Origin of the sequence: Robertmurraya massiliosenegalensis JC6 (assembly GCF_000311725.1) — a bacterium.
Taxonomy (GTDB): Bacteria; Bacillota; Bacilli; order Bacillales; family Cytobacillaceae; genus Robertmurraya; species Robertmurraya massiliosenegalensis.
This window is the reverse complement of record NZ_HE978514.1, coordinates 213,760-271,430: the sequence shown is the minus strand read 5'-3', so window position 1 is coordinate 271,430 and position 57,671 is coordinate 213,760. Positions and strand designations below refer to the sequence as shown.

The window sequence follows — 57,671 nt, the reverse complement described above, 5'->3', positions numbered from 1 at the left end:
AGAAATGTATTATTGAACATTCAATAAAAGACGTATAAACACTTTTAGAGAATTCGACAGGAAATGCTAAATCACTGGTAAGTGGTTACATGTCTTATCTTAGAAGATTTGCAGTTATTGGTTCAATAAGAAATCACAAAAGTAATGAGCTTTTACTTTAAGATAAGATTAAAAGGAGGATGAGATGCGAAAGGTTTATCTAGATAGAACAGAATTAACTGGAGCCATAAATGTAAATTTACCAGATACTGAGGTTATACCAGCAGGTACAACAATTTATCCTATGAGTGTTTATCATAAAAATGAGGAGTATCAAAAATATGCTAACAATTATGATATTCAATTTATCTTTGACAATGATATTCCACATTTAGAATTTTATACGGTTCCATATGTAGATATTATCGCAAGAGATGGTAAAGGCGGATTTATTGGAACTGTTGGTCAACAATGTGATTTGAAATGTGCTGCACCAATTTGCTATATCAATAGGCATTTAGAGTGTTGGATAATTTCTGAAAACGGAGAAGATTTTCTGAAAAATATAGGATCGTGGCAAGATAACTTGAAACCCTATGGAAAAATCACTGTTTATCGTTCGAAAGCATAAGCAGAAATGGAACTGGAATTTATCGATTTGTCTGCATTGTAGTCCATTAAAAATTCATATTTAACTAAGGGTACTTTTCTTTTAGAAGGAGATGTGCCCTTTTTGTTGAAATTATGTACTAGCAGAGCAGGGGACTTGTATAAGTATTGCTATTGTCCGCTTATAATTATCTTAATATTATATATATTTAAATAATTACTTGATATTCTTGGTACAATAAACGTAAATTGAAATATTTAGACCATTTGGTAGTTTTACTAATGATGAAAGTGTACGGAAGTTGTTGGAGGAAATAAAGAAGAATAATGTCCGTGATAGCACGACGATCTTATCATGGTATGTTGACATTAACGAATTAGGAAGTAAACCAAGCAATTGAGGTTATTTTACAAACGGGGGCATTCCTTAAAGAAGGAGAAATGCCCCTTTTACAGAAGGTATAGAACTAAAGGAGCATGATAGTTGAATAATGAGTGAACGAATTATAAGAAAAACTTATGTTTGATAATAATTATTATAATATTTACTTATTGATCCTTCGGTATAAAATTGGAGATAGAAGGTATTGCTAATGAATTCGATGCTAATGTAATTAAACCTTCCTAATGAAATGGTCTGAAGTTGAAATGGGGGATTTTAGTGGGGATTGATTTTCATAATGAGAAAAATCGTAATACTTATTCAACTCGAAAAGCAGATATTTCGTGGGTTAATGCTATAAAGGGCTTGGTACAGTTCAACAATATCTCCAAGGCGTTGGATATAGGATGTGGTGGTGGAATTTATTCTAAGGCACTATCTGATATGGGAGCGATTTCTGTTACTGGAGTCGATTTTTCCGAAGAAATACTTAAAGGTGCAAGAGAATACTGTAAAGAGTATCAAAACATAGTATTTGAGCAAGGTGATGCCCTCCATACGGGCTTAAAAAGTAACGATTACAATTTACTTCTTGAAAGAGCATTGATACATCATATATATGATTTACAAAAATGCATTGAAGAGTCATATAGACTGTTGAAGGACAATGGCATTTATATTATTCAAGACCGTACACCTGAAGATTGCCTATTAAAAGGTAATGAAAGTAATATTAGAGGATATTTCTTTGAACTATATCCACAATTAATTGAGAAAGAGACTAAACGCAGATACACCAGCCAATTTGTATTAAATACTCTAAAGCAAGTTGGATTTAGAGAACTACAGGAAGTTCAGTTGTGGGAAACAAGAAAAGTCTATAAGAATAAAGAGCAATTACTAAAGGACTTGAGTGAAAGAACAGGGAGAAGTATTTTACACGAATTAGACGATAAGGAATTAAACTTATTAATTAATTATATAGATGAATCAATTTCAACTGAAAATAACTTAATTGAAAAAGATAGATGAACAATTTGGAAAGCAGTAAAATAACAGCGTGAATTGATAAGTTTGCGAAAAAATGTACTTACACGAACGGGTACGTTTGTAAGGTAAGGCAGTCGCTATTTCACTAACGCCCGTTAGGTGAAGAAGAAGTTCCATTTCTAGGGGGAAACTTAATACCGGGGAGGAAGATTATATATGATTATAAAGAAATCACCTAATGAGATTTTTCTAGAGCTAAAAGAAGCAACCGAGTTTATGTTTGGTTTACATTTGGATTCCCCAATTCAAAACAATCTAGGATTCTTAAATTTAAAATGGAAAGTTCAATCGGAACAGGGTCCATTATTAATTAAGCAGCTAAGTAAAGAAAGGTATACATCAAGTAACTATATATTAGAACAGGATATTGCCATACATGAACAGTTAAGACAGTACAAAAATGGAACACTTTGCCCTAAAGTATTAAAATACAAAGATAATGTCATACATAAAAGCTCAAGCGGAGAAAGATTTATTATTATGGAATATGTAGATGGTGAGAATCTTCGACCGGGTACATTAAATGTGAAACAGATGTATAGTCTAGGCAAAATGACTGGTCATATGCACAATGTTTCCAATGATGGTACTTACAAAAATGATAGCATACCAAAATTTATTCCTCCGAGTGTTGAACAACGCATGGACTATTGGAAATCTTTATATAATACTGTTGAAAAAAATGATATGTTTGCCGAGTTGGTAGAAATTCAAATCAAAGCAACTAAACAATTTAACTTATATATGATAAATTCAAGTGTTACAGGTTGGTCGCACCGTGATGTATGGGTTGACAATATTCTATTTATTGGTGATCAGTTATCATCGATTCTTGATTTCGATCGTTTTGCTTTTGATTATCCTGAATTAGATATTGCAAGAGCAATAATGTCAGGGGCATTCAATGGAAGTACTTTAAATTCAAATAGTGCTAAAGCTTTTTTAGAAGGCTATAGATCATCGAGAAACCTTGAAAAAGGGGTATTTGCTCGTTCTCTTTATTTATTGTGGTATTTAGAAAGTACTTGGTGGATACATCCTAAACTCAGTCTTGAAAGATACCAAGTAGTACAATTCCAAAATGAAATGATTTGGTTAGCAAAAAATCTTCCTGAGTTAAAAACGATGTATGGATCTTGGTAAAGATTGCGGGGAGATAAATAGTGGGAATTGGATATCAATCATAACTGATTATCAATTTTTTACTAAACAAACCGTAGCTATTCTTCAATAAAGAGAATGGCTTATTCTTATTGAAGTAAAGGTTAGTTTAACGAGAAGTAACATCAGATTATACGGATTTACAACACTAAATTAAGAAATATTACCAAACACCGCTTTGGTAACTTTTTGATTTTCACTTAATATAAAATGATATTGGGAGGTATTTATTTGATATATAGTCCAAAATGGAGTAAAGCTAAAAAACAATTGAAAAGCTTCACTTGCGAATCTTTGAGCTCGAGAGTCGACTTTCAGGTCATTAATTATAGACGTGCGCACGACCAGTTAGGTAGAGCCGTCATTACTGTAGATAAGGTAGAAAAGTTAAATATGTGCACAATCACAGCAGAGAGAGAAGAATATTACAGAGAAAGAGCTATACGAAAACAATTAGACAATTTCAACTTTGATGACGTATTTCATAATCGTGACATTCAAGATGAAGCACATCAAATGCTGAAAAGTGAGGCGATTTATGGACAATATGATTTCTTTTTTGCTTTAGAGCAATATTTCAATGCTTCTGTACAAGATAGTCTACAGTCATCTGATATTTTAATTAAAATATTGTGTCTTTTGGACCGTCGTATTGGGAAGCGAACGTTAATGAAAATGAATGACACCATTGCAAGTGAACATCCATTAGTCCAATACTTCTTTAAACTACGTTGTGAAGCGGAAAATGTAAGAGTCTTCATTTAAAACGATTTAATAATGGATAAACATACATCACTTTTAAAATAACGTTCCAAATAAAAGTTTGGATTACATATAACCTCTTAGAATCTTGATTTAACAGTGTTCTAGGAGGTTTCTCTTTGTTTAACATTAAACAGCTTTGTATGAAAAGTCGTTTGAAGACGGATACCAGCAGACTTACTTTATGTTTCACTCTCAGAGTTGTGAACTTATATTGGATTGTGACGATTTCGACTCATATACAAAATTTACAAAAGAAGCGGTTTAGTTTAGAGTGAGATACATTATACTTAAACAAACGGGTAGCTTTAACAAAAATAAGGGTTTCAATTTGATAGCTCCTATTTATGTAGGAATAGGATACTTTAAAAAGAAATTTTAATAAGGGAGAGTGAGAAAATAAGGGCTATCCTTTACGGGATAAGCCTTTTTTGTATTGTGAGGACTCGGAAAACTATATTATGATTGACAAATAAATAGCAGTTTCTAGTATCGATTAGAGTTTGTTGACGTTGTTCTCGAAAATTCCACAAACGAGATGCGATTTATCCTATGATTTACAGCAAAGTTCTTGCTGAGGTGGGCCTAAATATATATTTAAATTCCCTCTTGATTCGCACACCGTGTAACAGTTTATACTTAATAATAAGGAAACTGAAAGGGAGAAAATCATGGAATTAAAAACGATAAGACAAGTTTCATTGGATTACGGTATTTCGAGAAGAATGTTGTGTTACTATGAAGAAATTGGATTGATAAAAAGCAGTCGCAAAGATGATTATGCGTACAGGGTTTATGACGAAATTGCGATACAAAGGCTCCAACAAATTATCATCTTGCGTAAGCTGCAAATTCCAGTCAAGAAGATTAAAGATATTCTCAATAATCAAAATGCAGTGGCGATTATCGAGATATTCAACCAGAAGATAAGCGAACTTGATGAGGAAATAACAGCTATCTCCACTCTCAAATCGATATTGGTGCGCTTTGTCGATGAGTTGCAGGAGAAAGCGGACGTATCATTGAAACTTGAATTATTAAACGACAAAACCATGCTAGCCATTGTAAGTACTCTTTCATTTTCCCAAAATAAAATCAAGAAGAACGTCTCGATAGAAGAATTAAACAAGGCAAATGAAAGTGTAAACAAACTGGCGGACAAAGATGTGAGGATTGTATATCTGCCACCCATGACTGTGGCTGCTGCTTATGCAACGGGAGAAGGCTGTGAAGGTAAAGCGATTGACATAATAACACATTTTGTAAGAGAAAGCGGATTGCTAAAAATCAAACCCGATGCCAGAAGTTTTGGTTTTGACTGCTCTAAGGGGGCAGCAGTAATCGGAGAACCATCGCATGTATATGAGGTATGGGTATCCATTCCAGACGACTTAGAAATACCTGCACCTCTAGTAAAACGAAATTTTGACGGTGGGTTATATGCCGCACATGTGTTGAGGGCGTGGGACTTCCAGGACTGGAGTTTATTAAAAGAATGGGTTAACGCAAGCGATAAATATGATAATGACTGGGGTTCCCCACGCTGGCTATCCCCGGAAACGGTTGCTGGGCAAGGATTTGAAGAGACGTTGAATTTTTATAATTTTATACAAAAAGGCGGTAAAATGGTAGATTTACAGCTAGATTTATTGTTTCCAATTAAGGAGAAGGCTTAAGAATAAATTCAAAGGTAACGCAGATTACCTATTACAAAGAAAGAGGTGCCTAATGGAAGATATTAAAATCGACTCATCATTATCATTTGGGGGTTATAAGTGGCGTGTGCTTGATATACAAAACAATACTGCTTTGATTATAACCGAAGAAATTATAGATCAACGCCCTTACCATGATGCTTATAAAGATATTACATGGGCTGGATGTGCAATAAGAAAATATCTTAATGGTGAATTTTATGATAAATTCAGCGCAACTGATAAATCAAGAATAATTCCAGTAATTAATAAAAATCCTGATAATCAGTGGTATGGTTCAAAGGGTGGAGTAGATACGAGGGACAGCGTATTTTTATTAAGCCTTGAGGAAGTGTGCAAATATTTCGGTGATAGTCGTTCGAAACTGCAAAACCGAGGGAAAAACCAAAGATATTGGTTTGAAAGAAAAGATGAAAACAATCGTAAACGATTAGCAAGACTTCAGGGAAAAGAATGGTGTTGGTGGTGGTGGCTTAGATCGCCCGGTCGCGTCAATGTAAAAGCTGTCTATATCTTCGGGACTGACGGTAATATAGGTATCCAAGGAAACAATATATTAAAAGGCAATATCAGTGATGGTAAATGTACAGGCGGCGTTCGTCCTGCTTTGTGGCTAAAGTTAGAATAAAGCCAATAATATAATTTTCTATGTATCTCCCCATCTAATAGCTATTTCTTTGGAAAACTACCAATCAAAAAACGAGATAGTTAGTATTTCGTTAAGCGAATTTCCAAAAAATTTATTAGTAAAAAGGTAAAAGAAATGGTGGTCTTTTTTATGCTTCTTGTTATGATCGGAGTGAAGAATAAACTGTGTAGCTATGGAATAAATAGGCTTCCTTCTCTACACAGTTTTTTTTATAGATTTTTAAATTCTCTTTTTTATAAAATGTGAGAGAAATAAAATATGAGCAAATTAGCATTAGAAGGAGTGGGACCATTAACATCAACAGTATTTCCAAATCCGCTCTATTATTGAAAATATTGATTATAGATGGATTCAAAGTCGTGTCATTATTTTTGGATGAATAGTTAATTAGTCCAGAACCACCAACAATTAAAACAAAGAATAGGATGAAGTTTGCCATTTTTGCTTTCATATATCCGTACTTGAAAATCAAGGGATAAGAAATTGAGCGAAATACTGTAATAGATATGATGGCTATTAGTATTCCTTACTTTTTTCTAGATGCTAGAATACGAAGCTTCCCCCTTGTACAAAACGATAATCAAAAAGGCTTTGTTACATTTAGACTCGCTCATCAAATCTCATGTATACTAAAGTTATTAAATTCTTTTGCTAGGAGATTTTTGATGAAAATAGATTGCTTGATTGTGGATGATGAATTAGCTTTAGCTGAAACAACGTGTGAATATTTTAATATGTTTGAAGTCAAAACAGCGTTTGTGACAGGTGCGGAGGAGTGCGAACAATTTTTGGAAGAGCATGAACCTTCGTTGATACTTCTTGATATAAATCTAGGGAATTCCTCTGGATTCGATTTATGTAAAAAATTGCGTCAATCAACGCAAATTCCGATCCTATTCATTAGCGCACGTTCTAGTGATGATGATATTCTCATTGCTTTAAACATAGGTGGAGACGATTATATTCAAAAGCCATACACACTGAGTATCTTACTAGCAAAGGTAAAAGCGGTGCTCAAAAGATTCGGTAATCATTCTAGTAATCAACAAGAAGGTTTAGCGTTTGGACAGATTCAAATTGATACAAAGCTACAGCGTGTACGGGTAAATGGTGTTGTTATGCAACTAAAATCGATGGAATATAAACTACTATGCTATTTAACGAAAAATAAAAATCGAATCATTACAAAAGATGAATTGTTTCAACATGTTTGGGGTGATTCATTTGTAGGGGATGGAACTCTAAATGTACATATCCGTCATTTACGTGAGAAAATCGAAAAGGATCCGAAAAATCCCCAATTTATAAAAACAATATGGGGAACAGGATATGTTCTTGAGGATCTGAACGAATGAATATAAAACGATTAATTGCAACGATTCTCCTCTTATGTGGTACTGGTATTGTACTATCCGCAATCATTATTAAAGATAAAAATCTGTCCGAAGTGGACATTGTAGCCATTAATGATGTCGTTAAAACGGTCGAAAAAAACTGGGGGAGAGTGAGTGAAGAAACGTTTGACAATCACAACATAAAGTACCTTTTTACCATTGTAGATAACTCAGGAAATATCATTTACCAAACACCGGGGATTGAGTATAGTAGTATTCATGATTCCATAATAAATAGAGATACATTTATAGATGTGAAAAAAAATAACGAGATTGTAGGAAAAGTGATTATTCCTAATAATGAACAAGAAATTGTGCACGAAATGAAACATGAACTGATTATATTTATCAGTTTGATATTTGGAATATTCATGATCATCAGTTTTCTTTATATACTCTACATTTATAGAACGTTATTGAAACCATTTCAACAACTGCAAAATTTTGCAGCGAATGTAGCGAGGGGAAATCTAGATATCCCTTTAAATATGGACAAGAATAACTACTTTGGCGCATTCACGGAAAGTTTTGATTTATTGCGTGTAGAACTTGAAGCATCACGACAAAGAGAGTATGAATCGAATCGCAGTAAAAAAGAACTTGTTGCCACATTAAGTCATGATATTAAGACACCTGTTGCTTCCATTAAAGCAGTTAGTGAGTTAATGCTCATGCAAGCACGAGATGATAAGGTAATTAAGCAAGTGAATGTTCTTTATTCTAAGGCCGAGCAAATTGACTTTCTTGTAACCAATATGTTTCACGCCACCTTAGAAGAGCTGCAACAGTTAAAATTAACAGTAACTGAAGTGTTGAGCGATGTCCTAGTTGAGCTGATTGAGAATGTGAATGATGATCATCAAATTGACTATGAGCCGATTCCGCAATGTATTATTTTGATCGACCAGGTACGTATGCAGCAAGTAATCGACAATATTGTCAGCAATTCATATAAATATGCAGGTACAAAGGTCATGATTACGTCAGAAATTAATCAAGGTTATCTAGTACTCCAATTTAAAGACTTCGGATTAGGAACGAATGAAGATGAATTACCATTATTGTTCAATAAATATTATCGTGGGCAAAACGTAGAAGGAAAAAATGGTTCTGGCCTTGGTCTATATATTTCAAAGTACTTTATGGAAAATATGGATGGTCAAATTAGCTGTTACAACCGAGAGGATGGATTTACAGTAGAATTGAAAATCAAACTTGCTTAAATTTAAGAATTAGTTAAGAATTGCACAAAGATTTAATAAGAACTGATCTTGTATGATAAGACTGTAATCCTAGATTACAGTCTTTTTTCTACGCTATTTGTAAAATTGATTTTTCCTATGAGCTACTAATATTGAAATACTAAGACTTCCTATCGCTTAAAAATAGGAACATAAAAATAAAGGGAGATGCTCTAAAATCATGACAAGAACAATTATTAGAACGGAGAAGCTTTGTAAAACCTTTTCAAGTGGTGGTATACAACAGCATGTTTTAAAGAACCTAGATCTTAGTTTAGTAGAGGGTGATTTTACCGTTATAATGGGTAGTTCCGGATCAGGGAAATCTACTTTGCTTTACGCGATTAGTGGGATGGATAAACCGACATTAGGAGAAATTCATTTTGCAGGAAAAAATGTGGCCGCATTAAATAATGATCAACTAGCCATATTTAGAAGAAATCATTGTGGATTTGTATTTCAACAAATCTATTTACTCGACAATATGAGTGTATTGGATAATGTGTTGGCAAGTGGTTTGTTGGTCAATAAAAATAAGAAAGAGCTTGTTAAAACAACGAAAGAACGATTAAAACAGGTAGGGATTGATGAAAACTCATGGTCCAAATTCCCAACTCAATTATCTGGTGGTGAAGCTCAGAGAGTTGGGATTGTGAGGGCCATCATTAACAACCCGAAGGTTTTATTCGCAGATGAACCAACTGGGGCATTAAATTCTTCATCTAGTGATCGTGTTTTAGATGTACTCACGAATGTAAATCAAAATGGACAAAGTGTTGTCTTAGTAACCCACGATATGAAAACAGCATTGCGAGGAAATCGAATTTTATACTTGAGAGATGGTGTGATTTGCGGTGATTTGCAACTAGACGCATATCGTGAGAAAGAAAATCTCACTCGTTACGAAAAGCTTAAACACTTCCTTGCAGAAATGGGGTGGTGACGTGAAGGTGATCAATCTAGCTATGGCAAATATTAGAAAAAGCAAATCTGCTACGGCCTCTTTATTTATTTTTATTGTCGTTGCTGCCTTACTTCTTAATATTGGCCTAATGGTCATTACTCAGTTGAGTCCATTTTTTGATAATAAAGTAGAACAATTAAAAGATCCCCATGTATCGATAATGATCGATCAAGCTAGTTATAATTCCTCTTATGAAGATTATTTTATGAACTACTCAGGGGTAACAGAGACAGAAATAGAAGAGATTGTCATCATGGACTTAGCTAAATTTAATTTTAATCATAGTAAATTAACGAGCAGTGTTGCTCTTTTTAACGCAGACAGTGAGCGTATGATCGGACCATTAGAGTTAATTGAAAAGCTAAATCAACCAAGCGACCATGATATTTATGTGCCTTATAGTTTTAAAACAAATGGGGGATATAAGTTAGGTGATCACTTCACTATCACCTATCATGATACGGACTTTCAATATCGAATTGCTGGATTTTTAGAAACAACAGTTATGGGAACAACGAGTATCGGAGTTATGAAATTTATGCTTCCAGAGACGTCATTTCAAACATTAACAGAAAAAGTAAGTGAACAGGCAAATGGAATGGCAATATCTGTTTTAATGGAAGATAAAACTCAATCCTCACAATTATTAAATGATTTTACGAAGAAATTTCCACAATCGGTTATTGGGGAAACGACTTCATATATTATGGGATTAGATATTGAATTAGTGAAAAATGTGAACACCTTAACGATTAACATCATCGCTACTATTCTCGTAGCATTTGCAGCTATTATTGTGCTCATATCTCTAATTGTGATTAGATTCCGTGTTTCAAATAGCATAGAAGATGGCATGGAAAATATAGGAGTACTAAAGGCAATTGGTTATACAAGTTGGCAAATTCTCTCGTCGATTATTTTGCAGTTCATCGTCATTGTTCTTTGTGCTAGTACGGTAGGGATTATCTTATCTTATGTGTTCATGCCTTACATTGGAGGTGTTATTTCTTCCTTATCTGGCTTAGTATGGATTCAAAAATTTGACATTTTCATCAATGTCATAAGCACTTCCTTTGTAATTTTCTGCGTAGTGATGGTTACATTATTATCAGCTTTTCGAATTCGTAAGATTCTACCTGTTGCGGCACTTCGTGGAGGGATTCAAACGCATAGTTTTCGTAAAAATTATTTTCCATTGGATAAAGTCAAAAGAGGTTTACATTCCTTACTTGCTATGAAAGCAATGGTGGTAAATGCAAAACAAAACATGATGATTCTTATAATTGTTAGTGCACTAACGTTTGCAGCAATCTTTTCAACCGTATTGTATTACAACATTGCTTCAGACAAAACTGCATTTGTTAACCTTTTCGGAGCAGAGCCAGGAAATGTGATGATCGTTGTTAAATCAGATGCTGATACAAAAGAACTCATGGATAATATTGAACAAATGGAGCATGTGAGGAAAGTAACGATATTCGACTTAATGACTACAACGATTGATGACCAGACTGTATATACAAATGTTACGGAGCGGTATGACCAATTAGAAAATAATATTGTTTATGAAGGACGGCAACCAGTGCACGAAAATGAAATATCTATTTCATGGGTGGTGTCAAACCAAATAAATAAAGGAATTGGAGATTTGGTTGAAGTTGAATATGGGGCAAAAGCGAAAAGTTATTTGGTAACAGGTCTTAGTCAATCGATTAGTAATTTAGGACAGGTAGCTGCAGTAACGATGAAAGGGATGCAGCAGTTGCAATCAGATTATAAGGGAACATCACTTTATGTATATCTCGATGACATTTCGAACAAAGACTTTATCAAAATGCTTCAGGGGCAGTATGGGGATCATATAGCTGAGACATTGGATCTCGATGATAATATAGAGAGCCAAACTGGCATGTATACAGCAGCAGTGTTTGCGGTAATGTTGCTAGTTTTAGCGATAACGGTTTTAGTGGTTGTGATGATTTTGTATTTAGTGATCAAAACGATGATGATCAAGCGAAAAAAAGAGTTTGGTGTAATGAAAGCAATAGGCTATTCAACGATTCAATTGATGAATCAAATTTCAATCAGTTTTCTCCCTGTGATTATGACTGCAGTTACAATTGGAGGTGTACTCGGTTATTTTTTCACGAATCCGATGTTATCCGTATTATTATCAAGTGCAGGGGTAAAACGTTTGGATTTTATGATTCCGTTCCCGGTAGTTCTCATGCCATGTGTTGGTATTCTGGTTTTAGCCTATATTGTTTCTATGCTTGTCTCGCAAAGAATTAAGAATATTTCCGCTTATGGGTTGATTACAGAATAGAATATAAAGCATCATTTTTTTAGGCAGATCATTTGCATTAACAAAACAAATTTTTGTACACTGTAAACTTGAATTAAAGATATTTGAATTTGAGAAGTATGTTTTTAGTTCAAAACAAACTAGAATCTCTCCTAAGAGAAAGAAAGGAACTTACATCATGGCAAAAATTTTGTATATTACTGCACATCCACTTGATGAGAATCAGTCATATAGTATGGCGGCAGGGAAGGCTTTTATCGATTCTTACAAAGAAGCAAATCCTAATGACGAGATTATCAATGTTGATCTTTATAAGGAGACGATTCCACATATAGATGCAGATGTTTTTAGTGGTTGGGGGAAACTTAGAGCTGGAAAAGAGTTTGGAGAACTAACGACTGATGAACAAGCTAAAGTAGGTCGACTATCAGAGATCTGTGAGCAATTTATTGCGGCAGATAAGTATGTATTCGTAACACCATTATGGAATTTCTCATTCCCACCAGTGATGAAGGCATATCTTGATGCTGTGTCTGTTGCAGGAAAAACATTCAAGTATACTGAAAATGGCCCAGTAGGTCTGTTAACTGATAAAAAAGCTTTGCATATACAGGCTAGAGGAGGAATTTATTCCGAGGGACCAGCAGCAGCTATGGAAATGGGACATCGTTACTTGGATATTGCGATGCAATTCTATGGAGTTCCTTCGTTTGAAGGATTATTTGTAGAAGGTCATGCGGCAATGCCGGATAAAGCAGAAGAAATTAAAGAAAATGCCATTGCCCGTGCTAAGGATCTAGCTCAAACATTTTAAAGGGATGAAAAAGCCAACTATTGTTGGCTTTTTTTGTGAGAAATATAATGAAAAGGCGTAAGGAACTCACTATAACGACAAATTCTTTTGGATTTCCATAATTTAAACATGGCCGGATCGTTTAAGTGTTTGCTCATACATGATTAAGCATGGTATAAGTGTATAAGAAGTAAGAGTTTTTTGGGCTAATTATGATGTTTTATTTATATAGAGGGGATTTGTGTTTGGTTATGAACGATAATTTCTGGCGTGACTTACCACGACCGTTTTTTATACTGGCACCAATGGAGGATGTAACGGATGTTGTGTTTCGCCACGTAGTAAGTAAAGCGGGTAGACCTGATGTGTTTTTTACCGAGTTTGCAAACACGGAGAGTTATTGTCATCCTGAGGGCAATAAAAGCGTGCGTGGACGATTGCTTTTTACAGAAGATGAACAACCAATTGTTGCTCATATTTGGGGGGATAAGCCTGAATATTTTCGACAAATGAGCATGGGTATGGCTGAACTTGGGTACAAAGGAATTGATATTAATATGGGCTGCCCAGTACCTAACGTAGCATCGAAGGGGAAGGGAAGCGGTCTTATCCTTCGCCCGGAAGTTGCTGCTGATATCGTACAGGCAGCAAAGGCAGGTGGATTGCCTGTCAGTGTGAAAACAAGACTTGGTTACACAGAGATAGATGAGTGGCGGGACTGGCTCACCCATATACTGAAACAAGATATTGCCAATCTTTCCATTCACTTGCGTACAAGGAAGGAAATGAGCCAAGTCGATGCTCATTGGGAACTGATTCCTGAGATTAAGAAGCTTCGCGACGAGATTGCTCCCGAGACACTTTTGACAATTAATGGGGATATTGCTGACCGTCAAGTTGGATTGAAGCTCGCTGAACAATATGGGGTTGATGGCATTATGATTGGACGGGGTATTTTTAAAAATCCATTTGCCTTTGAAGCAGAGTCAAAAGAGCATACAAGTGAGGAATACCTTGATCTTTTAAGACTTCATTTGGACCTTCATGACAAATACTCTAAAGAATTAGAGCCTCGCCCATTTACAGCTCTCCATCGCTTTTTTAAGATTTATGTCAAAAGTTTTCGTGGTGCTGGTGAATTAAGAAATAAATTGATGAGCACAAAGTCAACAGATGAAGTGCGTCAAATGCTTGATAACGCTGGAGTTAGAACAGACTCAGAAAAATAGAATTGTTGAATTGGCTGGGGTGGAGACGGTTTTGAACCGGAATCATTCCAGTTTTTGTTTAATTGATTTGAAAATATTACAAACAGATAATAGGGAGACGGATGAATAGCATAATTTCAAACCTTTAAAGATTTTTCAGGAAATATATGTGATAATTTGTAGTTCTCTTTCAATAATCCGCGTAATGCTCCTGCTCCGAAGGTCATCTGGTATTTCTCCAGAAGATGTTCGGTTTTTTTATTTGAAAAATCGATAAGGAAGTAGCGGGTACCGATAGATAATTCCTAACAAAATATTCGATTAGGGTTAAATGACTTGTCACTCTAAATCTTCATTTGGTGTTTATTACCACCCACAATGGAAACAATACCATTAATTAGAAAACACCTATGAAGGAGAGAAGAGCATGGATGCATCAAATCAATATCGAATGGAAAATGATCCGTTAGGGAACATCATGGTTCCTTCTTCAGCCTATTATGGTTCTCAAACGCAAAGGGCAGTCGAGAATTTTCAAATTAGTGGGTTGCGATTGCCAAGGGCATTTATAAAAGCGCAAGGAATCATTAAGGCCTCAGCGGCCACTGTTAATGTGGAGTTAGGAAAGCTTGCTCCTGAAATGGGGAATGCCATTATTCAAGCTTCCGAAGAAGTATTGGAAGGTCGTTGGGATCATCATTTTGTGGTGGACGTTTATCAGGCTGGTGCGGGAACTTCGCAGAATATGAATGCCAATGAGGTTATTGCCAGACGTGCTACTGAAATCATGGGAGACAATCAAAAAATTCACCCAAATGACCATGTCAATATGTCGCAATCGACGAACGATACATTCCCCTCCGCTTTGAATATGGCTGCAACAGAAATGATCATACGAGAACTGCTACCAGCACTTGAAAATTTGGAGCAGTCATTCGAAAAGAAAGCTGAACAGTTTATGCCCATCTTGAAATCTGGTCGTACTCATTTGCATGATGCTGTTCCGATGCGGTTGGGACAAGAGTTTTCTGGATATGCTGAAACAATCGCTGCTGTAAAAAGGCATTTACAAGAGAATCTCGATTCATTGTATCAACTTGGTTTAGGGGGAAACGCCATTGGAACTTCGATCAATTTAGAAGCTGAATACACACCAAAAGTCATTCAAGAGATATGCAAACGAACAAACTTGCCTTTTCGTGAACCTCAGAATATCTTTGCGTTTATGCAAAATATGAGCGAACCTATTCGTTGCATGATGACACTAAAAGAATTAGCTGTTCACCTTATTAAAATTACGAGTGATCTGAGACTACTAAGCTCTGGTCCACGAACAGGGCTAGCAGAAATTACCCTTCCATCTGTTCAACCTGGATCGACGATTATGCCAGGAAAAGTAAACCCTGCTGTTTTAGAAATGACCCATATGGTTTGTTGCCAAGTGATCGGCTATGAAACGGCGGTATCGACTGCTGGTACTGCAGGCCAATTAGAAATCAATGTGATGATGCCGATGATTGCCCATACTTTTTTACATTCACTTGAATTAATGACGAATGCAATCCAAACGCTTGAATCAAAGTGTATCAACGGGATTCAAGCAAATGAAGAACAATGCAAAAAATGGATGGAAGAGAGCTTAGCACTAGTGACGGGATTAAGTTCAAAAGTTGGCTATGACATGGCTTCAGAAATTGGCATGCAAGCAGATGAACAAAATAAAAAGTTAAAGGAAATTCTCGAAGAAAAAGGGTTGCTTACAGAAGATGTTTTGAACGCCATTGATCCGAACGGGATGGTTTGAATGAAATAGAGGTGACTATTTAGAGTCGTAGAAACTAATGCATCTAAGTTTTTAGGTGACGTCTCTTCAGTCTAAAGTAAAACTGGTAAGTGAACTGAATGTGCCCATTCTCACACTTACCAGCATTATGAATGATCAAGTTAAGGCGCTAAGTTGAGGAAAGTGTCAATTTCGTAACTGCATAAGTTTGTAGAACATTATTTTTTTTGGCGGGAAATGAAATTTTGAAGAGCCGTGCGTAATTCATTAAATGTATTACATTCATTACTAATAAAAATATCCCACACTATTCTTGAATTTTTTAATCCAATCTTTGGCATGTAAATGGTCCATAATTCCATTTGTTGAGGTTGGGTAAGACCGATTCGTTCTTTTAGTAGAAATTTAAGGTCATTGTAAGATGTTACAGTGGTTATGCCCTCTTTCTCTCTTATTTTCTGTTGTTTAGAGGCTGCTTCTAAAATTCTTTTTCTTCGTTCCTGGTCCTTCTGAAATTTTTCTTGTATTAATTTTTGGCGTTTATCTTCCTCTTGTTGCTCCAATTCTTTTTCTCTTCTTTGTTGCTCATGGAACGCAAATCGTAGCTGTTCATATTTTTGAGTGAATTTTTCTTGGTATTGAATCTCTAATTCTTTGTTGCTTAAAATAAATTCATTTTTAATTTGAACAGCCTCAGAAAATGGAATTTCATAACCTTGACCTAGAAGGAAGGAACGATATGGTTTTACAAGGCGGTCTTTTAAAAAACGCTGAACTTTAACGACAATTCTGTCATTGTTAGAATAGATATAATATAAACTTTTAACATCAACAGATATATTCTTCGTTGATACAGGATAATTAAAATATTTGAAAAACATTTCGTCCGCTATTAAAGGGGTAAGTAAAGAATCCCATTCTCTATCTTGCTTTGTTTTTGAAGCAATTGTTAATTCTGCATCCCATAATATGAGTGAATTTTTCTCAATTTCGATTGCTTGCTCCTTCTTTTCAATAAACCAAATAGGTTCCATGCCATGGTCTAAAAAGTATTGTTGCCGTTTTTGGATGGAACTTGAAAGTTTATAATCAACCAATGAATTTACATTGGTAATAACTGAAAGTGCATATTCCTGATCAGCAATTTTTACCCAAATATCTGGATATTCTTTCAGCCAATGTTTAGCTCTGTAGCCATAGTCAACTTTAATCGTTGGATTTCTTTTTGCCTGCATGGTGATTTCATCATATAGAATTGCTTGAATTGTATGATGAAGCTTAGTTTCCCTTTCAATTTGTCTCCTGTACTTTTTCTCAGCCTGATCGACTTTCCTGGATTCTTCACAAGCTTCTGAATGCTGATGTGAAAAATACATTCCCTTTGTATCGCCGTATTTGACTATTAATTTTGCCCTACAGTAGGGACATTGGAAAAGGTTCTTCTCTGCTAATTTCTTTAAATTATTCACTTCTTCTTTGGATGCAGAATCTGGGAGCCTATATAAATCATTATCGATTACGTGGAGCGCTTCTCTCAAAAAATCACCTCAAAGTTTTCCTTTTTTTTAGAATCATCTATTACGAGAATGAAGTCAATATTAATTTTGTGAATATTTAGTGAATTATAACATTTTAATCTGAATTAGTTTATTCGCAAGGCCTTGTACACCTTTTTTTAGTAGAAAAATTCATTAAAGGAGATTATACTTTTCTTGGGAAAAATGATATGTACTTATCTATGACTTAGAAATATCGCCACTAGGAGTCTATTATAGTAGTAATAGAGGAGAATGAAGTAGAATGAAACAAATCCATTTTATGAAGTGGAAATTAGAAGTCGATATTGATAAAACAAAGGAAATTTATGGCGGAGAGATGGAGTTATGCCATTGTTTGTATTGCCAAAATTATATGGATGCATGCAAACATATTGATCGTGAATTATTAGGGCTATTTGATATGCTGGGAATTGATCCTGCGAAGCCAAGCCATTTATCTGAGTTCGGTGAAGTCGAAAAAGGACAGCGGCTTTATATAGGCTCTTATCATCTTGTTGCTAGATTAATGGAGGGAGAGTATTGTACAGACTCTGACTGGAATAAACTGAACACAGCTGAAATGAGGAATTTTACATTTGCTTTTGAAAAGGAATTGATGTTTGTACCGAATGGTTTCCCAGAACCAGTTGTGCAATTAGGGTTTGAGGCAAGGATTCCATGGGTATTAAGGGAAATTCCAACGGATTAATATATTTAAGAACGGAGACGAAAAATATGAACGTAAGAGATTATATAAATAGTCATTTCCCTGGTCTTGTTCTGAAGCCAAGCCTCTATCATCAATGGGAACAAAGCATTCATTTCGAACTAGGCAAGGAGCTTTATCAGTTTAAAAGTGGAACAGACGAGCTTAATGCTGAATACTTTGATCAAGTATATCAACAAATTTTATCTCTCTTTCATGAGATTTTTTTACCTAATGATACGATTTTTTTGGTTACGAATATTTATCAAAATAATCATTATGTAAGAAAAAGCAGAAGAAAAATGAAAGTATATCATCATTATATAAAAGCTAATCATGTAAGGGCGCAGTTAAAACAGGAAGATCTTCCTTATATGTTTGACGATGAAGAAGACGTGGAGGACAATTGTACTTCCCAATTTTCATTACGTTGTCGTAAACAAGATATTCGTTTTCACTTATTGTTGAAGGCAATAACGCATCAAGATTTTCCACCATTAAAGCCAAGAATACACAATCCTTACGGTTTATATGAGCCTGATGTCTTTTTTGTTAATGTCACGAGAAACATTATTTTTTACATATATGATGATCGGGGATGTGAAGTCATCGCAAAGGATCTGGAAACGCTACGTTCGCTCTATGAAAAATATGGAGATTGGATTGATGAGTACGACCGTGAGGAGATTGTGCAGCGGTTTAAATAATTTTTTGTTTTTAATAAAGTTATGGAAAAGAAGCAGGTTGTTAATATTAACTGCTTCTTTATTTATTTTTATATAAAAAACTAATATTAAAAATTTAGTTTAATTTATGAAAATTTATTTCACTTCATGATAAAAAAAATTAAAAGGATTGTAAGTAGGCTGTTTTTTTATTCAAATATAATGGTACTTTCTTTATCATCAGGTAATCCCTTTGGATCCCGCTTGCTTTTTAATGCATCTTTAACAGATAAAAGGCTGTTTAAAGATGACCTTCCCATTTTGGATGCGAGCCCTAAAAAGAGAATATCAACCAAATACATCAAACTCATTCTCGAGGAAAAAGGCTCTCCTAAGAAAACGATCTCTTTGTTTGCTGTTGTTAGTGAAATATCGACTATTTGTGTTATAGGGGAGTTTTTTCTTGTTGTTAACGCTATGGTTGTTCCGCCATTTTGTCTTGTGATAGCAAGAGATTCAATAACATCTCTATTTGCTCCTGTATGGCTAATCCCAATTGCGATGTCTTTTGGATCAGAGATGGCACCAGCAACAGCCTGCATATAGGAATCGTTATACACGTTACATAGGATTCCTAATTTCATTAGGTTGTAAGATAGATCAACCCCAGTCGAGTAATTGGTGCCTTGAGCAAAGATATGAATTGCTCGTGCGTGTTGTAGAAGGTGTACGACTCGTTCCATTGCTCCTTGGTCAAGCATTTCACGAGCCTCTGTTAGAGAATTGATATTGGCTTGCGATACAACATTGACGATCGTATCAAGACTTTCAGAAATGCCTATTTCTTCATCCACATACGTGTTGTTATCGCCTAGTTCATAAGCTAAACTAATTTGAAGATCGCGAAATCCTTTATATCCAAGTCTTTGTGAAAGTCTAACTACAGCTGAGTCGCTTGAGTTAGAAATAGTTGCGAGTTTTTTTATGTTTTCACGAACAATCAGTTCAGGGTTTTCTAATATAACATCAGCCACGTTTTTTAAGGCCCCTGTTAAGGAAGGGTAAAGATTTTCTAGGCAAGTGATGACACCGTTCATTTTAATTCCACTCATACAGTTACTCCTTTCAAGTAATTTTATATCTATAATTTTAACATTGAATATTTAATTATTGAAAGACTTTTTGAAATTTTTCTTCAAATTATCTTGAATAAAAATTTCAAAGTACGTATAATATGAATTATTAAAATTATCAGAAATTTAAAAGGAGAGAATGTGATGATTTATGAACTTAGAGAATATGTTGCGAGTGAAGATAAAGTAGAGGCTTTACATAAAAGGTTTAAGGATTCAACCCTACCAATTTTCGAAAAACATCATATTGTTGTAAAAGGATTTTGGACGGATCATCAAAATCCAGGGAAGTTAGTCTATTTATGTCAATTTAATAGTATAGAAGAACAAAAAGCTGCCTGGCGTTCTTTTGGAAGTGACCCAGAATGGATAAAGATAAAACAAGTAAGTGAAGCAAATGGATCGTTAGTAACCAGTATGACAAGTACCCTTTTAGACCCAGTCGATTATACTCCTCAACCCTAAATCGATTAAAAATAGAAAATATGCGGAGTTGATAAAAAATGAAAGCGGTTGAATTTGAGTACTTTCGTGCAAGCACTTTAGATGATGCGATTAACTTATTAGATTCGTATCAGGAGGATGCAAAAATTCTTAATGGTGGGCAAAGTCTCTTGCCAGTATTAAATATGAGATTGGCTCGTCCGAAGTATGTCATTGACATAAATGAAATAACAGCCCTTGGAAACATAACAATTGAGAATGATGTTTTAAAAATAGGCGCTGTTGTCAGACATAATACAGCTGAAACCTCAGAATTAATTAAAGAGAAAGTCCCTTTACTAGCGCAAGCACTACCACATGTTGGCCACACCCAGATTAGAAATAGAGGGACTTTAGTTGGAAGCATTGTCCATGCTGACCCATCAGCTGAAGTCCCTTTAATTGCACTTTTACTTGATGCGTATCTTGAAGTAACGAGTAAAGAAAGCGAACGAATTATTCCTATAACAGAATTTTATTTTGGTTATATGTTAACGGATTTACAACCGTATGAACTTGTTACCTCTGTTAATTTCCCACTTAGAAAATTACCTAGTGGGGGAAATAGAGGGACTGCATTTGTTGAGGTAGCACGTCGTGAGGGAGATTTTGCGATTGTTGAGGCTGCGTGTCAAATGGATATTAATGCAGAAGGTAAAATAGCAGAGGTTCGACTAGGGATTGGAGGAGTTGGGCCAGCACCTCTCAGACTTGTAGAGGTAGAAGCATTTTTAAATGGTAAGGAGCCATCTAGTGCATTGTTTAAAGAAGCTTCACAGAAGATTACTGAATTTTTAGAGCCTGATGAAGATCCATTTGTTCCACAAGAATATCGAGTTGAAGTAGCAAAGCGCTTTACATACAAGGTGTTGGAGGATGCCTCGGTAGATGCTGCATTAGAAAAGGGGGCAAGGCAAGAATGAGTAATCACCATATTAAAGTTGGTATTAATGGAAAGAAATATGAAAGTGTAGTGAATAGTCGCATGCATCTAGCTGACTATCTGCGAGAAGACTTAAATTTAACGGGTACTCATCTAGGTTGTGAGCATGGTGTTTGTGGAGCTTGTACGATTTTGCTAGATGGAAAGCCTGTTCGCTCTTGTACAATGTTAGCTGTCCAGGCGGATGGTCACAACATTACTACTGTAGAAGGTCTTTCATGTAAGAATGCACAAACCGGTAAGACTGAATTATCAAATGTTCAAAAAGCGTTTTGGGAATGTCATGGTTTACAGTGTGGCTTTTGTACACCAGGGATGCTGTTAACAGCACAATCATTACTAAATGAAAATCCTGATCCTCATGAAAAGGATATTAGGGAATCCCTCTCAGGGAATATATGTCGATGTACAGGATATGTGCAAATTATCGAATCCGTCAAACTAGCAGCGAAATTAAATCGAAACGAACAAAAGAATATGGATCAAGATACATCAACTGAAGAGACGAAAGAATTGGTAAAGAGAGGAGTGTGAATGATGACAACAACACAGCAACAGCAAGAAAGAAAGTTCAAATATATTGGAAAAAAAAATAAACCGGTTGAAGATTACAGATTTGTTCAAGGGTTAGGAACCTATGTTGCAGATATTAAGATTGATGGAATGCACCATATCGCATTGATTCCTAGTCCGTATGCACATGCAAAAATTATATCGATTGATACGAGTGATGCGTTAAAGCTACCTGGTGTGATAGCAGCTGTTACTGGTAAAGAGTTGGCTCAGCATGTGAAACCATTAAAACAATATTTAGATATACCTGGTGTTCATTGGTATCCATTAGCAGTAGATTATGCAAAATATGCTGGGGAATGGGTAGTGGCAATTGTTGCTGAAAGTCGTTATATCGCAGAAGATGCTGCAGAACTAGTTAAGATAAAATATGAACCACTTCCATTTGTGACCGATCCTGAAGAGGCAATGAAAGAAGATGCTCCGGCTGTCCATCCTAATCATCCCAAGAATGTAATGTGGCAAAGAAAATTTGTGTGGGGTGAAGTTGAGCGAGATTTTGCTGAAGCTGATGACAAAATCGAGTTTAGATGCCGTTGGAATCGAAATTCAACTGTCCCGCTTGAAACCTTTGGTGTCGTTACAAAATGGGATGAGGGAAGACAAATATTAGATGTCTGGGCATCTATTCAAATGCCACAATATGCAGAGCAAATAGCAGAAGCTCTTCAAATTCCTTTAAATAATGTTAGGGTCCATTATGATGTTGATGTTGGTGGAAGTTATGGTGTGAAAAGAGGAATCAAGCATACTGTATTAGTAGCCTATATCTCAAGACAATATAGGGTACCTACGAAGCTTATCGAAGACAGATTAGAAAATATGCGTGGAAGTGATATGCATGGACCCGACCGAATTTTTGATGTTCAAGTAGCCTTTGATAATAAGGGGGTAATCAAAAGCCTCAAGATTAGAACAATTGATGATGAAGGGGCTTACCCAGGGCGTTCGCCATTACAAATGGGAAAACCTATCGGTGCTATTGTAGGCGCTTACAAAATAAAAAGTGTTGAGTATGAAGGAGTCGCTGTAACAACAAATAAAACTGGCCAAGTAGCAGTAAGAGGCTTTGGGCAATCACCAACAAACTACGCAATAGAAATGGCTGTCAACAAGGTTGCGAATAAACTTAACCTATCTCCAATTGAAATTAGACAACGTAATTTTATTCAACATCATGAATTTCCTTATAAAATACCGAGTGGGACGACATATGATAGTGGGAATTATCCAGTTGTATTAGAGAAGGCAATGAAACTTGCAAACTATGAACAACTGTTAAAATGGCAAACAGCGGAGCGGAAAAAAGGGAGAATTATTGGAATAGGTGTCGGTACATGTATGGAGCCTGGCGGCGGAAACGCATTATTCGAACCATTACTCAATCCAAAAAACGACAAGACTACATTTCCGGAAGGGTGTCAGGTAAAGGTTGATCAAACTGGTAAAGTGACAGCGAATATTGCCTTTTCTTCTTCTGGTCAAGGGCATCAAACATTAGTCTCAACAATTCTTGCGGAAGAGTTCGATATTGTTCGTGATGAAATTAGAGTTGTCTACAGTGATTCTCTATCTGCTTTACCGTCACAATCTCCAGTAGCGAGTAGAATGGCGATTGTACTTGGTGGAGCAACGTCTGGGGCGGCAAAGAAAATTAAACAAAAAATGATGAAGATTGCCTCCCATAATCTTGAAGAGCCTTTGGAAAATTTATATTGGGAAGGGTCAACAATAAAAACGACAACAGATGAACAGAAAAAGCTAACATGGAATGAAATTGTAAGGATTGCCCACATAACTTATCACAAAATGCCAGAGGATATGGAGCCTGGACTACAAGCTCAATTTGTTTTAGAAGTACCAACAGGAGGAACACTTCCGACCCCAGATGGCAAAGTTCAAATGTACCCTTGTTACTCTTTTTCAGCTCACATACCAGTGATAGAAATTGATCGAGACACTGGAAAAATTAGCTTTTTAAATTACTATATCGCAGATGACTGTGGAACGGTTATTAATCCAGATATCGTTAAAGGAATGGTCGTAGGGGGTGTTGCCCATGGTATTGGAGCTGCACTTTATGAACAATTTTCCTATGATAGTAACGGACAAATGATTTCCCAAACATTCATGGATTATTTATTACCTTCAACTATGGAAGTGCCACATATTGATATTGTTAAACATTGCACACCATCACCTTTGACCTCAATGGGTCAGAAAGGAGTAGGAGAAGGAGGGTACATGAGCGCTCCAGCTGCCATAATGAATGCTGTAAATGATGCTCTATCACCATTTAATGTAGAAATGACTAGTGTGCCAGTAACACCGATGGATGTTCTGAAGAAGATCAATCAAGTTGAGGGGGATTTTTAATGAAAAATATTCAATTCTTAAAAAGGTTCCATATCACTATAACTCTACTACTTTTGAGCGCAATGATTATTTCAGGGTGTTCAAATGATCAAACATCTGGTGAATTACAAGAAATAGAAATCGTCACATTTAGTCCACCGTCATTAGGAGCATTCTTAACACCCATAATAGAAGAAAAAGAACTTGATAAGGAAAATGGGATTGATATTTCATTTGTTGAAAGGCCACCAAATGCTTATAATTCAGAGTTTGCTAGTGGTCAATACAAAGTTGGAGGAAGTGCTGCATTGTTATCCGAAGGTCTAAGAATTGATAGAGGAGTAAAAGTCACTTACCTGTTTAATCTATTTGATTTCTGGGGAACGGTCATCACTGCAGATGAAAATATTCAAACATTAAAGGATTTAGAAGGAAAAGATATTGCGGCAGCTACAAGTACAACCAACTATGCTATGTTTCAATATTTTGCAGAAAAGTCCGATGCAGATGTAAGCACGATGAAAGTGCTAAATGCGGAAACTTCAGCTCTCGTTACATATGCGGAAGCTGACCGAGCCGATGCTGTTCAATTATGGGAACCAGCTCACTCTGTGCTGATGGATAAGAGTCCGGATAAGTTTCATCAGGTTGACTTTGGTTTAGATAAATGGGAGGAGTATACCGGTGCTACAGATATTCCGTATCTTGGAATAGCGGCGCATCAAGATTGGGCGGAAGAAAATAAAGAATTAATTCCAAAATTATACAAGACATTTAAAGATGCTGCAGAATGGACGCAAGCTAATGCTAAAGAAGCTTCGGAGATTATTTCAGCGACGATTCCAAGCGCTACTGCCAATGTAATTCAACATTTAATAGAAAACAACGAATTGTTAGGTATGAATGTAAAACCTGCGGCGGAGTTAAAAGAAGATATAAAAGCGGTATTTGAAGCAGGGTTAGAAATTAACTATCTTGAGAAAATGCCAGATGATTCTGTGATTTATGGTGAAAAAATAGAATAAGGCTCTTTTCGTAAACTTTGTTTATTTCTTTCAAGAAAAATTTATTGCTATTGGAACTAAAATGATATCAATTAATTAAATATCATGTCATTTTTAAATTTTAATTTTATGAAAAGATACCCCGAAATCAATAAAAATGCGTAGACGTTTATGAATCCGGAAACCACAATCTATGAGAAAACAACCTTGAATAAGGATAGAACCTATTTTGAAAAGAAGGTGAATCTATGATTAAAGAATTTAATTATAAAGGACTATTAGTAGGAGCTATACTAATTGTTATTTGGCAGTTGGCTTCGCTAGTTTCACAACCTTATTTATTTCCGCCTATTCAATCAATCTTTGCCAATTTAGTAGAAATTTTTACGAACTGGTCCATAGCTGTTCATGCCTTAACTACGGTTGGAAGAATCTTATTGGGGTTAGTTTTTGCTTTCCTTATCGGGACGCTATTAGGGGTAATGATGGGAATGAATAGGTCACTTAATGATACGGTTAGACCTCTTCTTAGTTTTGTTCAAGGCGTTCCGGCCTTATCTTGGGTTGTCATCGCAGTTATTTGGTTTCAGCAAGTGGAATTACGTATTTTCTTTATTATATTAGTAACAGCATTGCCTAATTTTACTTTCCAAGCTTATGACTCCTATAACAATATTTCAAAGGATTTACGTGAGATGTTATTGGTATTTAGACCGAAGCAAAGTCAGTTATTTAAAATGCTAATTATCCCATCAATTACCCCAGACCTATTTACAGCATGGAAGGTCAATTTAGGTAATACAACTCGTGTTGCGATTGTTGCAGAACTAGTAGGTTCAACAATAGGTGTAGGATATCAATTATCTTCGGCTCAAAGTTTGTTTGATATGTCTATGGCCATTGCTTGGACATTGGTATTAGTTATATTCGTTATCATTTTTCAGATGGTACTTGCAAAAACAGAAAGCACATTACTTTCTTGGCGACCTAAATCAGAAAGGTAAAAGGAGGGAGAGGATGGAATATTCAGTTGTATTTGAAGATGTGACAAAAGAATTTTCACCAGGAAACTACGGAGTTATAGACTTGAATTTTAAAGTTAAATCAGGAGAGATGGTGGCTATTGTAGGTCAAACTGGTTGTGGAAAGTCTACAGCATTTAACCTATTAGTAGGATTAACGCAACCTACAAAGGGAAGAGTCATCGTGGAAGGACTTGATCCATATAAAGCGTTTGATGATTTTAGAGGAAAGTTAGGAATTGTCTTTCAAAATGATCGGTTATTACCTTGGAGAACAGCTATCGAAAATGCGGCAATCGGACTAGAAGTTAATGGTGTTTCAGAGCAAAAGAGGCTAAATATTGCAAGAGAATGGTTGGAAAAGCTTGGCTTATCTGGATGGGAGGACAAATTTCCACATGAATTATCCGGTGGTATGAAACAAAGGGTTTCAATTGCTAGAGCTTTTTCAATGAATCCAAATATTATTCTATGTGACGAATCTTTTAGTGCACTAGATGAGATCACTGCAATGAAATTGAGACAGCAATTTGTTGAATTAGTCAGAGCGAACAATAAAACAGGCATTTTTATTACCCATTCAATAGGTGAAGCAATAGAGATGGCTGATCGTATTCTGATTTTTAGAAAACCTGGCCATGTGGCGGAAGAAATCATTGTCCCAAGTCATCTTGATACAAAGATAATTGAAAAAGTTAAACAGGATATCTTAAAAGAAATGGACATTGCATAAGGAGTGTTAGTATGAAAGCTATTGATATACATGCGCATTTTTTACCTGAACTTTTAGTTAAAAAACTCTCTGAACATCAAAATCGTTTTCCGTATATAAAAGTAGAGGCAGTACCAGAAGGAACAGTTCGCTTTAAGGTCGGAGACGGGAAATGGACGCGTCCAGTACATCCTAATTTAATGAATATCAGCAAAAGAAAGCAAAGTTTAAGAGAAAATGAGATTGATTTACAAATTAATGCAGGGTGGCTAGATATATTTGGCTATAATTTGCCTCCAGAACAAGGGATAGAATGGAGCCGTTTTTTAAATGATACACTGCTTGAAGCAATTGAGAGAGAAGGCGACAATAAATTTTTGGCTTTAGCAACTGTGCCACTACAGGATGGAGAGTTAGCTGCAAGAGAATTGGAAAGATCAATGAAAGATGGTCATCTCGGCGTAATGGTAGGGAGTTGGATTGATAGGGGAGAAGAAAAAGATGCTTTAGACCTTGACCATTCTTCACTAGAGCCTTTTTGGCAAAAAGCTTCTGAGCTAGGAGCTCCTGTTTTTCTGCATCCAGTATTCGCGGGAGAAGATCCGAGAACAAAGCCACTTGGAATGGTAAATACAGTTGCAAGACCAAACGAAACAACAGTTGCTCTTTCAAGGCTATTGTATTCAGGAATTCCCCAAAGATATCCGAGAGTTAAAATAATCGTTTCTCATGGTGGGGGAACATTACCTTATATTTTAGGCCGATTACAGCGCAATTATGATTTCTTATCTGAAAAAGGTGAAGACATTTATAATCCATCCGAGGGCTTTAAATTTTTATATTTTGATAGCGTTGTCTTTGAACCAAAGGCATTAAAGTTTCTGTTAGATATGGTTGAAGAGGAGAAAATTTTACTCGGTTCTGATGATCCATTTCCAATTCGTGATCCTCGCCCAAGAAGAGTCATTGAGGCAGAGGAATTAAAATTAAGTGAGGCAAGAAAGAAAGCGTTACTTTATGGAAATGCCTTGAAACTATTCAATATCGATATAAAAGCCAAAGTGTGAGCGGAGGTACGTATGTTTTTAGAATATAAGAAAGAACGTGACAGTATTTATTATGAGGTTATTGAAGGAAATAACAAGGATACATCATTCGATGCAGTCATTCTTTTACATAGTCTAGGAGTTGACTCTAGATTATGGAAGTATCAAAAAAAGGTGATTGCTGAAATTTCCCCAAAAGTGGTTCTTGTTGATTCAAGAGGGCACGGAAAATCAAGAGTTGATTCTGGGATTGACCGAGAAAAATGGATAGAGGATATTAAGTACCTGTGCGATACTTTGACACTTAAAAAGGTGATTCTGTGTGGTATTTCAATGGGAGGTGTTCAAGCAATAGGCTTTTCCATTAAATATCCAGAATATGTTGAAGGGTTAATTCTTGCTGATACATTTGCGAAAATTCCGGAACAGGTTGAAGAAAAAATAAATCTTACGGCTGGGATTGCTAAGAGAGAAGGAATGGGACGATATGGTTCTATCTATTTAGATAACACGTTATCAGATTCTTCTTATGCAAATAAAATTAGAGAAGAGTTGAATGACGCAATCATAAATATGAGTGTTGATGATTATTATGAGTCAGCTAAGGCGTGTTTTACAGTTGATTATGAAGGTCGATTACAAGAGATACATGTACCTACACTCGTTTTAATTGGGGAAAAGGATATGAAGACCCCTATTGCATTATCTCAAATGATTCAGACACAAATCCCAAATTCAATATTGCTGACAATTCCTGAGGGCATGCATTTATCAAATGTAGATAACCCAACTGACTTTAATCGCATCGTCACTGGATTTATTCAAATGTTATAAAGGAGGAGAAAAGATATGAAACTACAAGGAAAAGCTGACTTTCAAGCAAATAGAAAGTTAGTGTGGGAAATTATGAATGAAACCAATGCTTTGAAAAAGGCGACTCCTGGCTGTAAGTCATTAGAAGAAGTCGATGACGGTTTTTATAAAGCATCATTAGAAATGGGGGTTGCAGCTATTAAAGGTCATTATGATGGTGAAATTGTATTAAGTGATAAACAAGAACCAGAGCGAATGACCCTCAAAATTAAAGCAGAAGGTTCTGCGGGAATTATTGAAGCAGTGGCTAACTTAAACTTTATTGAAAATTCAGAAGGAACGGTCATAGAGTATGAAGGTGAAGGTAGTGTTTCTGGTTTAATAGCTGGGGTTGGTCAAAGGATGCTAACAGGGGTAGCCAAAATGATATTAAATCAATTTTTTAAGGCTATTTCAAAGGAAGTTAAAATAGCGCAAGAAAAGGCCAGTTAAATTTTCTAACGGAGGCTTCTTATAATGAGGAATTTTTATAACTTTCTAGAAATAGTGAATAAGCATCCTAATAAAAAATTTACCTTGGCTACCATCATCGATGTAAAAGGGTCTACTTATCGTCATGAAGGTGCAAAAATGCTGTTCTGTGAAAATGGAGACAGATTTGGTACAATCAGTGCCGGTTGTTTAGAAGAAGACTTGTTTCATCGTGCTATGGAAGTTATGGAAGATCAGTGTTCATTAAAATTGACTTATGATTTAAGTTCTGAGGATGTATTGAGTTGGGGACAAAGTGCCGGATGTAATGGTTCAGTGACGTTATATTTAGAGTTCATGGAATGCAATCATGATTATGTTTGGAAAGAAATGAAGGATTACTTGGAGATGGGTGAAAGTGTGATTTGTTTGAGAACGATGGAAGAGTCATACGATCTTATCATGGGTCTGAATGTATCTAGAAACCAATTCTTCGGGGAAAATGGTCCTGTTCACTTTCGTCATTTAATGACAGAAGCATCAAAATTACAAGAAGAACATGTGAAAATTTGGAATGATCCTATTTACGGCGAGCTTTTAATTGAAGTATTTCAACCTCAGGAACACCTCTATATTTTTGGAGCTGGTCCAGATGTAGAACCAGTTGTGAGGCTTGCTGCAAACTTGGAATTTATAGTTCATGTCATTGACCCAAGGAGTCACTATTGTAATGAAAGGAATTTTCCAGACGCTCATTCATTAGTTTTACAGCACCCAAATACTTATATAGAACAAAATGAATTACGGAGGAATAGTTATGTATTGGTCATGACTCATAATTTTGAGTGGGACCGTGAAGTGGTCGAAAGTTTATTAAAAGAACCTCCCTACTATTTAGGGGTTTTAGGTCCGAGAAAAAGAATGAAAAGATTACTTCAACGTGAAAATATCCCTACTTGGATTAGCTCTCCTGTTGGAATTGAGATTTTGGCGGAAGGACCTGATGAGATTAGTATTAGCATTTTAGCTGAATTGGTACAGATGAGGAATCTTAAAAAGAAAAAGGTAAAAAGAAAGAATAGACTCCTTGTATAATAACGGAAAAAATATCATGAATGCCAAGGTACTATCCTTAGCATTCTTTTTCAATTAATAAAAGGAGAAATATATGTGAGGGGAGGCGCTGCTTCTTACTCTGAAAGAGGGGATATCCTTATGAAGATAGGTGCAATCATTCTTGCTGCTGGAAGTTCAAAGCGTATGGGGGAACCTAAACTCCTCTTACCTGTAAAAGAAAAACCGATGTTTTTACACGCTGTTGAACGAGCTATTGAATCGAATCTTTCACCAATCCATGTCGTTGCTGGAAAATATATAACTCAAATTGAACGTGAATTGATTGGATTACCAGTATATACTTCCTTTAATAAAGACTATGATAAAGGAATGTCCACTTCCTTAAAGTTAGGGATTGCATTAGTTACTGGTCTTTGTGACGCAGTAATCATTTTTTTAGCTGATCAGCCCTTAGTTTCTTTAACAGTAATTGAATCAATTAAAGCTAAGTATATGAAATGTAAAAGTAAGATTATTAGACCTAAATATAACTCTGTACCTGGGCATCCGATTCTATTTGATGGCAGTTTATTTTCAGATTTTACCCTTATTGAAGGGGATATTGGTGGAAAAACCATTATTGAACGCTATAAAACTGAATTAGAATGGTTGGAGTTTGAGGAAGAGGAATGGGGACGGGATATTGACACACGTGAAGAGTACAATCAACTGTTGCTTAAAATAGATCAATAGATTTACATCGTATATGATTGGTGATTGCTAATTAGTATTCTAGATTGTCCAAGGTGTTAAGTGAATAGCCAACTGTGGGAATACGCTTTGCATTTCTGAGTGCGTCATCCTATACAATCTGCTCAAGAATAACCCTGATTTTTTGTGGAATCAAGGTTATTTCATAGATTTTTAATCAGAAATGACGATGATTCAAATATAATAAATAAAGTTGTAGGTTATAAAACAAGTCACGCAGGTGGCATCTGTAGTGGGCAAAGTGTGAATAAATAGATGCTATTTGTAATGGAGGGTGAAATCTTGAAAAATTTTAGATTATCAAAATCGCTTGGCGTTTTTTGGGGTACCATGATGATTGTCATTTCCATTGGTTACGGTTTCGTCTATTTGCTTGGAACATCTTTAGGTAAAGCGCTCGGCTCTACCCTTGACACTGCAGCAGAGCACAAATTCACTTTATTCATATTGGCGATAATTTGTATTTTAGGAGTAATGATAGGAGCAGGTAGTTTTAAATTGTAAATTAAGGGTTGGAGAATCTTCTACATAGGTTTTTGTTTAGCGATCGGACTCTCTCTTTTCATTACCTTCCTTTTTTCTGTTGGAGCGTTAGGAACGAAATATGAAATGATGATTCTATTTATGTCTGTTGTCTCTTTTTTACTGGCCTACTTAGTGAAGAAAGAGATCTGAAAAATGGATGATTGTTTAGACAAACAAGATTTTTAAAAGAAACTTTTAACGCACTTATTACGTATAATTCTTTAACACGGTAGAAGGGCAGGTGACCGTCATGAAGAGAAAGACAGGTAAAGTGGTTGAAACAGAGAAGGACCGTAAGCGAATACGAGTCATATTTGTTATCTTGATAGTAGGAGCGATCTTGATTCTGAGCTGCGGTCTTTTTTATCTCATCCAGCAATTAATGATCCCAAATTTTACTTATGTTCTTTTCTTTGAATTATTGGTAACGGTGAGCTTATATTCCGGTATCCTATGCCTTTGTGCGTTTTTTCTTTATTTGTGCTGTCTGATCACATTTAAAAATCCGCAAAAATTAAAGCCTTCGAAAGTTATTCCATTTACGTTAATTGGAATTGGAATTTTCATTTTTTCCATTTGGTTAGTTGGATTCAGTAGCAAACTGTTTATCACGGAAAGACAAGCATTCCTCGATTATAAAGAGGGGAATTGGATCGTTAAGGATCTCTATATTAAAGACTATCGTGGACCAGACTATTACTCAAGATTAACCTTACTTGAAACAGAGGAAGGGGATTTAACGCTGTACTGGAGGCCGTTTTCGATTTACCAAGGAGAAATGTATCGAATCACATATCTTGAAAAGAATAAGACAGTTATTGATATTGAAAAGTTAGAAAATAGCAATAGGTAGAATGCATATGGGCATTCAATTTAGAACGATATATGAATGCTCGATTAAAACCTGTACTAAAAATTATGAGAAAACTTGAGTAGTCCCTGTGTGAATTTGCAGAATTTGTCGAATTGTTAGAAGTTGACAAACTGTGGAAAAAATGAAACGATTGAATGGAAACAACCACTCTATTTACTTCACTTATCCCACGCGTTTAATTCTTTTTCCCTTTTCTTTTTGAAATTAGTAGGAAATGTAATCATCGTTTTTTAAATCGCTTTCTTTTTGTCACCCACCGATAATGTTTGTTCCTTCCCAGCCCTTTTCCAATTGAAAGGAGTGATGCCACAAACTCGAAATCGTTTTAAAAGCAAGTCTAAATTTCATATGGAAGGAGGGAATCAGATGGGGCATGACATTTCAGGATTTAATAAAGCCGGAGAAGAAATTGCCTATGCTCGCTTTAGTATGCAAAATAGAAATGTGTCTATTCTGTATACGTTGCTTGATGCTACTCAATATGATGCAGGAGTTAGTGGTTCAGGAAATAGTATGAGCTATTCAACTCAGCAACTTGAAGAAGCCTTAAGAGAGTTTAATCGGCTATTTGGAAAAATAAACCTTTCGTCTCGAAATGATTTTAACATTATTGATCTTAAACAAATTCGAGATTTTATCGAAAATTGTTTAGCAACTGCCCAAAGAGATGGGAATGTAAGAGTTGCTTTCGCGTAAAATTTTAATCAGTGACACACTTCATATGTAAATTTCTTCTATTCTCTTCAGATCATCCAATTTACTTCCCCATTTCATCGGGACACTGAACCTGTCCCTTTGAACCAATTCTTGCCGAATTTTAACATTTTTAGATTTTTTTGAAAAGAAAGGCTATAATAAATTTAAAGTATTTTAGTAGAAATGAAGGTCTTGAATGGGACGAGGAACCTGTCCCTCTGACCCGAAAATATAAAGATAAAGGAAGAGCTTGTCTATGATTCCAGCAAAAGTAGAGCCAACTTCAGCCAATACGATTAGCGAATTTGGACCAGAGTCTATCGTTGATTGGTTTGAGCAGCATAAACAATCATTTTATAGTCTTGGTCGATTCTATCTTTCCAATCAGCAGCAAATGGAAGAGTTATTTTACCAGGTGATTCTAAAGAGCCAAAAGGGTCTTGCTCGAATGAAAAATGTTACGTCTTTTGATACGTGGGTTACATCCGTTTTCATCCAAACGTGTTGGGAACTTTCCGAAGATAAGAATGCTCAAACATTAAAGGAGAGCAACGAAAAGCATGACATAACGCAAGCACTAAATCGATTATCAAAGTACGAGAAGGAATCGATTATACTTACATATGTTAAAGGGATTTCTAAGGAGGATGTCGCACATCTTCTTCAAGTTCCTTTGGAAAAAATCAATGAGTTTTTATTCTCAGGCATTCAGTCTCTAAAAAAAGAAATGGGGTACGAAACAGCTACTAATGGTTGTAAGGAGTATTATCCTTATTATATTGATTATTTGGAAAGAACGCTTGCGCGGCCCCAAAAGATTGATTTAGAGAAACATGTTTATCATTGCCAAAACTGTCAAGCGGACTTGGCGACCTTTCAAGATATGATGTTTATGATGAAGAATATTACTGAGAGACTTGAGGATTTCCATGTTCCACTTGATTTCATGGGGAACATCAAGAAGAAGTTGGCGGAATTGGAGAATCAGAAACAGTTACGCAATAAAAAACGCAAAAAAATCGTATTTATTATGGCAGGAGTATTCTCTTTCCTTTTAGCGCTTGGAGTAGTTACGGGGATGTTTAAAAATCTCTACTATACATGGACGGAAGATGACGTGCAATTGCGCGCCTTTTTACAAGAGGATCTAGGTGAAAAGCTTGATCTTGTAGCAGAGGATGAAGGGATAAAAATTACGATTAAAAGTGCGATAGCGGATGATTATCAAACTCTTGTATTCTATGAAATTGAAGATACGAACGAAGATAATCAATACATGCTAGATAGCTATAACGGAGTTTTCTTGAGGACCGAAAATGCAAGCATGAACCGTGGAACTAACCTAAGGTACTCCCCGCCTGACCTTGAATCTGACCTGAACAAAGAAAAAAAGAATGTGTATCATGGAAAAGTAAGTTTGGAACCGATTAGTAAGGATAGTGGAGACGTGAAACTGATTATCACACAGGTTCAGAAACTTGTGCAAAATTCAGATTTTATGGGAATGGAATCTAAATCTGGAGATTGGAAGTTCGAGTTTTCAATAACGAAGCACCCATCTGTCGAGTATGCTTTGGATGAAGAAATCGAAGTGGAAGGTGTACCACTGCGATTTGAAAAACTAACGCTCGCACCCACTACGACGATTTTGAAATATGGACTCGATACGAGTTCGTTAGAGCAGAGGCTAAATGCACTCACCTTTGATGCTTTAGAAGTGAATGGTAAGAATATGAAAGCCGATGTATATGGTAGTGCTTACTATGGTGGAGCACATGAAATGGGATGGGATATTTTAGAAGCGTATTTTGACCCTCTCATAGGAGAAAACTTAAAAGAATTAAGTGTTCAGTTGGGCTTGATGCAGTTATGGAATGAAGAACAAAAAGTGATTGAACTGGATGCTTCTGAGGAATACCCTCAAACCTTTGAATATGCAGGGAGTACGATCTCGATCGACAAAGTGGAGATTGGACATCCGACTGAAGTGATCATTAGTAATCACGATATAGAGAATCGGGAGTATGATTCATTTGACTTTAATATTCTTACAGCTGATGAAAATGAATTTCCTGCTATGGAAATCGATTCTGAGGGTGTCATCATTGATAAAAATGGAAAGCACTATGACATGAATGACCCAACTCTTAAGTATGATGAACTAGAGGAGCCGCGTTTTCTTCAAACCGAACAAACATATCGATTACGCAGTCAAACAAATATCGGAGAATCTGTGATTCCTACAAAATTGGAGATCTACGGATATCAAACGATGAAGTATTTAAATGAGTGGGTGGAAATCCCCGTAAAGCAAGATAAATGAGCGATAAATTAACTCCCCTCATGGCAAGAAGACCTTGTTGTGAGGGGAGTTTTTATGTTTATATAAGTTGAGTTTCAATATTATAATGTTTATTTTCAATAATTATTTATTGCAAAACGATAAAAATATACTTATAATCAATTTGTGATAAATAAAATCAAGAGGTGTTTAAATATGAAACAAGGTTCAACGCTATTTTTAAAATTAGCTGTTATACTGATTGGAATTCCCATTCTAGCATTGTGCATATTTGTCGTTCCGGCAGTGGGGAAATTCATGGCAGAGCTATATCCAGACCATACTTATTTAAAGTATTTAGTATTTCTCATTTTATATGCAGCAGCTATTCCCTTTTATTTTGCGCTTTATCAGGCGTTTCGACTGCTGCAGTATATTGATCAGAATCATGCATTCTCGCAAATTTCTGTTGAAGCTCTAAAGAAGATAAAAAAATGTGCAATTACGATTAGCAGCTTATTTGTCGTTGGCATGCCATTGTTCTATCTTTTAGCAGAAGCAGATGACGCACCTGGGGTGATTTTAATTGGGATGGTAATTATATTTGCCTCCATGGTCATTGCTGTTTTTGCGGCAGTACTGCAAAGGCTTTTACAAGAAGCTATTGATATAAAATCTGAAAATGATTTAACGGTCTGAGGTGAGAACAATGGCAATTATAATCAATATTGATGTGATGTTGGCAAAAAGGAAAATGAGTGTAACAGAACTTTCAGACAAGGTTGGAATCACAATGGCGAACCTTTCGATTTTGAAAAATGGAAAGGCAAAAGCGATTCGATTTTCTACTTTAGAAGGAATATGTCAGGCTCTAGATTGTCAGCCTGGAGATATTCTAGAGTACCGAAGTGATGATGAATAGGGAAATGAAGCATTATGATTTCCTGACTGTGGATAGGGGGAGTGGTACATGAATATAGTCATTCAAAAGGAGTCTCAAAAGAAAACGTTAAAGGAGCAAATTTTAAGAGCGAGTATACAACTTGTCCGTTTTGGTTGGGAACAGGCATTATCATGTGTATTCCCTGTCGTTATTTTTGCTTCTTTGGCAATTACACAGCTCGTCCCTCTACCATTTCTTCCACGCTATGATTGGCTTCTTCTTATCTGTTTATTGATGCAGTGGTGGATGGTCCGCTCTGGACTAGAAACGAGGGATGAACTTAAAGTGATCACCTTGTTTCACATTATTGGGCTTGCCCTTGAATTATTTAAGGTCCATATGGGCTCCTGGTCGTATCCAGAGGAAGGTTTTTTCAAAATTTTTGGTGTCCCATTATATAGTGGATTCATGTACGCAAGTGTAGCGAGTTATCTTTGTCAGGCGTGGAGAAGGCTTAACGTGGAATTGGTGAAATGGCCATCATTTTACATCGTTGTTCCACTTGCAGCAGCCATTTATTTAAATTTCTTTACGCACCATTATTGGATCGATGTCCGTTGGTGGTTATCTGCTCTCGTCTTAATGGTGTTTTGGAAATCGGCTGTCATATACGAGGTTAACAGAACAAAGTACCGGATGCCGCTTGCTCTTTCTTTTGTACTGATTGGCTTTTTTATATGGGTAGCGGAAAATATCGCAACCTTCTTTGGAGCTTGGCAATATCCCAACCAAACGAAGGCATGGAGCCTCGTCCATCTTGGAAAGGTCAGTTCATGGTTACTGTTAGTGATTGTTAGCTTTTTAATTGTTGCAACGTTAAAATTGATTAAAGGAAAAGAATTAAAACACTAGGCTCTTTTCGCGAAGATAGGAGAATAAATGCCCTATTATTACTCGTTAAATGAGAATCAAGTAAGCGAAAGTGCCTCGCAAAAATAATGTGTGTTCTAAAACCTCATTTGAGGATATTTACGAAAAAACCACCATCATTACGAAAACAGCGAAACACTAAAAGGAGAAATTATGATCGATAAGAGAAATGTAGTGTTATTTATTGCGACAAGTTTAGATGGTTATATCGCGACAAAAGATGATTCTTTAGAATGGTTATTTAAGGTTGAGGGTGAGGGAGATAACGGATACTCACAGTTTTATGAAACGATCGACACGGTTATTATGGGAAAACGGACATATGATTGGGTGATGGAGCAAGAAATAAAAGAATTTCCATACAAAGATAAGAAATGCTATGTATTTACAAGATCCCAGCTTGACGATACAGAAGATGTTGCATTTGTAAGCGGAGATGTAACTCAATTTGTTAATGAATTAAAAGAACAAAATGGCAAAAAGATTTGGATCGTTGGTGGTGGAGAGCTACTCCATGGTTTTATAAAAGAAAAGTTAATTGATGAGTTTTTCATCACTGTAGCTCCTACTATACTAGGTGAAGGAATCCCATTATTTAAAGGGGGAGATTATCAGGTAGAACTCACTTTAAAAGGAACGAGAAACTTTAACCAATTTGTTGAATTACATTATCAATTAAAAAAGTAGGCTTTTTTACGCAAACATTGTTGGGAGAAAGAAAGAGCTCATTTTCCTCATGAATTCAATCATGGTAGCGGAAAAAAGTGCCGCGCAAAAATAATGTGTGTTCTAAAACCTGATTTGAGGACATTTACGAAAAAACCACATTCATTACGAAAATAACCAAAAAGTAAAAGAGGTACCAATTATGAGTAAGTTTCATTCACAATACATGATTACTATGAAAGATATCGTTAAAGATGGCTCGCCTATATTGCGCAAGAAAACAGAGGAGCTTAATATTCCAATCGAGAAAGAAGATAGGGAGGTCTTGCTATGTATGCTTCAATATTTGAAGAATAGTCAAGAACCGACGATGTCGAAGAAATATCATCTACGTCCAGGTGTGGGGCTATCTGCCAATCAAATTGGACTTAATAAACGAATGTTTGCTGCATTTTTTGATGAGAAGGAATATATGCTGATTAACCCAAAGATTATCAGTCATTCAGTGAATATGATATATTTGCCACAAGGTGAAGGATGTCTTTCGGTTGATAAAGAGATACAAGGTTTTGTTCCGAGGTATGAGAGGATTAAGGTAAAAGCCTATGATATCGAAGGACAAGAAGTGATTTTAAAATTTAAAGGTTATGGTTCGATCATTGTTCAACACGAAATCGACCACTTAAATGGAATAATGTTCTATGATAGAATCAATCAAGAGCATCCGTTTAAGCTGCCAGAGAATGTAATGATTGAAAGTTTGGGTTAATAAATGACACCTTAGTTGTTAAGAATTTAACAATTAGAGGTGTTTTTCTTTTGGTAGTAATGAGAAGGTGTTTCTTGACATATATTTCAAAGTTGATCACTTCTAGATAAGTGAAATTATTTTATCATCGGTCAACAATATGGGAAAATGAAAAATATGGAATGTCAATATAAACAAGGAGAAATCATTCTATGATTAGATTCGAAAATGTAACGAAAGAATTTTTAGGTGGTTCAGTTGCTGTTAATTCAGTAGACTTCGAGATTGAACAAGGCGAATTTTTTGTCATGATTGGACCAAGTGGTTGTGGAAAAACAACGACTTTGAAAATGATTAATCGACTAATTCCACTTTCAGATGGGACACTCTATATCAATGAAAAGAAAATAAGTGAGTATGACATTCATGAATTAAGATGGAATATTGGCTATGTCCTACAGCAAATTGCCCTTTTTCCACATATGACAATTGAGGAGAATATTGCGATTGTCCCGGAAATGAAGAAGTGGAAAAAAGAACAAATTAAAGCAAGAATTCATGAACTGATGGATATGGTGGGATTAGATTATCATACCTATGCTCATCGGAAACCAAGTGAACTATCAGGTGGTCAGCAACAACGTATTGGGGTGATTCGTGCCCTTGCTGCCGATCCTGAAATTATTTTAATGGATGAACCTTTCAGTGCATTAGATCCAATCAGCAGAGAAAAGCTTCAGGATGATATGTTAGCTTTGAAAAAAAATCTCAAAAAAACAACAGTGTTTGTAACCCATGATATGCAAGAAGCTCTGAAACTAGCAGATCGTATTTGTATTATGAGGGAAGGGAAAGTCGTTCAAATCGGGACTCCCCATGAGATTGTCACAAATCCTGCCGATGATTTTGTGAAAGAGTTTGTTGGTGGTAAATACGGAAAAGTGACGAATATCTATAACTTGGAAGAATTGATGGAACCGCTAGATTCTGCAGCATTATCGATTGAAGTAGTAGCATCCGTGTCCACTCCATTGAAAGAGATCGTGGATATATTAACAGAACACGACAAAGTGATCATAGAAAAAGACGGTCAACACATGGGCTCCATAAATCGCAGTGCTGTCATGAAATATATATCTGCGAATCTATTGAGGGAAGGAGTCTAACAAAATGCTGATAGAAATATTTCAAGATAGAAAAAGCCAATTATTGAGTGCGCTATTGGAGCATATCGAGCTTTCCTTTATCGCCCTTTTCTTTGCGGTTGTAATTGCGATTCCACTGGGAATTTATATTACGAGACATAAAAAAATCGCAGAAGGAATCATCGGGATCACATCAGTCATCCAAACGATCCCTTCACTAGCACTATTAGGTATTCTCATTCCGTTGTTCGGTATTGGAAGGGTGCCGGCAACGATCGCACTTGTAGCATATGCATTGCTGCCGATTTTAAGAAATACCTATACCGGGATCAAAGAAGTCGATCCATCATTAATCGAAGCAGCCAGGGCCATGGGGATGAATTCCCGAAAAAGACTGCTGAAAGTGGAAATGCCTTTAGCCATGCCTGTTATTATGGCTGGCATCCGAACAGCAATGGTATTAATCGTAGGAACGGCTACATTGGCTGCACTGATTGGGGCTGGAGGACTGGGGGATATCATCCTTTTAGGTATTGATCGAAATAATCCTCAATTGATTTTACTAGGGGCTATACCAGCAGCGTTACTCGCAATTCTGTTTGACCTTTTACTAAAAATATTTGAGAAAATTTCCTATAAAAAAGCGGTTGTCTCAGTTGGTGCGATTTCATTATTAGCGATTATCCTCATTGTAGAACCGTTAATTGGGCAAAAGGACGAGAAAATAGTGGTCGCTGGAAAATTGGGATCAGAACCAGAAATTTTAATTAATATCTATAAAATCCTTATTGAAGATGCTACCGATCTGCAAGTGGAATTAAAGCCTGGGCTAGGAAAAACTTCTTTCGTCTTTAATGCTCTTGATTCTGGTGATATTGATATTTATCCCGAATTCACAGGTACGGCGATTTCAGAGTTTCTAAAAGAAACGGCTAGTAGCACGGAGAGTGAAGAAGTATACCAGCAGGCAAAAGTTGGGATGTTAGAACAGTTCGATATGGTCATGCTTGAACCGATGCAGTATAACAATACTTACGCTTTAGCAGTGCCGAGTGATGTAGCTGAACAATTTGGCTTGGAAAGCATTTCTGATTTGAAGGGAATTGAAGATCAGCTTCACGCTGGTTTTACATTGGAGTTTTCTGATCGGGAAGACGGTTATGTAGGAATTCAATCGCTATACGGGATAACGCTTCCTAATCTGGTCACGATGGAACCGAAATTGCGCTATGTAGCAGTTGAATCAGGTGAGATAAATTTGGTTGACGCCTACTCCACCGATAGTGAGTTACAACAATATGAACTGAAAGTGTTAGAAGATGACAAACTTTTATTCCCACCATATCAAGGTGCACCTTTATTGAGAGAAGAGACCGCTCGAAGTTATCCAGAAATTGTCTCTGCTTTAAACAAATTGGCTGGAAAAATAAGCGATAATGAAATGAGAAAAATGAATTATGAGGTAAATGTTGAAAGAAAAAGCCCTAGAGAGGTGGCAGAGACGTTTTTGGAAAAAGAGGGACTTCGTTAGGCACATCTCAACAGCAAGACGGATAAAAAAGTTGTAGAGAGGGAGAGACGATGGAACGAACAGAATTAAGAAGCATGAGGATGAAACAGGCGGCGGTTACAAATTTTGTGTTGATTGTCGTAATGATTATCTATTTATTGATTATGAGTAGTTTTACTATTACTATCTCACATATGTATGTTTTCCTTGGAGGAATCATCTTTATCCAAGCAATTTACGGCTTTATTAAGGGAGATTCTACGAAATCAATCATTCCGATTTTTGAGAAGATCGCCATATATGAAAAGCAAAAAATGGGAAGAGAGTGGTCTAAACAGCGAAAAGTAAGCAATGTTTGGCAGTTAATCTTAAGCGGTTTGTTCTTTTTGAATTCTTATTGGTTTGGCTCAGAGCTTGTTTTTCAAACAGACCTTATGTTCATGGGCGTGATCGTATTTTTCATAATGCTGTTTCTGAATGTAGGAATGATGATTCATTTCAAAAAAGTGGATCGGTCCACCTCAATCCAAGATTTTAACGGGCATACTTGGAAGATGAATCTCCTTTCGATTGCTATCGGAATTATCCTCGCATTGGTCTTGATTATAATTACCTTTTATTATATTGCTGCTACTATTTGAAATGTTAATGTAACTATACTTTCATTTGAAATAGCATTAAAATACTAAGGTAAGTCTTAACAACTAATTCGCAAACGAATGGTAAGGAGTCAACGGAATGGATTTCATAGAATTACTAAAAGCAATAATACTTGGATTGGTAGAAGGATTAACAGAATTTGCCCCTGTGTCATCAACAGGTCATATGATTGTTGTTGATGACATGTGGTTAAAGTCAACCGAATTTTTAGGGCAATCAGCAGCCAACACATTTAAAATCGTGATTCAGCTTGGTTCTATTTTAGCTGTTGTCATTGTATTCAAAGATCGGTTTATTGATCTTTTAGGTCTAAATCGCATTTTCAAAAAAGGCGAGCAACGTCAAGAAGTAACAAGTCATCTCAAGCTTACTCATATAATTGTAGGCCTACTTCCTGCAGGAGTATTCGGTGTTCTATTTGAAGATTATATTGATGAAAATTTATTTACGACAAAAACGGTATTAATCGGTTTATTAATTGGAGCGATTTTTATGATTATCGCCGATCTTTTTCGAACAAAAAATCCTCAAATTGTTTCAGTTGATCAAATTAGTTATAAGCAAGCATTGGCTGTTGGCTTGATTCAATGTTTATCACTATGGCCAGGTTTTTCAAGATCAGGTGCAACGATCTCTGGTGGAGTATTGTTAGGAATGAATCACCGTACTGCCTCAGATTTCACCTTTATTATGGCAGTGCCGATTATGGCTGGAGCAAGTTTCTTATCACTATTAAAGAATTGGCAGTACTTCACAATAGACGCCCTTCCTTTCTTCATTGTTGGGTTTATTAGTGCCTTTGTCTTTGCTTTACTCTCGATTCGATTCTTCCTAAAATTAATCAATAAAGTGAAATTAATTCCGTTTGCGATTTATCGTATTATTCTCGTCGTGGTTATTTACTTCCTCTATTTCTAATTAGAAGAACCAGTGAAGGTGAAGAGATGAACACTTTAAAGTTAGAATTCAAACTAGATAAAGAGGCCTTTGTCGATCGAAAATTAATCAAACAAAGAAATGGGAAATTGTTGGTTGATATTCAAGGAGAATTTGGAGTCTATATAAACGATAAATGTTTTTTTAAGGAACCCTCTCTTGCTCTTCTAGAATTAGGAGTAGCCTTAACAAAATGGGATCGAGTCCGCGATTTTTCCTATTATACAATCGAACATGATGAACGGGAAGGTCCGTTATTAACGTTCAATAATAGAGGCGAACAAGGTTGGATGTTATTTTCCATTTGGCAGCTTTTTGAATCTCGCGATTTTTTAACTATTGAAACGATCACGGCAGAAGTTGAAACCTTTTTACACGAGTTGAATGAAGAATTGCTGAGGACGTATGGTTTTGATATCGACGGATTCTTAAATAGAAAATCAGGGTTTTTTGGAATTTAAAAGAATGGGAAAAAGGATTGGATCAGCCGTGATCCAATCCTTTTTTTATGAATAGAAAGTATGCTATTTATTCATCTGAAAGTAAGCGGAGAAATTTCCGTTAAATGCCTCATTAGGGCTTGTATGAGAGGAAATAACGGAAATTTTTTCCCTTATGAAGACCCAAAATGCCTATTTTCACATTTTTGGAAGCGATAACAGGAATTTCTCCTGCTATTTCAGTTCATTTCCATGACATTTGCTAATTAAGCGGAAATTTTCCTGTTATTTTTCGCTTTTTTAATTCCTTTTCTTTAATACTCATTTAGTAAAGGGATATGGAACATATTATCTTGAATCTTGTGCTCCATCCACTGCTCTCCATCTATATCCATAGCATATTTTAAGGATGATACATGCCCATTTTTATCTAAGAGGAAATTGAGTATTTTTTAAAAGGATCCCTTACGTGGTACGCCTTTCCACATACAATCCCGATATTTACGTACCCTCCCTAATATAACGGACTAGTAATTTAACAGCATCCATTGTAGTTGGGCTAACAAATTTTTACTATACACCCTTGCGATACGAGGTATCATCGTGATACGATGTAAATGGAATATATTAGAAGGTGAGGTGAGAGGATGGATAAAGAAATTATGAAGGGCAGTATCGATATTTTGCTTCTATCCCTCTTAAATCAGCGAGATATGTACGGCTATGAAATTGTTAAAACGTTAAAACAAAATAGTAATGAGCTCTACAATATGAGTGAGGGAACGTTGTATCCTGCATTGAAACGCCTTGAAGGCAAAGATTGGCTTCTGTCCTATTGGGATAGTGCTGAGAATGGCGGGAGAAGAAAATATTATCGAATTACCGATAATGGGAAACGGGAATTAGAAAAGAAATTAACAGAATGGCAGCAAATTAATAACCTAATTAAAGTGTGTTCGGAGGGAACGGCTTGGATAAAACTATTGAATCCTATATTGCTGAAATTACAGTCAGCCTAAATTGTGAGGAGGAAGAAAAAAGAGACATCATCGATGAAATGATAGATCACCTATATTTGTTGAAGAATGAATATATAGAGCAAGGATTCTCAAAGGAAGAAGCAACACAAAAGGCACTGGAAAGCTTCGGAGAACAAAAACAATTAACAAATGGGTTGCAAGAATCCCTTTTTCCATTTTATAAAGTATTTAAGATCGGGACTTGGATTTTATTTGGTCTTTATTCGTTTATTATTCTATTTAAGCTGCTATTTCAACGAATCATCATTCGGCTTACAGACTATTACATAAATGGTGATACGTTTAATAGATATGTTATTACTTCAATGGATTCAGAGAGGTTTTTTGATTTTTTAAAGTACAACACGAATGTCATTCCTTTTAAAAATACGATGACATACATAAATGGAGCGGATCGTTTTAATCTGGATATTATCGTTAATAACACATTAGGGAATCTATTAATTTTTTTACCATTAGGAATTTTTCTTCCGTTGTTATTTAAAAAATATAATGGAATGTCAAAAATAATAGCTGCTTCAATCGTAATCAGTTTTTCAATTGAAATTCTACAACTTGGTCTAAATATTGGTCAGTTTGATGTTGATGATGTCATATTGAATACCTTTGGCGCTATTATTGGTTTCTTGCTTTTAAAGTTTATAAACGGTGCAATATCGTTATCAAAAGGGAGTTTATTCCGAAGAACGATATAAAATGAAGGAGACTGTGTTAATGAAAAAGATAATGAAAGTATGCTTATCCATTGCTTTTGGCTTTTACTTATTCATACTCTCATGGCTTATTTTATTTAAGTATTTGAGTATTCCTGATATTATCAGTCGTTTTACCTTTAGTTATGAGGGATTCGTATGGAATACTCACAATTTTATCCCCTTTAAAACGATTGGCTATTATTTATTTTTTGCTAATGACATCAACTTCGATATAAGGGTTGAAAACTTAACGGGAAATATTCTTGGATTTGTACCTTTTGGTATGCTCTTCCCGTTATTGTTCTCTAAGTTTCATAGTTTCAAAAAAATTGCCCTTGCAACGTTTTGTCTAAGTCTCACATTCGAACTACTTCAACTTATTTTTAAGTTTGGAAGCTTTGATGTGGATGATTTGATTTTAAATACAGTTGGAGGGGTAGTTGGGTATATTCCTGTTATGTTAGTTATTAAATATAAGGAAAAAAGACAAGAATATTTGAGCGTTTAAATGGATCGACTTAATGGAAAGACTAATACGAGTGTATATCTTTGTTAATAATACATAAAAATATTTGAAAGAGGTGTATGCTATGATTCTAGGAGTTCATGCCTACCTAAGAATGAATGGTGATGCGAAGGAAGCTGTATCGTTTTATGAAGATGCATTAGATGCAGAAAATTTGGGAGTTCAAACTTACGGGGAATTTCCTGAGAATCCAGAATTTCCACTTCCTGAAGAAGCGAAGGATCGGGTCGTTCATGCCAATTTAAGAATTGGGAATACGTTTCTGATGTTATCAGATATATTTCCAGGTCAACCGTATGAAACAGGAGCGCAAGTGGATGTAGCTGTGATGATTAATGATGTAAATAAGACGAAGGAAGTTTACGAGAAGCTTCAAAAGGGTGGAGAAGTCATCATGCCGCTTCAAGAAACACCATGGAGTCCATCGTATGGGCAAGTAAAGGATAAGTATGGAGTTGTTTGGCAGATCTCTACGATAGTAGAATAAGAATGGTAAAACCCTGTTCTTTTAAAAAGGAATAGGGTTTTGTTATAGGGAAATATTGTATAATTTTGTATAAGGCAAAATTATAATGGAGGGGTAAAGAATTGAATTGTTGCTGTGAAAAAGGAGAATGGACGAAATTGAAAATCGAAGGGGATGTCGGTGCGGATCCTTTTTGGTGTGAACAGTGTGGCTGTAACATTGACATAGAAGCTTTACCACTTTCAGATGATTTAATAAAGCGATTAATTTCATGGAGTCATTCTTATGGAGAGTGGATTGATTGGAACACAGATAGATTGGTAGAAAATGGTCTTGAATTAGAAGATGTATTTAATCAAGTTGGAAAAACGTTAACAGAAAAAGTGAAACAAGAGATTGGAAATACGTTTCACATAAAATTTGTACCATCAACTAGTGCTAAATTGTATGCTGGTAGTAAATAGACCAATGAGGAGTTTTATTTATGAAATCAAAAATAGAAGAGTGGATTGATTCAACGAAGCAAAAATATGGTCTAGAGGATTATCATTTAGTCGAACAGTCGTTTTCGAGGCAGGTTACTATTTTTAACGAAACGGATTATACCTTCTCGATGGAGTGGTTTCCTAACCATGTAGAGGAAAGAGACGATGAAGATTCAAACCCTGATGGGACTGCATCAATTTCGCTCAACGTTCAAACAGGTAAGGTTGAACGTGTTATTTTTGTGATGGAGAAAACGTACGCAAAGAACGGAATTGAGTTTGTGAATGCCGAGCTCGAGGACATTGTTAAGTGGATCGAGAAGGAAACAGGACTCATTTATGGAGAGCAATTTCAATTTGATATGCAAGAAGAAGGGGAATATCGATTTAAAGAGTGCTACAAGGGTGTAGCAGTATCACCTTCTGGATTCATTGAACTTAAAGTCAATCACGATGGAAAACTCCTCTTGTTTTCGGTTTATGGACATTTTCCACGTAAAGAATTAGTTCAGGAAGAAACGTTTTCACTTTCTCTTGAAAAATTGGAAAATTTGCAAAGGGAACAATTGAGATTACTAGAGTTTCCTTCATTTGAACAGAAAAAGCTCTATCCTGTTTATACGCTTGAAGAAATATATGTAACGAATGATGAAATGTCCACTATTCCTTTTGAAGTGATCGTTGATTCTAGAGGTTATTTAAAAATAGATGAAACGATCGTATGGGAGAAACCAATCCATCAGTCAATTGAAAGAGAAGTGCTTGATTGGAGTGAAGATGTCACGGCAGAACAAGCCTTTTCTTCTGAACCAGCTCCAGATTCGTTTCCTATAAGCAAAGATGAACAAGAAATATGTTTAAGGGTCGTAAAAGAGGTATTAGCTCAAGAATATCCAGATGAGTCTGGGAAGTGGAAATTGAAAACACTACACCGGGAGAAAAGATTTATTCATGCGATCATTCGAGCTAATGAGCAAACAAACCGTGTATTCCAGAGAAAATTGATGGTCGTCATCGATGCTGAAAAAGAAAAAGCGATAAATATGATCGATAATAACATGATGTTGGAGGTCTTTAATGAATTTGCGGTTGCGGAAACGGTAGCTATTACGAAGGAAGAAGCTTTCGAAAAGCTTAAAGACCGATTTGAGTTAAAGCCTTATTATGTTTATGATTTTGAACGTAAGAAATATCTATTATGTGGAAAATTGGATTGTCAATATGGAGTTCATGCAGGAAGTGGAGAGTTGGTTTTATTAGATGATTTGTAGAAAGAAGGTATTTATTTGGAGAATCGAATTGAGTTCGTTCAAGCTCTAAAACGAAAAAGAGTGAAGGTAAGGGAAATCCCTAAATGGGGGACATATTTACGTAAACAGTGGGAAGACGAGTTTGTCAGTCATCTGACTGTGCAAGAGAAGGAAGACATTTACTTATATTCTAGTCATTGGGCTAGTGGTTATCTATGGCATGTCTTTAGTTATGAAAAAAGGAATTTCTTGCAACTGGAAGAGGCAGACAAAGCTTTTAAACAGGAAAAAAAGAAGTTTTGCTATGTGTTTTTTCAGCATTACGACGATGCTTATATTCTTGAAAATGCTGAAACTGTAATAGCAGATGATTTTAAAGTTGAAGAGGATGTCTATGTAGTAGATAAGGATTTTAATTGGACCTATGTCAGAACTCATGATAGCGGTTATCTTGGTCCTTATTTTTCAAGAAAGTAATGGACATGGTGCTAATCGTGCAAAGGAGGGTTTCAAATAGAATTACTAGAGCTATATTACAAGAAATATATGAATACGGTGGAGCCCACTGACTATATTGAATGGGCTGTGGATTCTTTATATAGAGAGGTACTTGAGATTAAAAAGTTATCAAGTATGAGTGCCGTGAAGCATCTAAATCTTTTTGAAATGGAAAAGATGTTTGATGATGCAATGAAGGCGATCCAGAGAGAGGCACCATCGAAAGAAGAATGTGCAAGTTATCATATGAAATCCCTACATTCTAAATTATTGCTTCCAAATCAGAATTCACTCCATATTGTAAAAGAGATTTATGCCTGTGCTGTAGCAAATGACTTACTTGATGAACAGATGAATTGGCAAGAAGTAAGTGATGCGATTGATGATTTTGAGTATGGAGACAATGTGCATGGTTTGTCCATCGAGAGAGTTCGTGAAATGATTGTTCAGTGTGCACGAAAATTATGGCATACAAAAATTAGCAGTATCACTTTTCAAGAATTTATTGGGCAAAAAATAACGGCTATTGAAACAGACGTTCATTTAACCATCTTATTTGAAAAGGGAGCATTGACAATTGAATGTCCATGGCGAATTCGTAACGCTGATGTGATCCTTTTAGGGGAAACAGATGTGAACTCTAATCAAAGAGAGTGGAAGTCTGTGAAGGAACTCTTGGTAGGTAAAACCATCGAAGATGTTCAATTACTTGAACAGTGCCCGTTACTAATCGTCCAATGTGGAGAATTCTTCTTGGATGTTTTCCATGCCAGCTCCTTTTTTGATGGTTGGACCTTATCAGATGAGGATGAATTTTATATCTTCTCTATGCATGGGGGAAGCATTGTGTGATTTTCTTAATAAAATATAGGTGGGGAGCCTTGAGTAATAAAATTTTCCTAGGATTATTGCTTGCTATTTTTATGGGATTAGTTATTTCTTTTACTTTAAAAGAATCTGATTCAAAAAGCGAAATCTCTACCGAAATTTCTGACTATTTAGATACATATACTGTAGAAGGCTATGTTGTTTCAAAAAGGTCAGGTGAAGTTTGGATATCGGATGAACCAGTCAGTATGGGAAAAAGGATAAAGGGTATGCTTACTTCGGACTATGGATATTCCACAATTATCGTGACGGTTCACAAGGATGCAGAGGATAAGAGAATATTAAAAGGTCTCAACATTAACGAAAAGATTCGCGTTCATGGCGATTTCTTAAGAGAATCTTTTCCAGCAAGAATTTCAGCCTATCACATTGAAGAGATTTCTGATGAGTAATAATGTAGGTGTTGGAACTGACTATGAAAAGGGGTGAGGTCTTGTTCGTTAAAATCTATCAATACCATATACAGTTGAATCAAATAGAAGAATACTTGAGAATACAAGATCAGGCAATTAAAATTTACAGCCAATATGTAGATTTCCAAACCGTGTATATAAATAGTAAAGAAGATGCAACGAAATGGTTAGAAATCTCAACTTATAAAGATGAAAATGAGTATAAAAAGAGCATCGATCTTATAAATGAAGATAAAGAGATTCAAGAGTTATTTAATAAATTCCAATCACTTTTATCTCCTGAAACGGAAATCATTGAAGAAGATTTTATGGAGAGAAAAAGAATAGGTAAATGAGGTAAGGTGGGAGAACCTTGGACATAAAAGATATCACAACTAACGTATTGCCTAGAAAACTTATAACCGCAGCAATGGCAGGTTCTTTATTCGCCATCTTGATGGGGCTGGTCATGCCATCTCCCTTTGGGGATGAAATCAATTCCATAAAAGATTACTTGTGGGCCTTTATAATGGTCACTCCAGTATACTTAATCTATAGTTTTCCTGTTATTTTCATTTATGGAACCATCACATCGTTAATCAGTGATCTTCTCGCAAAATTAATAGCTAGAGGCAAATTAAGAAGAATAGAACGATGGATTGCAGCAGCGTTTCATTTACTCTTTGGTTCGATTTTGCTTTGGATCAGTCTTTTTGCATCCATTGTGTATTTCGCGGTGGACAGATTTTTAATGAAAAAAAGAGACAATTACAGATGGGTGAATACCCTTCAAAGTTTAGCCATTCCGCTCCTCGTATGGACCTTATTTATGGGAATGATCTGGTTAGTCGATTTTATGCAGAATGGGAAAGATTTTTTGGTCTAAGAAATAAGCGTCTCGAGTCTATTCGAGACGCTATAAATTTATGAAACTAGCTTAAGTCCAATTGCTGAACTAATCACAATTCCGATAAAAAATAGTCGTTTCCAATCTTTTGATTCCCCGTAAAAAAACATTCCAATGATTGTACCACCAACTACGCCCATCCCTGTCCAAATGGCATAAGCCGTTCCCATTGGGATCACACGCATGGAGTAACTTAATAAAACTAAGCTTAATCCGAAGCCGATAAAAAGAAGGACTAACGAAGTCCATTTTCTTTTTGTATGCCATTGATTAATCATAGCCACGCCAAATGCTTCTAAAAAACCTGCAATGATTAATGTAAACCAAGCCATTAAGATTCAGCTCCTTTCACGGATTTTTCATCCGTAACTACTTTTAAGCCAATGACACCGATTAATAATAGTGCGATTAAAACGATTTTTTCCCATTTAAAGGGTTCGTCGAAGAATAAAATTTCAGAAATAACAGTGCCTGCTGCTCCGAGCCCGACAAATACCGAATAGACGGTTCCAACGGGTAGCGTTCGACCTGCTGAAATCATCAGGTAATTACTGATAATGAGTGCTATAATCGTTCCGATCCAAGTCCAAACACTATAAGCGTGGGCTAAGCCGATCACCCAGAACACTTCTAAAATGGCAGCAACAACTAATAAAATCCAATTTTGATTCAATTTAAGTACCTCCTTTGAAATTTAACCAAACAAAAAAAAAGCCCTGAGAGAATGCTGTTAATAACAGAATCTCCCGGGCTTTTGTCCCTCCGTGACACAGCGAAATGCTGTGAGTTTTCTCTCGGACCAGACCAAATAAATTTGCGGAACCCTAGAAAACCTTTGAAATTTTCAATTGCTTTTTATTATACACACCTATAAAAATTCTTCAAGAGGATCGTTTTGGAAACATTTTATAAAATTTGTGATAGAAACAATTTTGTTCGTTCATGCTGTGGGTGATCAAAGATTTGTTCAGGTGGTCCTGATTCGATAATTTCACCATAATCAAATAAAACAATACGGTCTGCAACTTGGCGAGCAAACCCCATTTCATGGGTTACGACTAGCATGGTCATCCCAGATTCAGCTAGTGTTTTCATAACATCAAGTACTTCTTTAACCATTTCTGGATCGAGTGCTGAAGTCGGTTCATCAAATAGCATGATTTTTGGTCTCATGGCTAAAGCTCTTGCTATCGCTACCCGTTGTTGCTGACCACCGGATAATTGTCCTGGATATTTGTTTGCTTGCTCAGGAATACCTACCCGCTCTAATAATTCCAAAGCAATTTGTTCCGCCTTTTGTTTTTTCCATTTACGTACCCAAATAGGAGCTAATGAGATGTTTTTCAAAATGGTCATATGTGGAAATAGATTAAAAGATTGAAAAACCATCCCAGTTTCTTTCCGTATCTCTTCAATATTTCGTAAGTCGTTGGTCAAGTTTATTCCGTCAACAATAATCTCACCTTCTTGAAACTCTTCAAGTGCATTAAGAGTTCGGATAAAAGTCGATTTTCCAGAACCAGAGGGACCCAATATAACGACCACTTCACCTTGCTTTACGGTGAGGTCGACGTTTTTCAAAACATGTAAATCTCCAAACCATTTATTCAAGTCTTTTACGGTAACAATATCCTCACGCTCTTCAAGAGGAGCTGATAATTTTTCAACTGCAAAAACACTCTCCATTTTTTCACTCCCTTTATCGTTGTCCGACTCCAAGTGATACTTCTAAACGGCGGCTCACATGTGACATTAAATAACAGAAGATAAAATAAACAAAGCCTACAAAAACAAAGACTTCCATTTGTTTTCCGAGAAATTCTGGGTTGGCGACAAGTTTTTGTCCCATTCCTAATAAATCAGTTAAACTTACAATCGCTACTAAGGAAGTGTCTTTAAAGATGGAAATAAATTGACCGACACAAGCTGGAATCACGGCTCTCAATGCTTGAGGCAATATAACGAAAGTCATCATATACGTTTTATTTAACCCTAGAGCTTGTGCTGCTTCATATTGGCCTCGTGGAAGAGATTGTAGGCCGCCACGAATATTTTCAGCTAAATAAGCGGCGCTGAAGAGAGTCATCCCGATCATTGCCCGCAATACATTGCTTAATTCTACTCCACTCCCTAAAAACAACGGAATCATTAATTGTCCAATAAATAAAACGGTAATAAGTGGAATTCCACGGATAAACTCGATGTAAATCACACAAAAATACTTGATCACCGGTAATGAACTTCTTCTTCCAAGAGCCAACAAGAGACCAATTGGAAAGGAGACAACAATGGCCACGCTTGCGATTAAAAGGGTCAATAAAAATCCGCCCCAAATATTTGAGGAGACAGGGGCTAATAATCCAAATCCATTTAAAATAAAAATAGCCAATGGAATATAAAGGATCCAAACAGCAATGACTGGTATTTTCAATTTAGGAAGCTTTGTGCCTATAAAGAAGGTGAGAAATAGGAGTATTATATTTCCTCCTAGTATCAATCGCGTACTCATTTGGATAAAAGGCATTGCAAGCATGATGACCATGATCGCACCGATCGAAACAGCAACATGGGCCATTGAACCTTTCCACAGACCCCAAGAGAACCCGAGTAACACGGTTAGAACACCTAGTATCGTCCAAACTCTCCATATTTCAGCAACTGGAAATTGCCCGATCATTAATAAGCGGAAATTGACAGCAATGACGGACCAGTCTGCTGTGAAAATAAATTGAAAAGTATTAAAGAGAATATATCCAGTAACGATTGCTGAGATAATCGTTAATAGTCCGTTAGACCAACTGCTAAAAAGATTTTTTTTGATCCATTGCAGTGCACCTATTTGCGTGCTCGGAGGTTTTATTATATGTAACTCTTTATTTGCTTCTAACTTTATTTCTTCCATATTTCTTCACCTACCTTTCCACCAATTGAACTTTTTTGTTAAAGATATTCATCAGGATTGAGGTGATTAAACTAAAAGTTAAATATACGGCAATCATGATTGCGATCACTTCTACTGCTCTACCAGTTTGGTTCATAACGGTTCCACCAACACTGACGATATCTTGAAATCCAACTGCCACCGCCAAACTCGAATTTTTGACGAGGTTCAAATATTGACTCGTTAAAGGCGGAATAATGATACGAATGGCTTGTGGAAAAATAACTAAACGTAGTGTTGTAGAATTCTTTAGTCCTAACGCTTTTGCTGCTTCAATTTGACCTTTTGGAACCCCTTGAATCCCGGCGCGAATGACTTCAGCGATAAAGGTTGATGTGTAAATAACGAGACTGATCAAAATGGCTGAGTAACCAGGTGATAGAGTGTACCCACCTGTAAAACCTCTTCCTGCAACGGCTGGTGTATGAATGGAAACTGGACCGCTCTTTGTGAAAATAAATGTGGCCAACATGATCACGATGAACGAAACGATTGCAGAAATAAATGGGTATTTTCTTTTTCCAGATTCTAATTGCTTTTTCATTAATACCTTGAACAGGATAAATGCAATAATGAGTCCTATGAGTATGGTGACTCCCCAAATCATGGTGTTTGAATGGGTTTCGAACCAAGGTACGGCAATGCCGCGATTGGAGAAAAAAACAGGTCCGAGCTTTAATGCTTCTTCAATTCTTGGAAGTGGGAGGAGGACTGCGAAAAACCAAATGAAAATTTGTACAAGAAGAGGGGTGTTTCGAAATATCTCAATATATACAGTTGCTAGCTTACTGACAAGCCAGTTATTTGAGAGTTTAGCAATTCCAACGAACAGCCCAATAATACTCGTAAGAATAATTCCAAAAAAAGCAATCCGTAATGTATTTAAAATCCCGACAACGATCGCTCTTCCGTATGTATCTGTCGGTTGAAAATCAATCATCGATTCTGAAATGGTGAACCCTGATGTGTTTTTCAAAAAATTAAATCCTAAGTTTATTCCTATTTGTTGCAACCCTGTAATGGCATTTGTGACAAAGTAATACCCACCAGCCAATACGAGTGCTGCGAACAGAACTTGCAAGAGGATAGGAACAATCCTTTTATCGCGCCAAAAAGGTGTAGTAACGGCATTTTTCATGATCGGTCACCTCTTTTTTAAATATTCTAGAGATATCGTTTCTTATAAAAAAGGGTCTGCCCTTAGAGAAGCCTCTAAAATAGCAGACCTTTTCAACTTTTCTGATCTTAACGGAACGGAGCGGAGTACAGTAGCCCACCATTTGTATAAAGATCGTTTAGACCACGATCAAGTTTAAATACTGTATCTGGCCCAAGGTGACGGTCATAAATTTCTCCATAGTTTCCAACTTGTTTAATCACTTGGTAGCCAAAATCGGCTGGTAAACCTAATTGCTCGCCAAGATTTCCTTCTGTTCCAAGCAAGCGCTTGATGTCTGGATTTTCATCATCTAGGAAGTCATCTACATTTGCTGATGTAATCCCAAACTCTTCTGCTTGAATAGTAGCGAAGACAATCCATGTCACAGCATCGAACCATTTGTCATCGCCACCTTTGACAGCAGGAGCTAGAGGTTCTTTAGAGATGGTTTCTGTAAGAATTTTGTGGGCTGACGGGTCTTGCATGATTGATTGGCGAGAGACTAAACCTGATTTATCCGTTGTCCATGCATCAATACTTCCTGATTCATAGGCAGCTACAACTGCATCAGCGCTATCCATTACAACAGCTTCAAAGTTAATTCCTTTTGCACGCATTTGGTCAGCTAAGTTTAATTCAGTTGTCGTACCAGTTTCAACTCCAATACGAGCTCCTTCTAAATCTTCTAAGCTATCAATGCCACTATCTACTGGAACCATAATTCCTTGACCGTCATAGAAAGTGACTGGTGCAAAGTTCAAACCTACTTCAGAATCACGGTTCGTGGTCCATGTGGTATTTCGAACTAAAACATCTACCTCACCCGTTTGTACAGCTGTAAAACGTTCTTGGGCAGATAGGGGACGATATTCGACTGCTTCGGCATCACCAAGGACACCTGCCGCAATCGCCTTCGCGAAATCAATATCAAATCCAGTATTTTTTCCGTCTGAAGCTACGTAGCCAAATCCAGGTAATGCATCATTAATCCCAGCAATTAATTTTCCTCTGCTTTCAACCGTTTCTAAGATTGAACCAGATGCGCTTGCTGTACCACCTGATGAATCAGTAGTAGTACCACCTTCTTCTTCTGTTCCAGTTCCAGCTTCCTCATCCTTCGTACAGCCAACTAAGGCGAGAGCAAATACCATTAATAAGCAAAAAACGAATAACGATGACTTTTTCCTCATCTTCTTCCCCCTTAATTTTTGAGTTTATGTAGTGACTCACCAGTTGTTAAATGTTATAAAAAGTGACATATGAAAATCTGCGATACTCTCTAATGTCATTTTATATAACATGTTATGTAATTAATTATACCTATTTTCCTAGATGGATCAATACTGAATTTTAATAATTCAGAATATTCGTGTAAGGTATTCTTACAAATTTAGAGTTTCAAAATATGTTGAAACAGGAATTAGATGAAGCATCGCTGATTGGAATTGCAGAATTTGCTATCTTGTCTCAAGGTCATGGTAAAGCTAGAGGAGAAAAAATAGTTGCTTTTCTGTTGAAGCGCGACTTCATAAATTTTGTTGCAATCTAATGTTAAGCGGACATTTTCCTTCTATTTATTATCGGATTTCTTAATCGTTCTCTTACTGTTGATAAATACCGCCTTCTTAATCATAGTTGATTAAAAATGAAAGGGCATTGTCCTCATGAACCCTCTATGAGGACAAACTTTCCTCGATTTTCGTTCGAGTTTGTCCTCATGAAACCTCTATGAGGACAAACTTTCTTAGATATCGTTCGACATTGTCCTCATGAACCCCTTATGAGGACAAACATTCCTGATTTTCGTTCGAGTTAGTCCTCATGAACCCTCTATGAGGACAAACCTTCCTGATTTTCGCCTGACTTTGTCCTCATGACCCTCTATGAGGACAAACTTTCTTGGATTTCGTTCGACATTGTCCTCATGAACCCTCTATGAGGACGAACTTTCCTGATTTTCGCCTGACATTGTCCTCATGAACCCCTTATGAGGACAAACTTTCCTGATTTTCGCCTGACATTGTCCTCATGAACCCCTTATGAGGACAGAATTTCTTGGATTTCGCCTAGCTTTGTCCTCATGAACCCTCTATGAGGACAGAATTTCTTGGATTTCGCCCGACATTGTCCTCATGAACCCTCTATGAGGACAAACATTCCTGATTTTCGTTCGAGTTAGTCCTCATGAACCCTCTATGAGGACAAACTTTCTTGGATTTCGTTCGAGTTAGTCCTCATGAACCCTCTATGAGGACAAACTTTCATGATTTTCGTTCGAGTTAGTCCTCATGAACCCTCTATGAGGACAAACTTTCTTGGATTTCGTTCGATTTTGTCCTCATGAACCCCTTATGAGGACAAACTTTCCTCGATTTCGCCTGAGTTAGTCCTCATGAATCCCTTATGAGGACAAACTTTCTTGGATTTCGTTCGACATTGTCCTCATGGACCCTCTATGAGGACAAACTTTCTTGGATTTCGCCCGACATTGTCCTCATGAACCCCTTATGAGGACAAACATTCCTGATTTTCGCCTGACTTAGTCCTCATGAACGATTAAGTCCATATAATTGTGTAAAAAGAAAGAGTCAAATTAATTCCTTTTGTCAACAATGTTATCAGCGACGAAAACAATGTGGAGGGAATTAATTATGACTCAATTTTAGTTTAACCTAAATATCGATGATTTAAAAGAATACGTTATGAACTCTAATATAGACGCTGTGATCAAAGCGTCTATCGTCCTGGTGTTGAATTCTTTTATGGAAAAAGAACGCGATGACTATTTACAGGCCGGTTCTTATGAACGGTCTAGTCTACGTCGTGACTACCGCAATGGATATT

65 protein-coding genes and 1 riboswitch (1 of these 66 running past the window's edge) are annotated in these 57,671 nt (G+C 36.2%); of the genes, 55 read left to right on the top strand and 10 right to left on the bottom strand.

What is annotated here, in order from left to right:
- From BMSHG_RS14815 to BMSHG_RS14785, 7 genes are all read left to right on the top strand, one after another.
- Positions 1-27 carry the end of a DUF6994 family protein gene (locus tag BMSHG_RS14815; RefSeq protein ID WP_019155231.1) on the top strand. It extends 864 nt beyond the left edge of the window, so 27 of the gene's 891 nt are visible here — the last part of the coding sequence; its start codon lies off the left edge, out of view; it ends in the stop codon at positions 25-27.
- A gap of 157 nt (positions 28-184) precedes the next feature.
- The gene (locus BMSHG_RS14810) at positions 185-610 is read left to right on the top strand and encodes a hypothetical protein (protein WP_019155230.1); all 426 of its coding nucleotides are present in this window, start codon (positions 185-187) and stop codon (positions 608-610) included.
- A gap of 639 nt (positions 611-1,249) precedes the next feature.
- Complete coding sequence (locus tag BMSHG_RS14805; protein ID WP_019155229.1) at positions 1,250-2,002, top strand: class I SAM-dependent methyltransferase; 753 nt, start codon at positions 1,250-1,252, stop codon at positions 2,000-2,002.
- Positions 2,003-2,176: 174 nt separating this feature from the next.
- Positions 2,177-3,163, top strand: coding sequence for a phosphotransferase (locus BMSHG_RS14800; RefSeq protein WP_019155228.1), 987 nt, complete (start codon positions 2,177-2,179; stop codon positions 3,161-3,163).
- Between the two features lie 249 nt (positions 3,164-3,412).
- The gene (locus BMSHG_RS14795; RefSeq protein WP_019155227.1) at positions 3,413-3,946 is read left to right on the top strand and encodes an SF0329 family protein; all 534 of its coding nucleotides are present in this window, start codon (positions 3,413-3,415) and stop codon (positions 3,944-3,946) included.
- A 668-nt stretch (positions 3,947-4,614) separates the two neighbouring features.
- Positions 4,615-5,619 (top strand): MerR family transcriptional regulator, encoded by a 1,005-nt coding sequence (locus BMSHG_RS14790; RefSeq protein WP_019155226.1) that lies wholly within the window; start codon positions 4,615-4,617, stop codon positions 5,617-5,619.
- Positions 5,620-5,671: 52 nt separating this feature from the next.
- Positions 5,672-6,286: a DUF6273 domain-containing protein gene (locus BMSHG_RS14785; protein WP_019155225.1), complete on the top strand. Its 615-nt coding sequence runs from the start codon at positions 5,672-5,674 to the stop codon at positions 6,284-6,286.
- A 160-nt stretch (positions 6,287-6,446) separates the two neighbouring features.
- Here the strand turns inward: BMSHG_RS14785 and BMSHG_RS29465 are convergent, their stop codons facing one another.
- A complete protein-coding gene (locus BMSHG_RS29465; protein WP_392397252.1) occupies positions 6,447-6,779 on the bottom strand; it encodes an ABC-2 transporter permease in 333 nt (110 codons plus the stop codon).
- Positions 6,780-6,972: 193 nt separating this feature from the next.
- On the opposite strand from BMSHG_RS29465, the gene BMSHG_RS14780 reads away from it, so the two are divergent.
- The 7 genes from BMSHG_RS14780 to BMSHG_RS14745 all read left to right on the top strand — a co-directional run bounded on the left by BMSHG_RS14780 (position 6,973) and on the right by BMSHG_RS14745 (position 16,016).
- Positions 6,973-7,662 carry a response regulator transcription factor gene (locus BMSHG_RS14780; RefSeq protein WP_019155224.1) on the top strand — a complete coding sequence of 230 codons (690 nt, stop codon included), beginning with the start codon at positions 6,973-6,975 and terminating at the stop codon, positions 7,660-7,662.
- Positions 7,659-8,924: a HAMP domain-containing sensor histidine kinase gene (locus BMSHG_RS14775; protein ID WP_019155223.1), complete on the top strand. Its 1,266-nt coding sequence runs from the start codon at positions 7,659-7,661 to the stop codon at positions 8,922-8,924. Before BMSHG_RS14780 ends, BMSHG_RS14775 begins: the two co-directional genes overlap by 4 nt.
- Before the next feature lie 199 nt (positions 8,925-9,123).
- Positions 9,124-9,885: an ABC transporter ATP-binding protein gene (locus BMSHG_RS14770; protein ID WP_019155222.1), complete on the top strand. Its 762-nt coding sequence runs from the start codon at positions 9,124-9,126 to the stop codon at positions 9,883-9,885.
- Between the two features lies 1 nt (position 9,886).
- A complete protein-coding gene (locus tag BMSHG_RS14765; RefSeq protein ID WP_148346945.1) occupies positions 9,887-12,232 on the top strand; it encodes an ABC transporter permease in 2,346 nt (781 codons plus the stop codon).
- 157 nt (positions 12,233-12,389) lie between these two features.
- Entirely contained in the window at positions 12,390-13,025 is a 636-nt protein-coding gene (locus tag BMSHG_RS14760) for an FMN-dependent NADH-azoreductase (RefSeq protein ID WP_019155220.1), read from the top strand.
- 230 nt (positions 13,026-13,255) lie between these two features.
- Positions 13,256-14,233 (top strand): tRNA dihydrouridine synthase, encoded by a 978-nt coding sequence (locus tag BMSHG_RS14755; RefSeq protein WP_034658944.1) that lies wholly within the window; start codon positions 13,256-13,258, stop codon positions 14,231-14,233.
- A gap of 406 nt (positions 14,234-14,639) precedes the next feature.
- On the top strand, positions 14,640-16,016 hold the full coding sequence (locus BMSHG_RS14745) for a class II fumarate hydratase (RefSeq protein ID WP_019155217.1): 1,377 nt from the start codon (positions 14,640-14,642) through the stop codon (positions 16,014-16,016).
- 197 nt (positions 16,017-16,213) lie between these two features.
- Here the strand turns inward: BMSHG_RS14745 and BMSHG_RS14740 are convergent, their stop codons facing one another.
- Positions 16,214-17,533 (bottom strand): competence protein CoiA family protein, encoded by a 1,320-nt coding sequence (locus BMSHG_RS14740; protein WP_019155216.1) that lies wholly within the window; start codon positions 17,531-17,533, stop codon positions 16,214-16,216.
- Between the two features lie 262 nt (positions 17,534-17,795).
- Here BMSHG_RS14740 and BMSHG_RS27135 point away from each other — a divergent pair, with 262 nt between their 5' ends.
- Together BMSHG_RS27135 and BMSHG_RS14730 are read left to right on the top strand one after the other, a co-directional pair.
- On the top strand, positions 17,796-18,242 hold the full coding sequence (locus BMSHG_RS27135) for a hypothetical protein (protein WP_019155215.1): 447 nt from the start codon (positions 17,796-17,798) through the stop codon (positions 18,240-18,242).
- 26 nt (positions 18,243-18,268) lie between these two features.
- Entirely contained in the window at positions 18,269-18,946 is a 678-nt protein-coding gene (locus tag BMSHG_RS14730) for a DUF3885 domain-containing protein (protein WP_026073475.1), read from the top strand.
- A 167-nt stretch (positions 18,947-19,113) separates the two neighbouring features.
- On the opposite strand, the gene BMSHG_RS14725 is transcribed toward BMSHG_RS14730, so the two are convergent.
- Complete coding sequence (locus BMSHG_RS14725; protein WP_019155213.1) at positions 19,114-20,016, bottom strand: MurR/RpiR family transcriptional regulator; 903 nt, start codon at positions 20,014-20,016, stop codon at positions 19,114-19,116.
- A gap of 165 nt (positions 20,017-20,181) precedes the next feature.
- Between BMSHG_RS14725 and BMSHG_RS14720 the strand changes: the two genes are divergently transcribed.
- From BMSHG_RS14720 to BMSHG_RS14595, 26 genes are all read left to right on the top strand, one after another.
- On the top strand, positions 20,182-20,502 hold the full coding sequence (locus BMSHG_RS14720; RefSeq protein WP_019155212.1) for an NIPSNAP family protein: 321 nt from the start codon (positions 20,182-20,184) through the stop codon (positions 20,500-20,502).
- A 38-nt stretch (positions 20,503-20,540) separates the two neighbouring features.
- Positions 20,541-21,443 (top strand): FAD binding domain-containing protein, encoded by a 903-nt coding sequence (locus BMSHG_RS14715; RefSeq protein ID WP_019155211.1) that lies wholly within the window; start codon positions 20,541-20,543, stop codon positions 21,441-21,443.
- Positions 21,440-21,997: a (2Fe-2S)-binding protein gene (locus BMSHG_RS14710; protein ID WP_019155210.1), complete on the top strand. Its 558-nt coding sequence runs from the start codon at positions 21,440-21,442 to the stop codon at positions 21,995-21,997. The genes BMSHG_RS14715 and BMSHG_RS14710 overlap by 4 nt, the downstream gene beginning before the upstream one ends.
- Entirely contained in the window at positions 21,998-24,412 is a 2,415-nt protein-coding gene (locus BMSHG_RS14705; RefSeq protein WP_019155209.1) for a xanthine dehydrogenase family protein molybdopterin-binding subunit, read from the top strand.
- Positions 24,412-25,416, top strand: a complete 1,005-nt coding sequence (locus BMSHG_RS26275) for an ABC transporter substrate-binding protein (protein WP_019155208.1) — start codon at positions 24,412-24,414, stop codon at positions 25,414-25,416. The genes BMSHG_RS14705 and BMSHG_RS26275 overlap by 1 nt, the downstream gene beginning before the upstream one ends.
- A gap of 227 nt (positions 25,417-25,643) precedes the next feature.
- Positions 25,644-26,399 (top strand): ABC transporter permease, encoded by a 756-nt coding sequence (locus BMSHG_RS26270; RefSeq protein ID WP_019155207.1) that lies wholly within the window; start codon positions 25,644-25,646, stop codon positions 26,397-26,399.
- A gap of 13 nt (positions 26,400-26,412) precedes the next feature.
- Positions 26,413-27,150 (top strand): ABC transporter ATP-binding protein, encoded by a 738-nt coding sequence (locus BMSHG_RS26265; protein ID WP_019155206.1) that lies wholly within the window; start codon positions 26,413-26,415, stop codon positions 27,148-27,150.
- 11 nt (positions 27,151-27,161) lie between these two features.
- Positions 27,162-28,196 carry an amidohydrolase family protein gene (locus BMSHG_RS14685; RefSeq protein ID WP_019155205.1) on the top strand — a complete coding sequence of 345 codons (1,035 nt, stop codon included), beginning with the start codon at positions 27,162-27,164 and terminating at the stop codon, positions 28,194-28,196.
- Between the two features lie 12 nt (positions 28,197-28,208).
- Complete coding sequence (locus tag BMSHG_RS14680; protein WP_019155204.1) at positions 28,209-29,009, top strand: alpha/beta fold hydrolase; 801 nt, start codon at positions 28,209-28,211, stop codon at positions 29,007-29,009.
- 15 nt (positions 29,010-29,024) lie between these two features.
- Entirely contained in the window at positions 29,025-29,480 is a 456-nt protein-coding gene (locus BMSHG_RS14675; RefSeq protein ID WP_019155203.1) for a CoxG family protein, read from the top strand.
- 24 nt (positions 29,481-29,504) lie between these two features.
- Entirely contained in the window at positions 29,505-30,554 is a 1,050-nt protein-coding gene (locus BMSHG_RS14670; protein ID WP_019155202.1) for an XdhC family protein, read from the top strand.
- Between the two features lie 120 nt (positions 30,555-30,674).
- A complete protein-coding gene (locus BMSHG_RS14665) occupies positions 30,675-31,268 on the top strand; it encodes a nucleotidyltransferase family protein (RefSeq protein ID WP_034658936.1) in 594 nt (197 codons plus the stop codon).
- Positions 31,269-31,568: 300 nt separating this feature from the next.
- A complete protein-coding gene (locus BMSHG_RS14660; RefSeq protein ID WP_148346944.1) occupies positions 31,569-31,790 on the top strand; it encodes a hypothetical protein in 222 nt (73 codons plus the stop codon).
- 271 nt (positions 31,791-32,061) lie between these two features.
- A complete protein-coding gene (locus BMSHG_RS14655; RefSeq protein WP_019155199.1) occupies positions 32,062-32,664 on the top strand; it encodes a hypothetical protein in 603 nt (200 codons plus the stop codon).
- 387 nt (positions 32,665-33,051) lie between these two features.
- Entirely contained in the window at positions 33,052-33,381 is a 330-nt protein-coding gene (locus BMSHG_RS14650; RefSeq protein WP_019155198.1) for a hypothetical protein, read from the top strand.
- 256 nt (positions 33,382-33,637) lie between these two features.
- Complete coding sequence (locus BMSHG_RS26260; protein WP_019155197.1) at positions 33,638-35,704, top strand: DUF4179 domain-containing protein; 2,067 nt, start codon at positions 33,638-33,640, stop codon at positions 35,702-35,704.
- A 174-nt stretch (positions 35,705-35,878) separates the two neighbouring features.
- On the top strand, positions 35,879-36,361 hold the full coding sequence (locus tag BMSHG_RS14640; protein ID WP_019155196.1) for a DUF2975 domain-containing protein: 483 nt from the start codon (positions 35,879-35,881) through the stop codon (positions 36,359-36,361).
- A gap of 10 nt (positions 36,362-36,371) precedes the next feature.
- A complete protein-coding gene (locus tag BMSHG_RS14635; protein ID WP_019155195.1) occupies positions 36,372-36,584 on the top strand; it encodes a helix-turn-helix domain-containing protein in 213 nt (70 codons plus the stop codon).
- 48 nt (positions 36,585-36,632) lie between these two features.
- Positions 36,633-37,457 carry a DUF817 domain-containing protein gene (locus tag BMSHG_RS14630; RefSeq protein ID WP_019155194.1) on the top strand — a complete coding sequence of 275 codons (825 nt, stop codon included), beginning with the start codon at positions 36,633-36,635 and terminating at the stop codon, positions 37,455-37,457.
- 171 nt (positions 37,458-37,628) lie between these two features.
- Complete coding sequence (locus BMSHG_RS14625) at positions 37,629-38,162, top strand: dihydrofolate reductase family protein (RefSeq protein WP_019155193.1); 534 nt, start codon at positions 37,629-37,631, stop codon at positions 38,160-38,162.
- A 181-nt stretch (positions 38,163-38,343) separates the two neighbouring features.
- Entirely contained in the window at positions 38,344-38,910 is a 567-nt protein-coding gene (def, locus tag BMSHG_RS14620; protein ID WP_019155192.1) for a peptide deformylase, read from the top strand.
- 191 nt (positions 38,911-39,101) lie between these two features.
- Positions 39,102-40,055 (top strand): ABC transporter ATP-binding protein, encoded by a 954-nt coding sequence (locus BMSHG_RS14615; RefSeq protein WP_019155191.1) that lies wholly within the window; start codon positions 39,102-39,104, stop codon positions 40,053-40,055.
- Positions 40,056-40,059: 4 nt separating this feature from the next.
- On the top strand, positions 40,060-41,565 hold the full coding sequence (opuFB, locus tag BMSHG_RS14610) for an osmoprotectant update ABC transporter permease/substrate-binding subunit OpuFB (RefSeq protein ID WP_019155190.1): 1,506 nt from the start codon (positions 40,060-40,062) through the stop codon (positions 41,563-41,565).
- A gap of 50 nt (positions 41,566-41,615) precedes the next feature.
- Entirely contained in the window at positions 41,616-42,185 is a 570-nt protein-coding gene (locus BMSHG_RS14605) for a hypothetical protein (RefSeq protein ID WP_019155189.1), read from the top strand.
- Between the two features lie 97 nt (positions 42,186-42,282).
- Positions 42,283-43,122 carry an undecaprenyl-diphosphate phosphatase gene (locus BMSHG_RS14600; RefSeq protein WP_019155188.1) on the top strand — a complete coding sequence of 280 codons (840 nt, stop codon included), beginning with the start codon at positions 42,283-42,285 and terminating at the stop codon, positions 43,120-43,122.
- Positions 43,123-43,148: 26 nt separating this feature from the next.
- Complete coding sequence (locus tag BMSHG_RS14595; protein WP_019155187.1) at positions 43,149-43,601, top strand: DUF7878 domain-containing protein; 453 nt, start codon at positions 43,149-43,151, stop codon at positions 43,599-43,601.
- A 293-nt stretch (positions 43,602-43,894) separates the two neighbouring features.
- Here BMSHG_RS14595 and BMSHG_RS29460 read toward each other — a convergent pair whose 3' ends face one another.
- Entirely contained in the window at positions 43,895-44,029 is a 135-nt protein-coding gene (locus BMSHG_RS29460; protein WP_148346963.1) for an Imm64 family immunity protein, read from the bottom strand.
- Positions 44,030-44,227: 198 nt separating this feature from the next.
- On the opposite strand from BMSHG_RS29460, the gene BMSHG_RS14590 reads away from it, so the two are divergent.
- The 11 genes from BMSHG_RS14590 to BMSHG_RS14540 all read left to right on the top strand — a co-directional run bounded on the left by BMSHG_RS14590 (position 44,228) and on the right by BMSHG_RS14540 (position 50,706).
- On the top strand, positions 44,228-44,599 hold the full coding sequence (locus BMSHG_RS14590) for a PadR family transcriptional regulator (protein WP_019155186.1): 372 nt from the start codon (positions 44,228-44,230) through the stop codon (positions 44,597-44,599).
- Entirely contained in the window at positions 44,551-45,315 is a 765-nt protein-coding gene (locus tag BMSHG_RS14585) for a VanZ family protein (protein ID WP_019155185.1), read from the top strand. Before BMSHG_RS14590 ends, BMSHG_RS14585 begins: the two co-directional genes overlap by 49 nt.
- A 19-nt stretch (positions 45,316-45,334) precedes the next feature.
- Positions 45,335-45,823, top strand: coding sequence for a VanZ family protein (locus BMSHG_RS14580; protein WP_019155184.1), 489 nt, complete (start codon positions 45,335-45,337; stop codon positions 45,821-45,823).
- 82 nt (positions 45,824-45,905) lie between these two features.
- Positions 45,906-46,328 (top strand): VOC family protein, encoded by a 423-nt coding sequence (locus BMSHG_RS14575; protein ID WP_019155183.1) that lies wholly within the window; start codon positions 45,906-45,908, stop codon positions 46,326-46,328.
- A 101-nt stretch (positions 46,329-46,429) separates the two neighbouring features.
- Positions 46,430-46,771 (top strand): hypothetical protein, encoded by a 342-nt coding sequence (locus BMSHG_RS14570; protein ID WP_019155182.1) that lies wholly within the window; start codon positions 46,430-46,432, stop codon positions 46,769-46,771.
- A 20-nt stretch (positions 46,772-46,791) separates the two neighbouring features.
- The gene (locus BMSHG_RS14565) at positions 46,792-48,063 is read left to right on the top strand and encodes a hypothetical protein (RefSeq protein ID WP_019155181.1); all 1,272 of its coding nucleotides are present in this window, start codon (positions 46,792-46,794) and stop codon (positions 48,061-48,063) included.
- A gap of 27 nt (positions 48,064-48,090) precedes the next feature.
- A complete protein-coding gene (locus BMSHG_RS14560; protein ID WP_026073472.1) occupies positions 48,091-48,519 on the top strand; it encodes a DUF4275 family protein in 429 nt (142 codons plus the stop codon).
- A 69-nt stretch (positions 48,520-48,588) separates the two neighbouring features.
- Positions 48,589-49,392, top strand: a complete 804-nt coding sequence (locus BMSHG_RS14555; RefSeq protein WP_019155179.1) for a hypothetical protein — start codon at positions 48,589-48,591, stop codon at positions 49,390-49,392.
- Between the two features lie 29 nt (positions 49,393-49,421).
- The gene (locus BMSHG_RS14550; protein WP_019155178.1) at positions 49,422-49,820 is read left to right on the top strand and encodes a DUF3221 domain-containing protein; all 399 of its coding nucleotides are present in this window, start codon (positions 49,422-49,424) and stop codon (positions 49,818-49,820) included.
- A 41-nt stretch (positions 49,821-49,861) separates the two neighbouring features.
- Positions 49,862-50,176, top strand: coding sequence for a hypothetical protein (locus tag BMSHG_RS14545; RefSeq protein ID WP_034658933.1), 315 nt, complete (start codon positions 49,862-49,864; stop codon positions 50,174-50,176).
- A 17-nt stretch (positions 50,177-50,193) separates the two neighbouring features.
- Positions 50,194-50,706 carry a hypothetical protein gene (locus BMSHG_RS14540; protein ID WP_019155176.1) on the top strand — a complete coding sequence of 171 codons (513 nt, stop codon included), beginning with the start codon at positions 50,194-50,196 and terminating at the stop codon, positions 50,704-50,706.
- Between the two features lie 38 nt (positions 50,707-50,744).
- Here BMSHG_RS14540 and BMSHG_RS14535 read toward each other — a convergent pair whose 3' ends face one another.
- The 6 genes from BMSHG_RS14535 to BMSHG_RS14510 all read right to left on the bottom strand — a co-directional run bounded on the left by BMSHG_RS14535 (position 50,745) and on the right by BMSHG_RS14510 (position 56,017).
- Positions 50,745-51,059: a DMT family transporter gene (locus tag BMSHG_RS14535; protein ID WP_019155175.1), complete on the bottom strand. Its 315-nt coding sequence runs from the start codon at positions 51,057-51,059 to the stop codon at positions 50,745-50,747.
- Entirely contained in the window at positions 51,059-51,400 is a 342-nt protein-coding gene (locus tag BMSHG_RS14530) for a DMT family transporter (RefSeq protein ID WP_019155174.1), read from the bottom strand. The genes BMSHG_RS14535 and BMSHG_RS14530 overlap by 1 nt, the downstream gene beginning before the upstream one ends.
- A gap of 68 nt (positions 51,401-51,468) precedes the next feature.
- Positions 51,469-51,566, bottom strand: a riboswitch (guanidine-I (ykkC/yxkD leader).
- Positions 51,567-51,633: 67 nt separating this feature from the next.
- Positions 51,634-52,413, bottom strand: coding sequence for an amino acid ABC transporter ATP-binding protein (locus BMSHG_RS14525; RefSeq protein ID WP_019155173.1), 780 nt, complete (start codon positions 52,411-52,413; stop codon positions 51,634-51,636).
- Positions 52,414-52,426: 13 nt separating this feature from the next.
- Positions 52,427-53,629, bottom strand: coding sequence for an amino acid ABC transporter permease (locus BMSHG_RS14520; RefSeq protein ID WP_019155172.1), 1,203 nt, complete (start codon positions 53,627-53,629; stop codon positions 52,427-52,429).
- A gap of 10 nt (positions 53,630-53,639) precedes the next feature.
- Positions 53,640-54,806, bottom strand: coding sequence for an amino acid ABC transporter permease (locus BMSHG_RS14515; protein WP_019155171.1), 1,167 nt, complete (start codon positions 54,804-54,806; stop codon positions 53,640-53,642).
- A 107-nt stretch (positions 54,807-54,913) separates the two neighbouring features.
- Positions 54,914-56,017: an amino acid ABC transporter substrate-binding protein gene (locus BMSHG_RS14510; protein WP_019155170.1), complete on the bottom strand. Its 1,104-nt coding sequence runs from the start codon at positions 56,015-56,017 to the stop codon at positions 54,914-54,916.
- A 215-nt stretch (positions 56,018-56,232) separates the two neighbouring features.
- Between BMSHG_RS14510 and BMSHG_RS28260 the strand changes: the two genes are divergently transcribed.
- Together BMSHG_RS28260 and BMSHG_RS27625 are read left to right on the top strand one after the other, a co-directional pair.
- Positions 56,233-56,376 (top strand): hypothetical protein, encoded by a 144-nt coding sequence (locus BMSHG_RS28260; RefSeq protein ID WP_019155169.1) that lies wholly within the window; start codon positions 56,233-56,235, stop codon positions 56,374-56,376.
- Positions 56,377-57,529: 1,153 nt separating this feature from the next.
- A partial coding sequence (locus tag BMSHG_RS27625) for a transposase (protein WP_235776392.1) occupies positions 57,530-57,671 on the top strand: 142 nt, incomplete at its 3' end.

Excerpts from the sequence above, each read along its gene's own strand:
- BMSHG_RS14810 (WP_019155230.1), top strand. The coding sequence starts at position 185 with ATGCGAAAGGTTTATCTAGATAGAACAGAATTAACTGGAGCCATAAAT.
- BMSHG_RS14800 (WP_019155228.1), top strand. The coding sequence starts at position 2,177 with ATGATTATAAAGAAATCACCTAATGAGATTTTTCTAGAGCTAAAAGAA.
- BMSHG_RS14790 (WP_019155226.1), top strand. The coding sequence starts at position 4,615 with ATGGAATTAAAAACGATAAGACAAGTTTCATTGGATTACGGTATTTCG.
- BMSHG_RS14785 (WP_019155225.1), top strand. The coding sequence starts at position 5,672 with ATGGAAGATATTAAAATCGACTCATCATTATCATTTGGGGGTTATAAG.
- BMSHG_RS14780 (WP_019155224.1), top strand. The coding sequence starts at position 6,973 with ATGAAAATAGATTGCTTGATTGTGGATGATGAATTAGCTTTAGCTGAA.
- BMSHG_RS14775 (WP_019155223.1), top strand. The coding sequence starts at position 7,659 with ATGAATATAAAACGATTAATTGCAACGATTCTCCTCTTATGTGGTACT.
- BMSHG_RS14770 (WP_019155222.1), top strand. The coding sequence starts at position 9,124 with ATGACAAGAACAATTATTAGAACGGAGAAGCTTTGTAAAACCTTTTCA.
- BMSHG_RS14760 (WP_019155220.1), top strand. The coding sequence starts at position 12,390 with ATGGCAAAAATTTTGTATATTACTGCACATCCACTTGATGAGAATCAG.
- BMSHG_RS14755 (WP_034658944.1), top strand. The coding sequence starts at position 13,256 with ATGAACGATAATTTCTGGCGTGACTTACCACGACCGTTTTTTATACTG.
- BMSHG_RS14745 (WP_019155217.1), top strand. The coding sequence starts at position 14,640 with ATGGATGCATCAAATCAATATCGAATGGAAAATGATCCGTTAGGGAAC.
- BMSHG_RS27135 (WP_019155215.1), top strand. The coding sequence starts at position 17,796 with ATGAAACAAATCCATTTTATGAAGTGGAAATTAGAAGTCGATATTGAT.
- BMSHG_RS14730 (WP_026073475.1), top strand. The coding sequence starts at position 18,269 with ATGAACGTAAGAGATTATATAAATAGTCATTTCCCTGGTCTTGTTCTG.
- BMSHG_RS14725 (WP_019155213.1), bottom strand. The coding sequence starts at position 20,016 with ATGAGTGGAATTAAAATGAACGGTGTCATCACTTGCCTAGAAAATCTT.
- BMSHG_RS14720 (WP_019155212.1), top strand. The coding sequence starts at position 20,182 with ATGATTTATGAACTTAGAGAATATGTTGCGAGTGAAGATAAAGTAGAG.
- BMSHG_RS14715 (WP_019155211.1), top strand. The coding sequence starts at position 20,541 with ATGAAAGCGGTTGAATTTGAGTACTTTCGTGCAAGCACTTTAGATGAT.
- BMSHG_RS14710 (WP_019155210.1), top strand. The coding sequence starts at position 21,440 with ATGAGTAATCACCATATTAAAGTTGGTATTAATGGAAAGAAATATGAA.
- BMSHG_RS14705 (WP_019155209.1), top strand. The coding sequence starts at position 21,998 with ATGATGACAACAACACAGCAACAGCAAGAAAGAAAGTTCAAATATATT.
- BMSHG_RS26275 (WP_019155208.1), top strand. The coding sequence starts at position 24,412 with ATGAAAAATATTCAATTCTTAAAAAGGTTCCATATCACTATAACTCTA.
- BMSHG_RS26270 (WP_019155207.1), top strand. The coding sequence starts at position 25,644 with ATGATTAAAGAATTTAATTATAAAGGACTATTAGTAGGAGCTATACTA.
- BMSHG_RS26265 (WP_019155206.1), top strand. The coding sequence starts at position 26,413 with ATGGAATATTCAGTTGTATTTGAAGATGTGACAAAAGAATTTTCACCA.
- BMSHG_RS14685 (WP_019155205.1), top strand. The coding sequence starts at position 27,162 with ATGAAAGCTATTGATATACATGCGCATTTTTTACCTGAACTTTTAGTT.
- BMSHG_RS14680 (WP_019155204.1), top strand. The coding sequence starts at position 28,209 with ATGTTTTTAGAATATAAGAAAGAACGTGACAGTATTTATTATGAGGTT.
- BMSHG_RS14675 (WP_019155203.1), top strand. The coding sequence starts at position 29,025 with ATGAAACTACAAGGAAAAGCTGACTTTCAAGCAAATAGAAAGTTAGTG.
- BMSHG_RS14670 (WP_019155202.1), top strand. The coding sequence starts at position 29,505 with ATGAGGAATTTTTATAACTTTCTAGAAATAGTGAATAAGCATCCTAAT.
- BMSHG_RS14665 (WP_034658936.1), top strand. The coding sequence starts at position 30,675 with ATGAAGATAGGTGCAATCATTCTTGCTGCTGGAAGTTCAAAGCGTATG.
- BMSHG_RS14655 (WP_019155199.1), top strand. The coding sequence starts at position 32,062 with ATGAAGAGAAAGACAGGTAAAGTGGTTGAAACAGAGAAGGACCGTAAG.
- BMSHG_RS14650 (WP_019155198.1), top strand. The coding sequence starts at position 33,052 with ATGGGGCATGACATTTCAGGATTTAATAAAGCCGGAGAAGAAATTGCC.
- BMSHG_RS26260 (WP_019155197.1), top strand. The coding sequence starts at position 33,638 with ATGATTCCAGCAAAAGTAGAGCCAACTTCAGCCAATACGATTAGCGAA.
- BMSHG_RS14640 (WP_019155196.1), top strand. The coding sequence starts at position 35,879 with ATGAAACAAGGTTCAACGCTATTTTTAAAATTAGCTGTTATACTGATT.
- BMSHG_RS14635 (WP_019155195.1), top strand. The coding sequence starts at position 36,372 with ATGGCAATTATAATCAATATTGATGTGATGTTGGCAAAAAGGAAAATG.
- BMSHG_RS14630 (WP_019155194.1), top strand. The coding sequence starts at position 36,633 with ATGAATATAGTCATTCAAAAGGAGTCTCAAAAGAAAACGTTAAAGGAG.
- BMSHG_RS14625 (WP_019155193.1), top strand. The coding sequence starts at position 37,629 with ATGATCGATAAGAGAAATGTAGTGTTATTTATTGCGACAAGTTTAGAT.
- def (WP_019155192.1), top strand. The coding sequence starts at position 38,344 with ATGAGTAAGTTTCATTCACAATACATGATTACTATGAAAGATATCGTT.
- BMSHG_RS14615 (WP_019155191.1), top strand. The coding sequence starts at position 39,102 with ATGATTAGATTCGAAAATGTAACGAAAGAATTTTTAGGTGGTTCAGTT.
- opuFB (WP_019155190.1), top strand. The coding sequence starts at position 40,060 with ATGCTGATAGAAATATTTCAAGATAGAAAAAGCCAATTATTGAGTGCG.
- BMSHG_RS14605 (WP_019155189.1), top strand. The coding sequence starts at position 41,616 with ATGGAACGAACAGAATTAAGAAGCATGAGGATGAAACAGGCGGCGGTT.
- BMSHG_RS14600 (WP_019155188.1), top strand. The coding sequence starts at position 42,283 with ATGGATTTCATAGAATTACTAAAAGCAATAATACTTGGATTGGTAGAA.
- BMSHG_RS14595 (WP_019155187.1), top strand. The coding sequence starts at position 43,149 with ATGAACACTTTAAAGTTAGAATTCAAACTAGATAAAGAGGCCTTTGTC.
- BMSHG_RS14590 (WP_019155186.1), top strand. The coding sequence starts at position 44,228 with ATGGATAAAGAAATTATGAAGGGCAGTATCGATATTTTGCTTCTATCC.
- BMSHG_RS14580 (WP_019155184.1), top strand. The coding sequence starts at position 45,335 with ATGAAAAAGATAATGAAAGTATGCTTATCCATTGCTTTTGGCTTTTAC.
- BMSHG_RS14575 (WP_019155183.1), top strand. The coding sequence starts at position 45,906 with ATGATTCTAGGAGTTCATGCCTACCTAAGAATGAATGGTGATGCGAAG.
- BMSHG_RS14565 (WP_019155181.1), top strand. The coding sequence starts at position 46,792 with ATGAAATCAAAAATAGAAGAGTGGATTGATTCAACGAAGCAAAAATAT.
- BMSHG_RS14555 (WP_019155179.1), top strand. The coding sequence starts at position 48,589 with ATGAATACGGTGGAGCCCACTGACTATATTGAATGGGCTGTGGATTCT.
- BMSHG_RS14535 (WP_019155175.1), bottom strand. The coding sequence starts at position 51,059 with ATGGCTTGGTTTACATTAATCATTGCAGGTTTTTTAGAAGCATTTGGC.
- BMSHG_RS14525 (WP_019155173.1), bottom strand. The coding sequence starts at position 52,413 with ATGGAGAGTGTTTTTGCAGTTGAAAAATTATCAGCTCCTCTTGAAGAG.
- BMSHG_RS14520 (WP_019155172.1), bottom strand. The coding sequence starts at position 53,629 with ATGGAAGAAATAAAGTTAGAAGCAAATAAAGAGTTACATATAATAAAA.
- BMSHG_RS14515 (WP_019155171.1), bottom strand. The coding sequence starts at position 54,806 with ATGAAAAATGCCGTTACTACACCTTTTTGGCGCGATAAAAGGATTGTT.
- BMSHG_RS14510 (WP_019155170.1), bottom strand. The coding sequence starts at position 56,017 with ATGAGGAAAAAGTCATCGTTATTCGTTTTTTGCTTATTAATGGTATTT.
- BMSHG_RS28260 (WP_019155169.1), top strand. The coding sequence starts at position 56,233 with ATGTTGAAACAGGAATTAGATGAAGCATCGCTGATTGGAATTGCAGAA.